Below are 57,671 nucleotides of genomic sequence, written 5' to 3'. Positions count from 1 at the left end.
GGGCCAATTTCCAAACAGGTGTCCGCCCAGATCGCCGAGAGAGAGGTGCCGGTGCTGCAGCCCTTTGAGCGAATCCGGCCGGATCAGGATTTCTACATCGCCGACCGTGCGCTGGTCATCTACTTCCAAATCTATGAATTGACGCCTTACGTGTACCAGTTCCCTTATTTTCCGATTTCGGCATACAGCCTGCAGGACATTGTGGCCGAGGAGGGTCCACTAGGGCCGATGGTCGTCAATGATTAAGCGAGACCGCCAGAGAGGGCAATCTCCTCTACTGGCGGTTTCTTTTTTTCGAAACAAGAACGATTTCGTTGGGATTTGCCGTTTCTTCTGCTTTAAAATTCTTAGAATTAAAGGAAAAATTTATAATTTTACCTTCTTTGTAGCAGGGTTTTGAGGAAAAGTGTCGAAATCTTTTTTCAAACTTACTACTTCGAGGTGTCTTTATTGCATGGTTTATATATTTGTTGCACTATTGGCGGTGCTGCTCATCTTGATGGCTCTGATGTATCGTTACAACCGGCTGCATCAAGCGGGAACATCCACAGAACCTGCGGATCATAAGAAGCCGGCTCTGGCGAATAAAGGAGATTATTCTAACGTGCCAACAGTTGGAGGCTCATGGGATGAGATGACGCCATCCGTTGTTGGCGGGTCGATCATGATTGTTGACGATCAAGCGATGATTCGTGTTTTGCTGATGGAGGTATTTGCTGCCATTGGTCTGGAGGTCTATGAGGCGGGAGACGGCGCGGAGGCGATTCATCAATTTGAACAAAAGCCTGTCGATCTGGTCCTGATGGATCTGAAAATGCCCGAGATGAATGGCATTGAAGCCCTTTTGCGGTTGCGGCGCATCAAACCCGATCTGATTGCTGTCATGATATCTGCTTACGGTGAGCCCGTTGACATCGAAAATGCAGAGCGTCTTGGCGTCACGCAGTTTTTCAACAAGCCATTTGATATTGATGAGCTCAAAAAGCATGTTTTGAACCAACTAAAAATTGCAAGGTCTCTGAATGCTGTGCGCTTGCGTTGAAGCGGGGATGTGCAGTAGGATAAAGGTAATCCATTATTTGCATAGACATCGGTTATGTTCTGCTGCAACAGTTACGGGAGGAAGTTATGGCGTCCACAACAACCATCCAGGCCCTGTCGATCCTGGTTTCCGGTATGGCAGGGACGAGCATGATCCTGCTGCGATTGCGGGCTGCACGCAAGCCTACGTCGCTCAAGAAACTAATTATTCCGCCACTGGGCATGATGACGGGATTTATCATGTTTGCTTTGCCAATGATGCACATTCCCTGGCTCTGGGGGCTCTCGGCCTTCGGAACCGGTTTACTGATGTTCTCGTTTCCTCTGATCGTGACGACTCGGCTGGCCCGGGTGAAATCGGATATTTACGTTATTCGTTCCAAGGCGTTCATCCTGATTATGGTGACGTTATTTGCACTGCGACTATCGATGCATTCCGTGGTCGAGCAGTATATGACAATTCCCCAGACAGGCGCATTGTTCTACCTGCTGGCTCTGGGCATGATCCTGCCTTGGCGGCTGGCTATGGTTGGCGAGTACCTGCGATTGAGCCAGCGGACAACGGATTGAGTCTGGTCTAGATTGCGACCCCCTTCACATACAGTAGTGGAGGGGGTGAGGTCATGATCATCATGATAGTCGGGCTGGCCCTGTTTGCGGCTGTATGCATGCTGTCCGTTGTACTAGCCGTAAGTGTCCAGCGGCGTATGCCTGCCGCTTCAACGCCAGCCCAACAGGCAGGTGCAGGATACCTTCAGTTTTTGGAGGATAAACGACAGCTGAACGCACAAGGGTACGCCCAGCAATTGAGAAGGGGGCGGAGCGGGTTCAGCTCGTTTGCGCTGTCTTTTGCAACCATGTCGGTGATCGGCGGGACCGTGCTCTATTATGGGCCAGTCTATGAGATGGCAGGCCCGTGGGCCTTTGGACTGGGCTTACCGCTGGTCGCCTTGTTTGCTGTTCTTACCAGTGCGGTCACCGCGGAGATGGCAGCGTCAGACCCTTCGTCAGGCGGGGTATATCGTTGGGCCCGCAGGGCTGGCAGCAGCAGAGGCTGGGGACGACTAGCGCTGCAACTGCGAACGGGAAGCGATCTATGTATGCTTCTCCTGCTGAATGGGGGAGCGGCAGTGCTGCTGGATGCATTGGTCGCGGGCTGGTTGGGCTATGCTAGCAATATGATGAGTGTCGTCTTATGGACCTGGTTACTGCTGGCTCTTCAGGCCGGACTCGCCATGCAGGGATTACAACTTAATCAACGGGCCATCTCGGGCAGCGCATGGCTCCAACTCCTGCTGGTAGCAGTCATTGTCGGGGGCCTGCTCTTGTTGTTCAAGCCGGGTCTGCAGCCCGCAGCGTATCTGTTCTCTGCCGGTTCGCATGGCAATGGCGAGTATGCGTGGTTGCAGTTGGTTGCCGCTCTGGTGCTGCTGCAACGTTTATTCCTCGGCTGGGAAGCGTCAGCGGCCGGAACGGAAGAAACGGTAAGACCTGCCGTCAATGTCCCGTGGAGCATGTACCTTAGCACCGTATATGGCTTTATATTCGTCTATGCCTTATGCGTCTTCGTGACGCTCTCCATCATGGATGTAGCGGTGACGACGGGCAGCAGCAACTTGTTCCTCGTCTTGACGGCGGATAGTTGGGGGAGACTGAGTTCTTTCCTGCACCCTATACTCTACATAGGAGCTATTCTGTGCTTGTGGATCAGCGGCTTAGGGACATTAACCTCTGCGAGCAGGCAATGGTTCGCTTATCATCGGGACGGACGTTCGTCCTGGAGCCGCTGGCTGCAGCACATCGATAACCGCAAGCAGACGCCAAGACGGATCATCCTGCTGCTCGCTTTGGGCACTGGGCTCATCATCCTGATGCTGGCCCTCTGGCAGCCCTGGGTCGCAGCGGGCACGAGCTCGTTAATTTACCTTAGTGCGGCGGGCTCGCTATCCTTTAATCTGTCGCTTGCCATTCCACTGGCTCTGCGCTATTGGAGCAACAGAGCTGACCGGCCGGATGATGATAAGAGGCAACGAGGATGGCATCTGGGAAGACTCAGTCGGCCCCTGCAGGCTCTGGTTCTGTTATGGCTGCTGCTCTCCGCTGCGGGTGCAATTGTGCTGCTCTCTCCACTGGCGGGCCTGCATCTGGGTATCGGACTTCTGCTATTGGGCTTGCTCTGGCCGCTCATCCGCCTGGGTGCCCGCAGAACAAGCGTCAATCCGGTTCCCGGCCGGGCGGAGCTCTTGTCTCAGGAACGAGGATACAGGCAGCTGTAGAGCTGCCTGTTTGCTTGCAAGCGGCTGCGGACTTATAATATGGCTAAAAGGACATTCAACGTCACTTCGTGATCAACATCGAAACAATCGGAGGTAGAATACATATATGGCAACACAACTGGGTTACATCCACGCCTTGCAGGTTGGCGAGCCGATTCAGATGGCCCACGGCAGCAAGGAGGTCTCGACCGGCATCGTCAAGCAGAAAGTCCAGGGGCCTCTCTTGCTGCAGGCAGACGGCCTGCCTGGAGACCGCCAAGCCGATCTGGTCAATCATGGCGGTCCGGACAAGGCGGTGTGTGTATACTTCTTGAAGCATTATCCCTATTGGCAGCAATGGTTGGACAAGCCGCTGGGCGATAGCGCTTTCGGCGAGAACGTGACGATTGACGGCGGCGACGAGACGTCGATCTGTATCGGCGATGTGCTGCGAATTGGCGGCGACTCTGGCCCGATTGTCCAAGTTAGTCAACCGCGTGTTCCGTGCTTCAAGCTGGGATTGCGACACGGGAATCCAAAACTGCCAGCCCAAGTGCTTCAGACTGGCTACTGCGGGTTATACTTGAGGGTACTCTCGAGTGGTCAGGTCGAGGCGGGACAAGCCATTACGTTTGAGGAACGTGACTCCGCACAACTAAGCATATCCGAGGCGATGCGGATCATGATGATAGACAAACAAGACCTGGCCGGTGTCGAGCGGCTGCTGGGTATTGAGGCCTTGGCCAAGGATTGGCAGGACATGGCGCACAAACGACTTCGTAAACTGAAGGGACTTGACGATTAAGGAGGATGCCCCGTGAATCGGACAGTATGGATAACAGGCGCGGCTGGAGGGATCGGCCGTTCCTTGACCGAAGCGTATCTGAATGCAGGCTATCAGGCGGTAGTAACAGACGCCAATCAAGAGGGACTGGAACGGTATGCCGACCTGATGGCCGGTCGTGTCGGAGCTGAGCGGCTGCTGGCGGTGCCGGCGGATCTGCGCGATCCCGAAGCCATTACGGCGTTTGCGAATCAGGCAGTAGAGTGGTCCCCGCGGGTGGATGTGCTGATTAATAACGCAGGCTTCGGGATTACGAAGCCGATATTCGAGCTCACCTGGCAAGAGTGGGATAGCGTGCTGAACACCAACTTGCGCGGCGCATTTCTCTGCGCCAAGGAGGCAGCCGCAATCATGCGGGATCGGGGCGAAGGGGGACGCATCGTCAACATTGCCTCGACCCGGGCCATGATGTCTGAACCTGATACGGAAGCCTATGCTGCCTCCAAAGGCGGCATGACAGCGCTGACGCATGCGCTTAGCGCTTCGCTGGCTCCGTATCGGATCATCGTCAATTGCATCAGCCCCGGCTGGATCGAGACGGGAGATCGTTCGGAGCTGCGGGAGCAAGATCATAGCCAGCATCCCTCGGGACGGGTCGGTCGCCCGGAGGACATCGCGCGCGCTTGTCTCTACCTTACGGACCCGGACAATGATTTTGTGAATGGTATGAACCTGGTGGTCGACGGCGGCATGACGCGCAAGATGATTTACGAACCCTAACATTAAACAGGACCATATAGCAGCACCAGAGCCGAGCGGCTCCATTCGATAGGAGGCAGCCCCACTTGCCAAGCAAAACCGAACCTGATCTTCCCGCATATCTTGGCCAATATGACTGGTCGGGACCGTGGGAAGCCTTCGCCGCAGAAAGCGGCATGAATAATACGACGCGCATGATTACCTGCGGCAGTGCCCGCTTCGTCCTGCGCATCTATGATAACCATAAGGATCACAACAAGGTGCTGCTGGAGCATGCCATCCTGGCTGCTCTTGGCGAGGCACCGCCGTCAGGCATTCTTGTGCCGGTCCCGGTCCGCAACCGATTCGGAGGGACGGTAACCATTGGTCCAGGAGACAAATTAGCTGCCCTCTACCACTACATTCCCGGCGAGCGTACGTCGGCTGCAGCTCCTGCCCATGTGACCGGTCTTGGTGCGGCTACAGGACAGCTCACTCAAGCGCTGGCGCGTATTGAATTGCCGCTGCAGCCGATTTATCAGCCTTATTTCCAGCTGGAGGATGACTATCGTGAGCTGGACAGCAGCCAGTTGTTGAACCTCGCCCGGGGAAGTAACCTGCTGCACGATCAAGCCTCGCTTGTGGAAGAGTTGCAAGCAGAGCGAAGCGCAATTGCACGCTTAACACCAGAGATGTCTAAGCTGCCCATTCAATGGATTCACGGGGATCTGGTGTTCAATAATGCTCTGGCTTCGGGTGAAGAGGTCATTGGCATCCTGGATTTTGAATATTGTACGCAGGATTTGCGTGCGATGGAGCTCGGAGTTGTGCTGGCCGAGTTCATTGGACCGGATACCGAGCATACGCTTCAGCAAATGCGCCGATTTATCCAAGGCTATCAATCCGCAGTGTCGCTGCTGCCGGAGGAAATCGAGCTGTTGCCTGCGCTGATCAAGCTCCGCATGCTGGATGTGTGGCTGCATTTTGCTAACCGGTATCTGGAGGGGCTGGACGAAGCTGAGGTGTGGAGCGGTCAGATTGCCAGAGCCGCTGAGGTGTGCAGGTGGGTCAATACCCATGATCAAGCGCTTATTAATTTATTCCATTAAATTCATAAGGCTGCTCCTTGTCATCTCTGATGATAGGAGCAGCCTTATGTTGTATATCTATGGTCTCAGCCGCGCCGGGAAGCAAGATGCTCGGCAATCTTGCGGCCGTGAAACCTGCCGGTTTCGATGAAGATCTCGTTGGCCTCATGGCGCGAAGCGACGACCCCTGCCAAATAAATGCCGGGTACATTGGTCTCCATCGTTTCCTCATGGAAAAACGGATACCCCTCTGGCTCGATGGCGCATCCGGCGTGGGTCAGGAATTCCCGATCTGGATGAAACCCGGTCAGAGCCAGCACGAAATCGTTGGGCAGGGATGAACGAGTACCGCTCAAATCCTCGATCACAACTTCCCGCTGTGCGATTTCTACAACACGTGAGGCAAACTGCATACGAATAAGCCCCTTGGCCACCTTGCTCTCGAACGTCGGAAGCACCCAAGGCTTAATGCTGCGCGAATAGTTCTCGCCCCGGTATACGACAGTGACCCGAGCGCCCACCCGCTCCAATTCAAGCGCGGCATCGATAGCCGAATTACTGCCGCCAATAATCGCCACCTCCATCCCGGTATACGGGTGCGCTTCGCGAAAGAAGTGACTAACCTTCTCCATCTCCTCGCCGGGAATGCCAATCATGTTGGGCTGATCAAAATAGCCAGTTGCCACGACAACATTGTGTGCCTGGAAGACGGAGGGCTCGCCGAAGCGATTTTCTGTACGCAGCTCAAAGCCATTGCCTGCCGACTCGATACCGAGTACGGTCTCGTAAGCGCGAATCCGGAGATTGTGACGAAGGGCAACGGTCCGATAATAGTTCAGGGCCTCCAGCCGCGACGGCTTTTCCTGAGCTGTTGTAAAGGGAATACTACCAATCTCCAGCAGCTCGGGCGAGCTGAAGAACTGCATATAAACAGGGTATTGGGAGATCGAATGTACAATATTGCGTTTTTCAATAATTAGCGGGTCCAGACCCATTCGCTGCAGTTCGATGGCTGCAGACAATCCGCACGGTCCAGCGCCGATGATAATGACCTGTTCTTGGTGCATACTTGCCTCCTGAGACTGAGTTTTTTCGAATGGTTCCATTGTATCCAATCCCAGGACGCCTAGCAATCTTCGCTTGATTAAAGTTCCTTTGCACAGGTGATTCATGTATAATGAGGGGTAATGAATTTACAGACAGGGGGAATGAGGATGCGGCGGCGCTTTGTTATTGAAGCGGTGATGATTGCAACCTATGGACATCTGCTGGTGCCGGGGCGTCCGGTCGATTATGTGGTGCCTTACTCATCGATCATGGAGCTGTATGATATGAGCGAGAGTGAGGAGCCCGTGATGGAGGATCCTACGGAGGACAAGCATGTCAAAGCACAAATTGGCGAGCTGATTGCTTTTTTTCAGGACCCGCTGAACCGAAAAAAAATTGAACGTGCTCTGCAGATGCCATGGCGTGAAAGCTCCCCGCTGCTGCTCAACGAGCTCATTTCCTTCACGGTTGTGCTCGCTGTCGATAATGAGCAATATGGGGAACTGTTCGATCCCATTGAGACGGAACAAATTCTGACGGCAGCACGGCTGCAAGTGCCGATGCTCTCCGATCAGATAGATCTGCAGGACCGGATTATTGAAGCGGCTGTACCGGTACAGATTTATGATATTGAGGATTTTGACTTTGCGGTAGAGGAAGGCATCACCGAGGTCGACTGGGAAGTGTCTCGTGATTAACCGTCTTCCCGAGCAAGTGATTCAGATAGGGGGAGAGGCATGACAAGTTCGGCCAATGAACGGGGAGAGATCTTGCTGACCCCACACCAAGAGCATCTGTGGACCCGCCGTCTGCAGGAGCTCCAAGAATGGATGCAAGCACCAAAGGACCGCAAGCGCGGCAAACGAATTGTCCAGCTGGGCGAGGAATGGGTGGACTGGGAGCTGTATCCCGCACTGCGCCTGCTCAATGATAAAGGCATCACCACCGAATTTTCCTGTGCAGGGGTAAGCTGTGCAGATGAGCCACACGACCACTCGCTCTATGCGTATATGACCATCCCTTACAGCATCAAGGCTGAATCCTTCATTCGCCAAGTCATTCGCCGGATGCGTCACCGGGTTTGTGTCACGTATGAGCCCCTCCGCCATCGCTATGACCTGTCATCGATGCGAATCAGCCAGAACCGATCGTTTTGTCTGATGCTTCACGCGTGTGCAAGAGATTTTGACAAGCGTGAGGCGTAACGCATCTTCCAATTCAACTGGAATGGAGGATGAAGGATGTTAGTTAGTTTGCAAACGATATTAGGTTACCTGATCCTGGCGATTACCGTCTTCGTCGGGGTCACTGGTGGCTGGCCATTCGTTCCGATTGGTCTATTTATGGGCTTTGCACTGCTTTCACTATCCAGAATCCTCACACATCTAGAGATTATGAGAAACCATCAGATGGGCTTGCCGTTCAAACGCAGCACGTTTCAGCTTCTGGAGGCCGAGTCACCCAGTTATCCTGTCGTATCGGAATCCCTGAAGCTGACCCCACAGGAAGACCCGAAATACAAGGTCGTTAAACTCGACGGAGAGAGCTACATCCGCCTGAAGGTATTTTGGGAATATATTGTAAAACAAGAGGAGTCCGAGTATACCTTCCAGTTCCCTGGCGAGGCTACTTTTGCACTCCAGAGCTATGAGAGCTATCAAAAAGGAACGGATTTGTTTGACCATCATCATATGGTTTACGCCAAGCTCTCAGCGTTCCCGGTTCGTTGGTGGAACGAGCGAGGCCAACTCCATATCGAGCATCAACCTTTTAGTCCTGTTAATCATTAATGGTATTAAATAAAACCACGCGATGCGTGGTTTTTTTGATGGGAGTTAAGATTGTGGTAAGAAACAAAAACTGTTGTATTTAGCTGGAAATTAATCTGCGCTACAATGGGGATGCAACCGAAGACAAGAGGTATCGATTGGAAAAATAGCAGGCGAAAAGGGGAGAAGTTACACAATGATTGGACAACGATCAAGTAAGCAAAATCGCATGAAGATCCTGCTTGCAGCTGCTTTATCCTCTGTAATGGCACTATCCGCATGCAGCTCGAATACGGAACCAGGCACGAGCGGCGATCCTGGCGGGAACACGGACAACCCATCGGCAACGGAAAGTCCGGTGCTCTCCGATCCGGTCGGATTCAAGTATGATCCGCCGATTAGCGTAACCACAGCCATGGTATTCGAGCAGCAGACGGCAACGGACTTTAAGCCGGGCGAGAACATTGAAGACAATGTACACACCCGGTGGCTGCGGGACACCCTCGGCATTGATCTCAGCTTCGACTTCATCTCTCCCAAGCGGGAAGACCACGACACCAAGATGCGGCTGATGCTAGCCGGCAAGAACAAGCTGCCGGATGTCATGAAGGCCTCTACCGTACTGGCTACGGATCTCATCATGGCCAAGAAAGTGATGCCGCTCAACGATCTGATTGAAACGTATCTGTCACCAAATTTGAAAGCGCTCTACGAAGAATATCCCGGGGTTCTGTATCCGGTCACTAAAGACGGCAACATCTACGGTTTGCCGAACATGTACGCCATGGATGAAGGTACGATCATGTGGGTGAGGCAGGATTGGCTGGACAATCTGGGTCTGCAGGCACCGACAACCATTGAAGAATTTGAAGAGGTCATTCGGGCCTTCACCGAGGATGATCCGGACGGCAATGGCAAGGATGATACACTGGGTCTGGCAGTTTCCCTCAAGGACGGTCCATACCAGTGGATGTCTTCCGCCGATTCGCTCGTGGGCGCATTCAGCGACCATATGGCACAAACCGGCGACATGCGGATGTTCTGGAGCGAGGATGCCGACGGCAATCTGGAATACGGCACGATTCATCCATCCATGAAGGATTTCCTGGCAGCGATGAACAAATGGATGGCTAACGGGTGGATCGATCCGGAGGCCGGCATCAAGGATGCGGCCAAAGCATCGGAGATCGCTGCCTCGGGGCAGGCGGGCATTATCTTCGGCCCTTACTGGATGAACGGCTATCCGCTCAGCGGCGTACCGGAATTCCAGCCATACCCTAACCCGGTAGGACCAAAAGGCGGTGCAGGACGCGCAGAGAAGGCGATGGTCCATGACTATACGATGTTCAGTTCGGAATTTGAGCATCCCGAGGCCATTATTGGCTACATTAGCAAGCTGTACGCCACCAATTTCGGCGTGGACGATCCGTACTACGATCCGTTCTTCAAGAATGGCTGGCACGAAGGCTATGACTATGTGCTGCATGACGGCAAGGTCGTCCGCCAGGATTTCGAGGGAGAAGGCGTGCCTCAAGACAAATGGCCAGTTCCGGATGATGGCAAGACGGCTGTACGCGTACACTTCCCACTAACCGGCTCGACGTTTATCCCTTATCTGGGTGATGATGCGTTCCAGAAGTTCAAGGATAATCCCGATGCAGAGATCCTGAATGCCATGGAGGCGCGCGTCCAGGCATCCCAACCGCGTCAGTTGGATGCCGGTCTGGTGCGGATCAGCCAGAATGATACAGCGATCTACAATCGGTTTGGCGGCGCGCCGACCAAAACGATGGAGAGCAAGGGCGAGCTGCTGTCCAAGCTGGAGACGGAGAGCTACCTGAAGATTATCTATGGGGATCAGCCAGTCGATTACTTCGATGAATTCGTAAGGCAATGGCGCGCCAACGGCGGGGACCAGGTGATCCAGGAGGTCAACGAATGGTATAAGGAAATGGCAAAATAAGCTGCTGGCAGATGCGCGGCGCCGCCTTCTGGCGGCGCCGACCGCGTCTACCTGGCAAGTATTCTATTCTCCGGCATGAAAGGATGTGGCAATGATGGCTGCTACCCAGCCCGCGGAGGATCTCGATGCGAGTCTGACGCGCAACTTTCCCCCTAAGAGAAGACGTTTCGCCACGTATATTCAGCGAACGTGGCCGCTGCATGTGCTGCTGCTGCCGGCGGTCATCATCGCTCTGATCTACAGTTATGTGCCCATGCTGGGCATCGTTATCGCTTTCCAGGACTACGTGCCGTGGCTCGGAATCCGGGAGTCGGAATGGGTCGGATTGGATCACTTCCGGTATCTGTTCACGTATCCAGACGCCAAGCAGGTCATTTTCAATACGCTGATTATCTCCTCGATGAAGATAGTATTGCATATGATTGTGCCGGTCGTGTTCGCCCTGCTGCTCAATGAAGTCCGACTGTCCTGGTTCAAGCGGTCGGCACAGACACTGGTCTATCTGCCGCATTTCTTGTCCTGGGTTGTGCTCGGCGGCATCTTCGTTGATATTCTCTCGATCCGCGGTGGCATCGTCAACCGGTTCCTCAGTATGTTCGGCATTGACCCGATTTTCTTCCTGGCCAACGGCGACTGGTTCCGGGCCACGATCGTGCTCTCAGACATCTGGAAGGACTTCGGCTTCTCGGCGATTATCTTCTTGGCCGCGCTTGCTGGTGTGAATCCAGCATTGTATGAGGCGGCGGAAATCGACGGCGCCAATCGTTGGAAGCAGGTCATTCATATTACCTTGCCGTCCATCACGCCGATTTTCATCGTCGTCGTTACGTTGTCGCTGGGACGGGTGCTGGATGCTGGCTTTGACCAGATCTTCAACATGTACAACCCGCTGGTGTATGCCAAGGGGGATATTATCGACACCTTTGTCTACCGGATCGGCTTGCTCGGTGCACAGTTCAGCTTCGCCACAGCAGTCGGCCTGTTCAAATCGGTCATTGGATTTATCCTCATTGTTATCAGCTACCGGATGGCCTACAAGTGGGCCAATTACCGCATATTCTAGGAAGGGGGAGGCCTCGTGCACTATCGTTCCACGTCGTACACGATTTTTTCCATCTTCAATTATCTATTGATCGCCGTGCTCAGTCTGCTCTGTATCCTGCCGATGATTCATATCTTTGCGGTCTCTCTCAGCTCGAAGGCGGCGGCCACAGCCAATATCGTCAATTTCTGGCCGGTTGAGCTCACGTTCGCTGCTTACAAGGAGACGCTTGGCAATGAAAACTTCCTGCGGGCGCTGATGATTGGCGTACAGCGGACGTTGATGGGTACAGCCTTCTCCATGTCTGTGGTGCTCATGGCGGCCTACTCGCTGTCCAAGTCGGACTTGCGGTTCCGCGGCAGAAACATCTACGCCTGGTTTTTTGTGTTCATGATGCTCTTCAATGGCGGTCTGATTCCTACGTATCTCGTCGTGTCCAGTACCGGCATTTATGATACGATTTGGGCACTGATCATTCCCTCCGCCGTCAACGTGTGGAATATGATCCTGCTGCTGAACTTCTTCCGTAATCTTCCTAGTGAACTGGAGGAAGCGTCGCTCATTGATGGAGCGGGGCATTTCCGAACCTTCTTCCTCATCTATCTGCCGGTGTCGATGCCAGCGGTCGCGACCATGACGTTGTTCACGCTCGTGTTTCACTGGAATTCCTGGTTCGACGGCATTATCTATCTGACCAAAATGGACAAATATCCGCTCGCGTCGTTCCTGCATACGATTGTCGTCAAGGAGAACTTCAGCGAGGTCGGGGTCGATGTCACAAGACTTGCCGAAATCTCCAACCGCACGGTCAAGTCCTCTCAGATTTTCATTGGGGCGTTGCCCATTCTGCTCGTCTATCCGTTCCTCCAAAAGTATTTTGTCAAAGGGATTGTCCTGGGGTCGGTAAAAGAGTAGCAGCTCGCAGTGAGCCCAATGTCTCTGTTCCATCCGAACGGCAATGCGTTACAATAGGGGCATGCCACGGAGTCGGAGGAGGAGTCTATGTTCGGTCGATTGAATACGTTTACAAAAGTGATGGCAATCATCGTCCTGCTGCTGGCTGCGATGATTGCCTTATACAGCTATTCCAACCGGGTGAGCTCTCGGCTGGTGGAGGAGCAGCTGATTCAGTCGAATTTCAACCGGATCTCTGTCTTTCTGGATCAGATGGATTCCGTTAGCGAGCAGATCTGGCGCTCCGCCTACACAACCATGCAGGATGAACATGCCGTGCGGCTGCAGAGCGAGATGATTACCCGGCCTTCCTTTGAGTCGATTATTACCCGCGGCCGCATGGAGAATCTGATGCGTCAGCAGACACATTCTCTCCCGTGGGAGATCCAACTGACGCTGTATGCGCCAGCTAATCGGGCAGTGGTGACAACGGCGGGAAGCAGGCAGTACGACACGGATTATTTTGAGCGATACTACAGCCAGGTGTGGACGTACCGGGTGTTGACGACGGGCAGTCTGGAGGAGCCTTACTTCGTCCGCCATATTACCCGTCCGTTTCTCGTTGATCTGCAGATAGATCGGATGGATCTGATCCTGGAGGCAGCCATTCCAGCAAGCAAGCTCGCGGGGCAACTCACGCAACTTCAAGCCGGCGCACCGGGCGTGCCGCTGCTCTATCATCCCGAGCAGCCTCCTATTACGAGCCCGGGCGCAGATCCCGAGCAGATTTCCGTCTTTCTGCAGCAGCTGCGACAGATGAGCTTGGCAGACGAAGGGCATGAGATCGTTCGACTGGGTTCAGCCAACTACCTGATGAATTACGCGAAATCAGATTCGTTCGGCTGGCATCTGGTTGACTTTATCCCGCTCGAGTCTATCATGCAGCCGATTCGGTATAATATGAAGTTTTTCTATATCACAACCGGCCTGTTATTGTTGTTCGGTCTGGGGGCGGCAGCCCTGGTCTATCGTAACGTTCAGATGCCTATTCATCAGCTGACCCGGGGCGTCCAGCGCATCGCCAGAGGAGAGTACGTGTTCCGGGTGTCGGAGAAAAAGGGCGATGAATTCGCGTATTTGTTCTCTGAATTTAACGCGATGTCCGATGAGATTCAGCGTTTGATTGAGAAGGTGTATTTTGAGCAGATCAATGTCCGGGAGGCCAAGCTTCGCCAGATGCAATCGCAGATCAACCCTCACTTCCTGTACAACAACTTCAATTTTATTCAGAGCATGACCCAATTGGGCAATAAGGCAGCCGTGATCGCCTGTACCCAGCATCTCAGCCACTACTACCGATACACGACACGCACGGGCAACAGCTTCTGCGAGCTGAGGGAAGAGCTGGAGCTGGTGCGCAGTTACCTGGAAATCCACAAGATGCAGATGGGACGACTGAGCTATCACATCGACGTGCCATCTTCCATGCTGAACAGCCGGATGCCCCGATTGCTGCTGCAGCCTGTCGTTGAAAATGCCATCGTGCACGGGATTGAAAACCGTCTGGGCGAAGGCTGTATCCGGATCACCGGCAGTCAGGTGGGGGGCGTTGCAATCCTTGTGGTAGAGGACAACGGTGTGGGAATGCGGGAGGAACAGCTGCAGGAGCTGCGCAGACGACTGGATGAGGAAGCGGGAGGACCGGCTGACAGCGGCTTGTGGAACGTTCATCAACGACTGAAGCATGCGTATGACCAGCGGTCCGGCTTGACCATCACTGCGTTGCCTGAGGGCGGACTTCGGGTGGAGCTGCGTATGGAGACAAGCGGGGTTAGAGAGTGAATCCGTAAGGAGGCGGTGTTCATGTACAGGCTTCTGTTGGTTGACGACCACCCCTATCAGGTGGAGACGATCGCACAGACCATTGAAGAAAGCGAGCTTGCGTTTCAATGCATCTACAAAGCGTATTCCGGCATGGAGGCGCTGGAGACGATGAAGCAGGTTCCGGTCGATATCGTCATTACAGATATCCGCATGCCGGAGATGAGTGGTATCGAGCTGATCGAGAACATTCGCCAAATGTCCGGAAGGGTGAAATGTGTGCTGCTCTCGGGTTATGCCGATTTTGAGTATGCCCAACAGGCGTTGGCCCTGCAAACCTCCAATTATCTAATGAAGCCGGTGGAAAATAATGAGCTGGTGCGAACGCTGCAGCAGCTGCTGGATCAACTGACCCAGGAGCGGGAGGCTGAGGAGGCGTACCGGCAAACCGTCTCGACACTATATGAAAATCTGCCGCGTCTGCGAAGCGTGCTGCTGCAGGATTTGATTCAGGGCAAGCCGATACCGCGCTCGGAGCTGACGCACAAGCTGCAGGCTTATGGCATTCCGTTTGCCTGCGATGATCCGTTCTCACTGCTGGTGTTTCAACTGGAGGATGAGCTGAGTGGCTACAATGAATATGATGTGTCGCTGATCCTGTATGCCGTCTCCAACATGGCGGAGGAATTGTTCGTGGATCAGTACGAGCTCTGGCATGCCCGAACCTCGCAGCGCCGCATTGCCATGATGATTCGCTCCAAGCAGCCTGGCGCAGCGATGCGGCAGGACGAGCTAGAGAAGCAGGCCAAGGAGCTGCGAAGGCTCGTCTACCGCTTCCTCCACCATATCGTGTCGATCGGCGTGGTCCCGGAGGGCGGACGCTTCCCGGAGCAGCTGCGGCATGCGTACAAGCTGGGAACTGCGGTGTTCAACAGTCCCGAGAGCAAGGCAGCGGGCTTGTTCGCAGCCGTATCGGAGCTGCCGGGTTCGGCCTTGCGCGGCACGATTGAATCGCTCTATCGGCAGCCCTCCCTGATGGCCTTGCTGGAGACAGGACAATGGCAGGAAGCACGCACCCGACTGGATGAGGTGTTCGCCGAGCTGGAGGAGAAGAGCAAGAGCACGCATGAATACCGGGTCGAAGCGTTCCATGTCATCGCCGGTACGTATCAGTTCGCAGCTCACCGGTACGGCAAACGACTGGGAGAGATTATCGGGTCGGGCCATCTTGATTTGCTGCAGGAGCATGCCCATTGGGATGTGCAGATGCTGAAATCGTGGGCCCTGCGTACCTTTGACCGGCTGCAGGAGACGATACATGCCGCAGAGGATGGCGATCATCCCACCCTGGTTAACCGGATTCGCCAATATATTATCAGTCATCTCGACCAGGAGCTGTCCCTGCAATCAATCTCCGACAAGGTGGGCTTTCACCCGGCCTATCTGTCCAAGGTGTATAAGCAGGAGACCGGGGTGACCCTGAGCGACTATCTCATGCAGGTACGCATGGAGCATTCGGCGGAGCTGCTCAAGAACACAGATATCAAGATTTATGAGGTGTCGAGCCGGGTTGGCTATCAGACGACACATTATTTCATCAAGGTGTTCAAAAAAGCCTTTGGCATGACGCCGCGGGAATACCGCAATCGGTTGAAGTGGGAAGAATAACTCTAATCCACCTTCAGAAGAAGGAATCCATGACACAGAATATGGGTTTCTTATAGGAGGTGGATTTTAGGTTGTATTTTTTTTGTATATATAAATTAGAAAAGTTAGTTGTGATAGTTTGGTTAGTTTTAAACATAAATATAATTATGTAAACTATGTCTCGGGCGGGTTTCCATCCTCAGGAAAGGTAATGTATAATAAGGCGGACAATAGACAGAGGAGAGGATACGATGGAGCTTGCAGCTATTCGGGATCTGGCAGACCGGATCCGTACGAATGTAGGACGTGTCATCATCGGCAAGGATGATGTAGTAGATAAACTGATGATCGCTTTAATTACCTCGGGTCATGTACTGCTTGAGGATGTACCGGGAACAGGGAAAACCCTGCTAGCTAAAGCGATGGCCAAATCGCTCGACTGTCAATTTAAGCGCATACAATTCACGCCCGATCTGCTGCCCACCGATCTGAGCGGCATTCAATTCTATAATCAGAAGACGTCAGAATTTGAATTTCGCCCAGGACCGCTGTTCTCGCATCTGCTCCTGGCCGACGAGATCAACCGCGCTACGCCGCGTACCCAGTCCAGCTTGCTGGAGTGTATGGAGGAGCGTCAGGTTAGTGCGGACGGGGTGACCCGGATGCTGGAGCAGCCGTTCCTGGTCATTGCGACGCAGAATCCCGTAGAGCATCAAGGGACATTTCCGCTGCCTGAGGCGCAGCTGGACCGCTTCTTGTTCAAGGTGCGGATGGGGTATCCGACGTCAGAGGAAGGCTTGGATATTCTAAAGCGCTTCAAATCCGGCCAGCCGCTGGAGGCGATTCAGGCAGTAGCCTCCCGTGAGGAATTGATATCCGCCCAATCGGCGTATACAAGTGTGTATGCTGGCGATGACGTGTTGCGCTACCTCTTGGAGCTGGTGGAACGGACACGCAGTCATGCCGATGTCACGATTGGCGTGAGCCCGCGTGGCAGCCAGGCGCTGCTGCGGGCCGCCCAGGCCCATGCCATCCTGCGGGGTCGCGACTACGTCTCGCCAGATGATATCAAGGCCATGGCCGTACCCGTACTGGCGCATCGGGTCGTGCCCGGCGCTACGGTGCGCAGCCGTGCAGGAGCAGCCGAGAAGATCATCGAGTCGCTGCTCGCCGAGGTTGCGGTTCCTGCCGAAGAATATGCGTGAGCACAGGAGGTGATCCCCCATGCAAATTCACTGGCTGATCCTGATTGCGGTTGCGTTATTCGTGCTGCAAGGCCAGCTCTTCTACCGGCTGGGGCAAAAGCGCCTCTCCTATACCCGTTCGTTCAGTGAAAATTCCTGCTACCAGGGCGATCAGATCGAAATGGTCGAGCAGATAGCTAACCGGAAGCCGCTGCCGCTGCCATGGCTGAGAATTGAATCGATGCTGCATTCCGGCATGCAGTTCCAGGCCCAATACAATTTGGATATCAGTAATGGCTTATTCGTACAAAATCATAAGAGCTTCTTCAGCTTGCTGCCTTATACGCAGGTCACGCGCCGACATCAGGTAACCTGCACGCAGCGTGGCGTGTACCGGATTCATGCGGTGTCGCTGACCTGCGGGGACATCTTCGGCTTCTTCAATTCCAGCCGGCGTCTTCAATTCGACTCCGAGCTGGTCGTGTATCCTGCCCCGCTCCCCGCGGAGGACCTGCGCATTCCCTCCCAGAGCTGGCAAGGCGATATCACCGTGCGTCGCTGGATTGCGCCAGACCCCTTCATGATTGCAGGGGCCCGGGAATATCGCTCTGGCGATTCACTGAAGGATGTCAATTGGAAAGCGACGGCCCGCGCCGGTGCCCTCCAGGTGCATCAGCATGACTACACGGCTGATCAACGTCTGCTGATCTTAATTAATATTGAGGACCATGAACGAATGTGGGGCACGGTGCAGGAGACGGCACGTGTGGAGCTGGCGATCCGTTATGCTGCTGGTCTGGCGCAATACGCGCTAGCTCAAGGAATTGAGACGGGCTTCGGCATCAATGCGCGGATGGAGGACGGTCCTCGTCAGCCGGTGCGAACAGAGCCCAAGAGCGGCGCCGATCAGTTGATGGCGCTCTACGATACGATGGCCAGACTCGTCATCGAGCCGAGTGTCCCCTTCCATGCGATGCTGGAATCGGAGGCCGATCATTCTGAGCAGACCTATGATTATCTTCTGATCAGCGCCTTCGTAAGCGAGCAGATGGAAGCGGCGATGACACGGCTGCGGCGCGCAGGTCACCGGGTCGAGATGCTGGACTTGACGACGCTTCCGGTACCGGCAGAGTCGTATGAGCCGAGCCCGGTGGCCTCCCCCGCCCAAGGCGAGAGGTCACCCAGCAGCGGAGGAGGGCGAAGCGCATGAGAGAGACAACCGCTGCACAAGCCGGGGCCACCACACTGCAGGGTGTGATCGAGACACTGCTGTTCTACCCGCTCCTTCTGCTGCTGGCCGAGTATCTGCTGCCGCAGCCCACAGTGTGGTTATGGAGCGCAGTGCTGCCTCTGTTATACGGTGCAGGGCACGGTGCCTGTCTTCTGCTGAAGCTGGACAAGGTGTACAAGCGCCTTGCCTTTGTCCTCATCGCAGGAGCGGGTTGGGGATTACTCTGGTTCGGCGGGAGCTGGCAGACGGCGTTTCCTGTGCTCTGGTCTATGGTCGCTCTCTTCCAAGGAACGAGAGCAGCCGACCGCGAGTGGGACGCCAGGTTCCCCATGTCTGCCATGTTCACTGGTGTGGGTTTGTACTTTGCCTTATCGATCGCTACCGTGTACCGGGCTGAGTTGGCCCAATATGGCTGGCTCATTGCCATTCTGGGCTTGCTCGCTCTGGCTGTCACGCTCTATCGCTTCAATGCCGACGCGATTCGTCAGCAGACGCTCTCGGGTAGTCGTAAAGCCGAAGTGGCCAGCTCGGTCAGCTGGCTAAACCGACTATTGGTGTTTGGCTTGTTGATCGCAGCTGTCGGCATCACGATGCTTCGTTCGATTCAGCAGGCGTTCGGCTGGCTGCGTGAGCAGATCATGGCCCTGCTACAGCTGTTGCCATCGGGACCGGATGAGGCGCCTCCCGAGCAGCCCGCCATGCCTGATATGCCCCAGCCCCCCATGATGGGGGAGGAGCCAACGGAACCCTCTGCGTTCATGAAGTGGCTGGAGCAAGCTGCGATGATTGCCATGTATGTGTTGATTGCTCTCGTCCTGTTGTATGCGTGCTATGCAATCGGCAAGCGTCTTCCTGGCTGGCTGCGTCGGCTGTACAAGGTGTTGACCGCCTGGATCAACCGAGACGACAGGCAAGGCGAAGACTTGGGCTATGTGGATCATGTGGAGAGTCTGATCAAGACCCGAGATCGCGGACCTGGTCTGCGTGACCGGTGGAAGGATCGGTTCGCGGAATGGAACCGCCGCAAACCGCGCTGGTCCGACGAGATGACCAACGAGGAACGCGTCCGCTATCTGTACCGCCGCTGGCTGCAGGCGGCCCGCAAGGAAGGCTATGAGCTGAAGTCTTATCTGACGCCACTGGAGACGGTGGCAGATATCGAGCGCTGGCGTCACCGCAGCAGCACCGAAGACCTTCCGGTGACGCAGCTGTATGAGCTGGTGCGCTTTGGCGATAAACCTGTTCAGGATGATCAGGTGACCGAATTAAAACGTTTGATGGAGCGCTATCTTTCATAATTATGTAGCTGGAATAAAGTTGTAAGACAAAGAACCTTCAAGCCTTATAATTCTAAGGTTTGGAGGTTCTTTGGTGAGTCGTCTATCAAATATTAGCGGCGCACAAGCTAATGGCATACTCGATTGCGGCCCTGCTGCTTGGCCCTGTAGAGGGCCAGATCGGCGTACTTGATTAAGTCGTCCAAGCCCTGCGCATGCTCAGGGTAGCTGGCGACACCGATGGACACCGTCAAGGTAATTGGCGAAGCATCCGGAATGAGAAATTCGTGCCCGGCGACGTCAACTCGGATCCGCTGGGCAACATCAGTCGCTGCTGCAGCGTCAAGGTTGGCAAGCAGCAGAGAAAATTCCTCGCCGCCATTACGCGAAACCGTGTCACCAGGACGGGCGTGGGACTCGAGCAGGGTAACGAGCTGCTTGAGCACCGCATCCCCTGCTGCATGTCCGTACGTATCGTTAACCCGTTTGAAGTAATCGATATCAACCGAGAGCAGCGACAGCGACTGTTCTTCTTCTCTAGCCCGCTGATGCATGGCGTTAATCTGTGTGTCAAAATGTCTCGCATTACCAGTGCCGGTCAGAAAATCCCGGGATACAATGCTGCGAAGACCGCGCAGCGCTTCATTAGAGCTGCGCAGATGATAATAGAAGTGATAGAACACGAACACACCAAAGCAAGAAGCAATCGTCAGCGTGGGCATAAGCTCCAGCCAGAAATAGCGGTGCGCGCCGCCCATGACCCAGTAGATGACGGCAGAGGTCTGCACTTGTGTATACAGCGTCATCCAGATCAGCTTGGTATAAGGCTTCAGGCCAGTTGTGGAGATCCAGCCGCAGACGAGTGCGACCAGTACGGCGTTGATGCCGCCCGCTATGGAGGCCAGGTTCAGGTCATAGAGTAGAACTCGACCCAATCCAATCAATACGCCGGAGATGAGCGCCGGCATCGGGCCAAAGAACAGGGCGATGAGCTCCAGCGGTACGGTACGCAAATCTATGATCATCGTATCATTGATCTGGACGGCGTAGAGCATCAGCAATATCCCCAGCAGTCCCCCGGATATCCCGGCAGTCCAATGGAGAATAAGGGCGGATCGGGGTACGAATCTCGGATGCGTCATGATATAATTGATCACGTATGTAAATGTCATAATAATGCAAAGGTTAGTGAATAAATCCTTAATCAAACCGATCCCTCGTCCCGATGTTCAATTGACAGAAGATGATGACTCTACCTATAATATATCATCGTTCGTCCTGAGCAGCTAGAGAAAGATGGGAGCAGCCCGGCAGGGAAAGCAAAATAAACGTCGAAGAATAGAGAGATGCATATGTCGTAATTTGTCATTGCTTGTGGGTAAAGGGCGATGAACGCAAGGGGATGCCATGAACAACTATCAGCAGACCTTATACAATCATATGAATGATCAGTTTAGCCAGTGGTTGGAAGCGGCTGGATCGACAATAGACCGGGAAGAGGTCTACCGTTTCTTGCACTCGCTCAGTGGTACTGCAGGTACCATCGGCTTACATGAGTTATCGGATGTCGCCAGAGAACGCATGGAGAGGTTGCACGAAACCGCCCAGACGACATGGACCCCAGCTGATGTGGAGCAATTGCTAAGCCCCCTTATCGCAATCAGCAAGGGTGAGGCCCTGCATCGGACTGATGCTCCGGTTGCCTTCAGGGATGCTTCGCTTCCGCTGATCCTTATCCTGGAGCGGGAGGATGCAGTGCTAGCTCAACTTCAGCAAAGCATCGAGCAGCTAGGTTATGTGACAATCTCATCGCAGACGCCAGAGGAGGCAGTACAGTTATTCGAGAGCCAGCGACCGGATGGCTTGGTCGTGGATGTAGAATCTGGTGGCCTTGATGCGTTAATTGCATTGGAGGGACCCTTGCAGAAGCAGCCGGTTCCCGTGACAGTAATCGGCACCGAAGTAGCCGCTGCGGCCAGCATTCAAGCGTACCGGATGGGCGCAGATGATTATATGGCCAAGCCCCTACCATCGCCATTGCTGAGTGCGGTTCTGAATCGTCAGATAACGAAGAAACGTCAGGTGGAGCGACTGATCGACACCGATGAAGTGACAGGGGCCTTCAGACACCATCAGTTGGAGCAGCTGTACAACGACCAGTTATTGCAGGCGGGTGCGACGGGCAGGCCGTTTGTACTGATTCTGATTACTCTCGATCGATTGGAGGGAATTCATACACGATATGAAGAACTACCGTCCGAGGACATCCTGCAGACGGTAGCGGCCCGACTCATGGAGGATGCAGCGGGATCATACCAAGGCAAGGTCATTCGTTACAAATGGGATTCATTTGTTATTCTCCTGCCAGAGCCAGCAGCAGATGCGGGAGATCGCTTGGCCAAAGAGTGGCGCCGGGAGCTGACTGTGCTGCTCCAAGGCCAAGGCCAGCCGTTTCATGCACTAACCGCAACCGCCCAGGTCAATGAGCCGGATCGTCCGCTCGATTATTGGCTGGCGCTTTTGCATGAGGGGCTTGGTGCAAGGTCTGTCAGGGAAGAGGATTAAGAACATCTTAGAGGAATGGGGATGAAGCAATGAAATCGATTTTGCTTGCAGAGGACGAGCCGGTCCTGCGTATGCTGGTCGTGGATTCGCTGGAGGACGAGGGCTATGACATCGACGAAGCGTGCGATGGGGAAGAGGCCATTGATAAAATTAAGACCAAAGACTACGATCTCATTATTCTGGATTATATGATGCCCAAGATGACCGGTATTGAAGTCATAGAGCAAGCCCGTCTCCTGCCGGACAAATCCGCCGCCAAAATTCTCATGCTATCAGCCAAGAACCAGCAAGCCGAGCAAGACAAAGTGATGGCTGCCGGCGCGGACGGGTTTATGAGCAAGCCGTTTAGCCCTCTTGATCTGATCGACAAAGTCGAGGAGATGCTTCGTGGATAAGCTGAGCAGTTATTATAAGAAGAGCATCACGCGGCAGTTCATGTCCTTCATGCTGCTGGCGCTGGTGCTGATTCTATGCGGTGCCGGGTTTGTCTTATGGAGCACGGTTAATATCATTCAGGATTATGAAGATAAAAGTAAAATTAATCGAGAGAAGCAAGAGCTGGTGTCGGATATTGCCAATCATGCCAACCAGATTATTCTGCGGACACGCGGTTACTATGTCTATCAGACGGAGTTTGAATACAACCAGATCTTCTCCGAGAAAGCCGTGCTTGATGAAGCAATGGCAGCTTTTAAACAGCTCTCACTCAATGACACGGAGCAGGAACTGATTACAAGTATTGAAGACTTTTTCACGCAATTTTTTAACGAGGTGCTGCCGCAAGGTATCGCCTTCGCTAATGCCAATGATTATGCTTCGCTGCGGAGCTTTATCTCGGCTGAAGCTGATAATCCGGTTAACGATCTATTGGATTATTCCCAGCGCTTTGAGAAAACCGTGCAAAAAATTGCTTCCGACGAAAATGCGAAATTGGTAACGGGTCTGACGTATCAAGGCGGTATTTTTATCGGGTATATTCTTCTGGTGCTGATTCTCTCCATCTTCATCACTCGCAAAATTGCAACCGATATCGGACATCCGCTCGGTCAGCTGACCAAGCAGGCATCGCGGTTTGCGGAAGGCGAGATGTTCCAGGTGGATTATGTGAAGCGGGAGGACGAGATTGGCGGCCTCTCCCGGGCATTTAATGAAATGATGACGCAGATTCAGTCCAAGGAAGAAGAGCTGCTGTCGCAGAATGAAGAACTGCAGGCTCAACAAGATGAGCTGCAAGCCCAGCAAGAAGAGCTGCATTCGGCTATGGAGCAGATGGAACGCAATGAGCAATATCTTGAGAAACGGAATCTGCTCGTGCAGTCCCTCTCCAATACGTTGGACAAGCAAGAGCTGCTCGGCAGCATCATTCGGCATATCGTCAAGATTGTCGGCTATGATAAAGGGCTCATTGTGATGATGAATGCCCAGCATGATTACGCATCCGTTGGCGTCTCGGATAAAGGAGCGGCCCAGTTCATCCGGACCATCGACGATGGTCTGATCATGCGCGCGGCTCAGACCAAAGAGCCGTACCAGATCAAGCGAGCGTGTGTAGAGTCAGAGCAGGGCTACCATGAGCAACAGATGTATGCAAGCGAGCTGGTCATTCCGATTCTTAATGCGGAAGACGAAATGGTTGCCTGCATGATGCTAACCAAGCTGGGCCAACCGATTGCCAAGCATGAGCAGATTGAAATTGTCGGCATGGCAAGACAGGTATCGCTGGCCTTCGACAAATTGGCGCTCTACGAAGTATCAGAGCGGCAGCGTCAGATGACATCCGACATGCTTAATACGATTCAGGAAGGCGTTCAACTACTGGATCTTGAAGGCCGGACCCTGCAGATCAACAAGAAAATGTCCGAGTTCTTCGGGTTTTTGGAGCCGCTGGGCGAGACGATGGATTTACCGCTGGACGAATTTCTATCCCAATTGTCTAGCAATGTCGTGGAACCAGAGATGCTCAGGTCCTTCATCGTCGAGTGGGTTAGTGACGGCGGCCTTAACGAGATCAATTGGATGAATTATGAGATTACAGAGCCCGATCGCCGGTACATCCAGATCTATTGCGAGCCGCTCTATCGTGAGGGAGTAAAATTCGGTACGTTGCTCGTGCATCGTGATATTACCAAAGAATATGAAGTGGACCGCATGAAATCCGAATTTGTCAGCACGGTAAGCCATGAGCTGCGTACGCCGCTTGCTAGTGTACTCGGATTCGCGGAGCTTCTGCTGCATCGCGAACTGAAGCCGGAGCGACAACGCAAATATGTGTCTACGATCCATCAGGAAGCTAGAAGATTAACGACATTAATTAATGACTTCCTGGACCTCCAGCGCATGGAGTCAGGTAAGCAAACCTATGATATGAAGCCTATATCATTAACGACATTAATTAATGAAGTTATCGAGTTGCAGCGGATCGGAACTACGGTTCATGAAATTGTGTGGGAATCTGATGGCACGTCGATGATTCTGATGGCTGACCAGGATAAAATGCAGCAGGTGTTCACCAATCTGTTAAGCAATGCGATCAAGTACTCGCCAGAGGGTGGACGGATCACAATCTCCAGCCGCATTGAGGCCGGGCAGCATGTCATCAGTATTCAGGATGAAGGATTAGGTATACCTGATAACGCATTGCCTAAACTGTTTAATAAGTTTTATCGGGTCGATAACTCGGATCGCAGAGAAATTGGCGGCACCGGACTGGGCCTGGCGATTGTCAAGGAAATCATTACGCGGCATAGAGGTACAATCGAGGTCGATTCCAAGCTTGGCGAAGGAAGTACGTTTACGATTCGATTCCCAGTACAGGAGTCACAGCAGCCACGGATGGAAGCGGACGGCGATGTACAGGAGCAACTGCCTGAATCTTCTATTGATGTGATGCTGATCGAAAATGATTACAACCTGTCCATTATGCTGCGCGATGAGCTGCAGGCGAGCGGATTCCGCGTCCATCTCTATACCCAGGGCCAGAAAGCCCTGGAGGAGATCGAAGAGCTGGCGCCGGATATTGTGGTGATCGACCTGATGCTCGAGCCGGACACAAGCGGCTGGCAGGTCATTGAACAGATGAAAAAGTCCGAGTCGCTTCAAAACACGCCGATTATTATCTCCAGTGCATTTGATGAAAAAGACAAAGCCGCCCAATGGGGCATTCGCGAGTTTCTCGTGAAGCCTTACTTGCCCGGCAGATTGACCGCAACGATCCATCAGATCTTGCGTAAAGGCTAGAGGGGGAATAACCATGAAACGGAATCGAAAGGCACTATGGTCGGTATTGCTTCTAACTGTCATACTGACCTCCGCCTGTTCGAATGACCCGGCACCCGGTGTAAATGAACCTACCGAGCCACCACCTGGACAAACAGAGACAGAGCCAGAGCCAGAAGAAATACCGGATCCCGAAGCTGCCGACGAAGCGCTTATCGAATCTTTTCGTGAGGTGATCCGCCAGGCCGAAGGGGCAGAGGATCTGATTGCCTTCCTGGATGATCATCTCCAAGAAGCCAGTGATGAGGCAGCAGATCAGATGTTCCTGGAGCTTGAAGCTTATTATGCAGAGGATCTGCCCCAAACCCAGGGACTGTTCCTGACCAATGAGGTGCAGGAGAAGTTCTCGATTATGGGAGACCCGACCACTTCAGCGAGTATCACAGATGCTGAAATTCGTGAGATGGCCATTTGGGCCGAAGCCGGTCACTATGTGCTCATTCAGACAGATGGAGAAGTCTATCCCATTATTGATTATCCCGCGTTGGAGAAATATAATCCTTATCTAACCAGCGAATTATCCGACTATCTGCATCTGAAGGCAATGGATGCGGAACGTCAGAAGTCAGGGGAGCCGGACTCTGCGGGTACACTCGGCTACACTGCGGACTGGGCGGTAGCAGCAGAGCGTTACCTTGACCGCTATCCCGATAGTCACAAGCGTGAAGAAGTGTTGGAGAATTACGCCAACCGGATCGAATTTCTCCTCTTCGGAATGGCGGGTGGTCCGCGATTTGACTTGGACAATGGCGTCATTTACGATGAGTATATGGAGGCCTTCCAACAAATTGCTCAACGTCATGCAGATACTTTTACAGGATCGCTGGTTCAGCGCTACGTTGATCTGCTAGGGGATTCGGATCAGAAAATCATTATTGTGAGTGCTACTGACCGCCGAGATGTACCCGAAATCGCTGAGCTTCGGGACGGTTTAACTGAGCAGATTCATGAGCGCTACGTGATTGAGGAAGAAACAGAAGATGAACCTTCTAATTAACGACCTAACTATTTAATGTCCTTAACTATGAGGAGAATGGGCATGCTTCGATTAAAAGAACGTTTCAGGCGAATCTGGGCAGACGATTCGCCTTCTTCTATGTCTGCCGCTGCAGGCAGCGGCGTCATGGCCATGCTGGCTTTTCATGAGCTAGGTAGCAGCATCTACACCGGAATGGGATGGATGATTGATAATCTGCTTACCTCGCTAGTAATGGCTGCCGGCATCGCTGCCTTGCTGCTCCTTGCTTACATACCCGCTTATCTTCTGACGTTTATCCCGCTCCGGCTACCAAGGTTATGGCTTGGGATATTGATTGTGATGATGGCGGGACTGCCTTATCTATTCACTTTTGCCAATATGAAATGGTTATGGGGCGGCATGATCCTGGCTGCTCTGCTAGCTATTGCAGGCTCCAGCGCAGGCTTTTTCCTGTATTGGCTGCTGCATCGTCCCCGCTCCGTATACAGCCGATCGATGCTTGCAGTGAACGGTCTCATCCTCGTGGTGCTATTGTATCTAGGCGTTATGGCCAGCGGCCTCCAGACGTCATGGCCCCGGGGGACGCTAGAGCGCATCGCCGACTCCCCCCTTGCAGAGCTTCCTTCACCTGCAGAACGTGGGGATTACGACGTAACCGAGCTTACCTATGGGAGCGGAGACGATCGCTTCCGTAAGGAGTTTGGCAAGGATGTCGATCTGGTGACGCAATCCGTCGATGCATCCGAGTTTATTACGCGGTGGAAGGGACTGCGTACCTGGTATTGGGGCTTTGACCAGCACGCCTTGCCCATCAACGGCCGGGTCTGGCTGCCCGAGGGAGAGGGGCCGTTCCCCGTTGTGCTGATGGTTCATGGCAATCATACGATGGAGGATTTCTCAGATGGTGGTTATGGCTATCTGGGAGAACTATTGGCGAGCCGCGGGTTCCTGGCGGTATCCGTGGATCAGAATTTCGTCAATTATTCTGTTCTCTCCGGGCTGCCCAACGATGATTATATTCTAAGGGCCTGGTTGCTGCTCCACCATCTGCGTACGGTAGACGAATTATCCCATACGGAGGGGAATGCACTTAGCGGCAAAGCAGACATGGACACGATTGCACTTATCGGTCACTCAAGAGGTGGTCAGGCTGCCGCGCTGGCAGCTGGCTATGAGACGTATTTTACGGTCGCTGACAAGGAGCAATACCTGACGGGTCTGGAGTATGATATTACCGCGGTAGTAGCTATCGCACCAACCGACAAGAAACTTGAAGAACGCAACCTAAGATTTAATGACCTTAATTATTTGACGATTCATGGCGCCAATGATTCGGATGTGACGTCATTTGACGGCGAACGACAATATAGTCGGATCGTCTATCCAACCGGAAGTTCTGCCTTTGCTCTGAAATCGGCCTTGTATATTGATGATGCCAACCACGGTCAGTTCAATACGGATTGGGGCCGTGTAGATATCAAATTACCGCTGCGCTGGCTGATGAATCAGCGCGAGATCATGCCCGGTGAGGATCAACGGCAGATAGCCAAAACGTTCATCAGCGCTTTTCTGGAGACCACGCTCCATGAGCGGCAGGAGTATCTGCCGTTGTTCCAGGATTACCGGCTTGGCGGTCATTGGCTGCCAGATACGACGCTTGTTCAGCAATATCAGGATACAGAAATGATTAATGTGGCTAATTATCAGGAGGATACCGACGAGACGACTGGAAGCCGTAGAGGGGTGGAACTGCACGGGGAAGATCTGACTCGTTGGGAAGAGGAGGATCTGAAGAACCGACAAGGCGGCTCCAAGCACAATCGGGTCGTGTTTCTGGGATGGGGAGAAGAAGAGGCACAGTATACCATCCGCATGCCTAGAGGGCTGGTCTCCTCGCTCTCTGAACATTCAGAGCTGGTCCTGGCTGTGGCGCCCACAACAGTGGAACAGGAGTCCCTGGACTTCAGCATCGTCCTGACGGATTCCAATGGGGCCCGCGCATCGCTGCCGCTGAGCAGCTTTCGGCAGCCCAAGCAGCTTCTGCATAACCGGTTCCTTAATGGGGGAGTGCTGAACCGGTGGATCAAGAACGGCCGGTTACAGCCGTCCACCGAGATTGTATTTCAGGATTACCGACTGCCCCTGGAGGCCTTCCTGACCCAGGCGCCTACGCTGAATGCCAAGCAAATCGACAGCATCCAGCTTGTATTTGACAGAAGCGGCAGTGGTGAGCTCGTGCTTGACAATGTGCGCTGGCAGCCGTAATCCCTGCATTATTCATCCTTTAACTGATCAATCGCATGGGCCATCGTCTTGTCGGTGAGATGCGCATAAATTTGCGTGGTTTCCGGTGAGGCATGGCCTAATTGCTCTTGCGTTTTATAAATATCATTCCGCAGATAATAATCCGTTGCGAAGGAATGGCGCAGCTTGTGTACAGACAGATAAGGTTTGCCAAAGCGCTTGGCGTACTTAATCACCATCTCCTGAATCGCACGCTTGGTCATGCGCGAACCTTCTTGTTTGCCATTGGCTAGTGCGAGGAACAAGGCCTTCTCCCGGCGCGGCGCTTTGTAGACCGTTTCTCTAATTCTTAAATACTCCGTAATATCATCCACTGCCTCCTGGCGGAAATAGACCGGAGACTTGAATGTGTCGTCGTTGTCACCCTTGCGGTAGACATAGACGACTTTTTTCTTGCAATCGATATCGTCCAGATTCAGATTGACCAACTCGGATACACGTATTCCCGAGTTGAGAATCAGAATGATAATGCAGGCGTCCCTCACATGATTCTGCTCATAGGAGTAGAGCGCCTGCTTATTCTTGGCTACATCGAGAGGATATTGACGCTTCACATAATCAATAAAGGCATAGATTTCTTCTTCCTGCAGCAGCTTGCCCTCCAGCTTGGCTGCCGTATCCTTGGGCTTGTGGGTCCGTTTAATCGCTACTTTCGCCATCACGTTGCGCTTGAGCAGCGGATAGAATTCCTCGTCCTCAGCAATTTGGCTCAAGTAGTGAAACAAGGAGCGCAGCGAAGAGAGCTTACGCGAAATCGTGGTACGGCTATTGGTGGTGTCCTTGAAGGTGGACAGGAACATCTTGTAGTTATCGATGCTGTCCATATGTAGCTTCTCCAGCTCGATTAATTGAATGTCGCGGTTTTCCTGGGCCTGGGAGAGACCTTCAGCACGCAACCAATTGAAGAACGTTTCATAATCCCGTACATACTCCAGCAAAGAAGAAGGGGAGAGGTCCGGGAGCTTATAATTGATGAACTTTTCTACATACCAAGGCATAAGAGGCGTTCGTTTGTCGAGTTCTTGTCGGTCTTTGATTTTGAGTATATTCATATCTATCACCTCACTTCCTTATCTTAGCAGGATAGAGGGAGAGGTGTAAACAAGGATTGTAATTATCCATGGTTGACATAATATTTATTACGTACACTAAAATATTTAATGATATAAATTAACATAATTATAATTACGTTCACATACTCTTCGGAAGATTAATAACTGTCTCTCATGTGTATACATATAACAGAGCACGCTAAGTGAACACCAATTGATCGCAAAGGAGAGATCCACGAATGAAAGTCCTTATCATCGGAGCCAACGGTAAAATTGGACAGTTGCTAATCGAGCAGATGCTAGAAGATAAACAGCATGTTCCCCTGGCTATGGTCAGGAAAGAGGAGCAAGCTCAGCGATATCAATTCCAAGGGGTTGAAACGGTTCTTGTGGATCTGGAGTCTTCCGTGGAGGAAATCGCTGAGGCGGCCCGCACATGCGATGCCATTATCTTCACGGCAGGATCAGGAGGAAGTACCGGCCCCGATAAGACGCTTCTGATCGATTTGGACGGCGCAGTGAAAGCGATGGAAGCTGCAGAGCAAGTCGGCATCAGCCGGTTTGTCCTCGTCAGCGCGCTGGGTGCGGAAGATCGGAACCGCTGGCCAGATAGCATCCGTCCTTATTATGTGGCCAAGCATTTTGCAGACCGAATTCTGGAATCAACCGAGCTGATCTATACGATTCTAAGACCTGGCGGATTGTTGGATGATGCTGGCCAGGGCCGAGTTTCCCTGCAAACGCCTGGGGAGTCTGGCTCCATTCCAAGGGCGGATGTGGCTGCAGTGATCGCTGCCGTGTTGGACAACCCAGCTACTTTCCGCAAGTCCTATGATCTGGTCTCCGGCTCGCAAACGATAGAAGAAGCACTTCCACGCGCGTAATGAAGTGGTTCAATGTGAAACGGCTAAGCATTTGAAAAAAGCCCCCTGTGCTCTTGGAGCATGAAGGGGGCTTTTTGGTGTTTTTTATGAGTTGTTGTGCTATGTGCCGATACTGCGACGCCGGTACGATTCATTATAAGCTGCGCGGCGGAACAACAGAATGGGATCATCCGATAGTTCAACGCCAGGTACAACCGATGTAGGATCCATGACAAGCCCTGAAGGCTCCTTAATCGCTTCGTGTATATCCAGGCGTCCGGCGTGGATTCGCTCCCGATGATCTGGCCAGGCCTGCGTACTATCATTGGTAGGATCCTCATCCTCACCCAAGATAATACTGAGGGAGAAGGAGGCTGGCCCGCGAAGCAGCCGCTCCTGCATTTCTTGTTCCAGGTATTCGGTAGGCTTGGAAGCAGCTTCCTTCAGGGAAAGTGTCTCTAAGCCAGCGTCAGGTAACCATTCGAATTTCACAGGACGTGTGCTGCCGTCAGGACCTGCCAGGTAATAAGCGTGGATCGCATAGTAGCGATTGGTCGCATAGCTTGCAGGCGGCAGCAGACGTTTAACGGCAAGCAGGCTTTCTTTACTTTCGGAGAAATGTTCGGCCACTTCTTTGAAAATATCCAACATCGACAGATGGCCAGCTCTGGCTTTATGAACGGCACGTACCAAGTCGAGGAAGGACTCAGGCGTTCGGGCGAAAAAGACAGGTACCGTAACACCCACCAAACAGGTCGTCTTGCCGCCAGGGATCTGGAATTGTACAGCCATCCCTTTGGCAGGGGACAACAGGTCAGCTAGTGCGGGATCCGTCGAGCTTCCGGAAAACCTGACGATGGCATCCAGCTGTCCACCTTGCAGATGAGCAGCAGTAGTCATCGAAGCGGCTTCTCCGCTGGGATGGAATGTAGCGCGATAGCATACGCCTCTGGCATGGGCACGTCGATAGCCCGCGTGAATGCCGGACAGTCCTTCAATGGAGTCAATAGCTTCATTAGGTAAAAGATTCATGGAATCGGTTGCAGAATTGGGTGGGTTCATCCGTGCAATCACCTCATTCATCGGTATGGGTCTTAGTTCTGATTTACCCATAAGCCGAAGGAGCTATGCATGAATGAAGCGGGAAGTTGAAAACTTTATGTGACAGGGGAAGTTATGGCGTTCATATACTCCATTACCTCAGGCATCGCTTGAAATTGCACGACTAATCTATGGTCCAATTGCTCCAGTGCTAACCGGAATGCTTTGTCTAAACTAGCCATGTTCCGAATATCCAGGTTATGCAGGAGCTCTTTCATGCGATCAATCGAATAGACCGTTTTCCTCAAGCTGCTGATGACGATAATTTTCTCGACTTCCCGCTTATTGAACACACGGTATCCGTTCTCCAGGTTACGCTCGGTCTGAATGAGTCCTTCTTTCTCCCAGTGCCGAATTGCAGATGCATTGACGCCTGCAACCTTAGCCGCTTCGCCAATCGTTATCGGGGCGTCCAAGCTGGATTGCATACTTTTCGTCAGATTAGAATCTCGAATCATCTTGATAACTGATTCCACACGACGTTTTTCCTCTTGTAGGTTGAACTGCTGCTCATTCATTAGCCACATTGCCTTCTCGGTTTGGCCTGCTTTGATATGTCTCATCATGTCATAGGCTGTGGTAAAATCATATGCCTTAAGTAGTGCCCGAATCGTGCGAAAGGCTTGCACATGCAATAACGTGTAACCTCTGCGCCTGCTGGCTGAACGGGGAACATCAGGTATCAACCCTTGGTCTTCATATCTCCGCAGGGTAGTTGTACTCACCTGTAGTAAGTCGGCAATTTGCTTGGGCGTATAATCCGGACGATCCATGAACAGCACTCCATTCCTTGAAGTAAAACCTTCAACTGCTACAACAATATTAAAGCTAATTTATCCATTCAGATCAAGGGTTATAAAGCTGTAAACCGAAAGATTGCATGCATGTTGTAGGATAGAAGTATCTACTAGGGAGGGATGAAATATGAAGCAACACGTAAGGCTGGCTAATGGCTCGGAGATTGAAGTGAGACGGACAGGGGATCCAGCTACTCCTGCCATCATGCTACCCGTGGCCAAGAAAAGCGTAACTGGCAAACAAGCAGAGGAGCTCATGCAATGGGGCGTGAATCCGCAGCTTGGTGAACATTTGATCGAAGGGCTGGCAGATCGTTTCTATGTCCTGTCATTTGATTATGAAGGGCATCTCATGGACCATCCCAATCCTAACGGGCTGACGGCGGATCAACTGGCTGCCGATCTACTACAGATCGCTGATGCAGTAGGTATGGAACGCTTCAGCTACTATGGGTATTCCTGGCTTGCTCTGACTGGACTGCAGTTGGCGATCCGGACGGAGCGGCTGGATGCGCTTGTGATGGGAGGGTTTCCTCCCTATGAAGGCCCCTATGCCGAAATGTTAACGGTAACGGAGTATGCCTATCGCCAAGCGTTGGGTAGTGTGACTACGGATATGACTCCGTCTGAATACGCCAGTGAACCCGATGCCTATGATTGGGATCAAGTGTCGGTAACTCTTGCATCGGATGTGTCTAAACAGTTCATGACGCTGTACCAGAGCCTGGTGTCATTTGATGATCGCTTCATTCAGACTCAGCTGACGATGCCAAGGCTGGCTTTCGCGGGAGACCAGGATACCATCGTGTATGGGGCCAACTTCGGAGGGGTCACGGTGGATATGGCCGGCCTTCTGGACAAGCATAAGACTTTTCTGCGTGATAGGGGTTGGACTGTGGAATTGCTAAGCGGGATGGATCACACGCAAGCGATGCAACCCGCGGCGGTTCTGCCGGTCATCAAACCGTGGCTTATTCAACAGTTGAAAGGAGATGAAAAGAGGAGAGGCTGAAGATGCTAATTTTAATGAATAGCTACGGAATCGAACAAATATTCCGCACCCCGAGTTTTTGGCATTTTGGATTACTATTTGAAATTCTAACGCTCCTGATGAGATCGTTCTAGGAGCGGGACGTCGTGTTGACATAGTGTCCGACGGTGAGGGCAACGGTTTAAGTTGGCCAGATAAAACTGAATCTAACCACCCGTTGCCCGCAGATTGGGCAATCTGCCTGGTTAGGTGCTCATAAGAGTGGGGGAGTGCTCTTCAACAGAACACCAAATGACTTTTGAAAGTTAACGCTTACATAAAAATTCAGAGCTCGTATTAAAATTTGAGAATGGTTCACTTGTAATAAGGTTAACATAATTATTATTACGTTTAATATTGCGGCGATGAAGAAAATTGTAAAGTATAATCATTACGATTAACTGATGAGTTTTTTGAGAAAGAACAGATAGTCAGTCTTTATACCGGATTTACTCAGTATGATAGTTGAGAATGACAAATAAACGACTGAGTTGTTTTCTTAAACTAAAGGTCGAACTTAAAAAGAATCTTACATTACAAAGCATACGTGCCAAAAGCACATGCGACTAAACTTAATAAGCTCGAAGATTATTAAGGCTTGATCGATCAGCGTTTAAGATTTTGAGAATCATGTCGGATCAATCGCATAAGCATCAAACATAGTAAGAGCAAACATACGCAGCACATACACAGATAACACAGATAACAGATAAACACCACATGTCGAGGGACAAGAACATACCAGTATTGAAAACCATGCCCAGCGTGGTATTTTTGTTTTAAGCAGGTAAGTTCTTGTCAATAGCTCTGGACAAGAACTTACCTGTTTAGCCGATTAGTGACAAGAATTTACCAACTTAACCGACAGGCCATTAAAAACGCATCTAAGGCACTGGTTATGTAAGCAAGTTATCCTCGTTTCAAAAACATCATTAGCTCCAATAGTGACAAGAACATACTAACATATTACTCATTTGGGACTAGAACATGCCCCTTTAACCGTTAACGGGGAAAAGAAATTGCTAGCTGAGCCGGGGGCCTACATCTTGAACACGGTCCTTTTAGATTAAGTCTTGATCTACAAGTAGTACTGCCACTTAACCCATAGAAAATATTGATGACAGTGTAGTAAAGATCAATACTTTAACACGTGGGAATTGATAATGGCAGAAATATTACCGGAAACCCTCGGATATAGCTTCTGGCTCGTGCGGATAGCGGCTCCGCAAGGAGCTACCGGCCTCAGGCTTGAAATCTACATTAATTTTTGTTCTTATTCGCTTACGAACATCGCCGAACCGGTTACATCTCCTGTTTTATTAAAAGCGATAGGAAGACTGGAAGGATGAACCGTTTTTGGTGTCGAATGTATAAGAATAACATAGAATAGTTAGAGAAGGAGAAGGAATATGTCGGCGATTTCTTTAGAAATTGTAGAGGTTAATGAACATGTCACTGGCCAATTATGGGTAGTCGATGATATACATAAACTCGCGAGTATGATTGCAGTAATTGCTCTTGGTCAAGCGGAGCATGCAGCTCAAATTATTCAAGAACTAAGTTATGTTTATCCTGTTCAATCTAGAAGTCAATTTTATGAAGGAGCTCGCGAACAGCTACTGATTCAAGGCTCGACAGATACGCAAAAGGAAGTTTCTCAGTATCACCGAGACGGTTTCTTGTTTGAATGTATATCTTGGATAGCAGCACGTCAGGAATCAGATGAAAATACCTATATGAAGGATCCTCACATTAGCTCGACTACTCAAGGATTAGATGGCTTGATCATTCAAATGGATCCCGTTGAGGAGATACTCTCTTTCATTACAATCTGTGAAGACAAATGCACAGATAATCCCAGAACTCAGTTCAGAGATCACATTATGCGTGCTTTTAATGAACATCATCGGAATGAGCGAGGTCGTGATTTATTAGCCAATGCGATTGCTCTTATCAAACTAAGTGGTCTAAAAGGTACAGCTGCAACTATAGCTGCGGATAGAGTATATGACAATGCTTATAGAACTTACAGGGCGGCTTTGACTGTTAATTCTGATACATGCACAATAAAGGGACTCCAAAAATTATTTAAAGGTTATGACGTTTTGAATGCAATTGGCAAAACCCAGCGCGTCGGTGCATCATTTATCATTAATAATGATTTGAGAAGCTGGTTTCAAGAGTTGGCAGAGAATGTTTTACGAGCACTTGATGAATTTGAAGCTAAGGAGGCAACCAATGTTTGACTCGCAAACCTCAGAATTACTTAGAGAAGCTCCAAGTTTCCCCTCTTTAAATTCCCGTATTCTTCCTGAATTATTAACTCATCATTATGCTCAACTTGTTAGTGCCCGTTTAAGTGGCAACGTAAATGTCGAAATTGAAAATTTAGATAGTCATTGGTCACTAGAACGCATTGCTGATGCCTATGAAACTATTGCGTCAATTGAAGAAGATCTAACATTGAAGAGAGCTTCTGCTTTTGTGGCCGGGACGGCTAGACTATTAATTTTCAGAGGAAATCGATATTTGTTAGATGGAGAACGCTTCTTTCCAATTGATCGAGAAAGCGTAGATTCTTCTACAGCCGCAGTTGTATTATTCCTTGCAGCGGAACAATATGCAGATGCTTTTGAAGCAGTAAGTTTAATGCCAAGTCCAAAAGGACCGTATGAATTTATAGTTCTCCATAATGATATTAAGGACCTTGCATTGGGCAGACTAAATGATATTTTATTAAGATCATCCGTTTGGAGACAACGTGTGAAACATGAGAGTTACACTTTAAGTGAACGTGCATTAAATACATTAACTGCTACCCTTATTGAGGGTATTGAGTTACTAGCTGCAGACATCATGTCAGAGCCCGTATTAGACACATTATCTGGAAAATACTCCAGGGCACAAGAGGCTTTTTCACATGTGATTGAATTATCATATAGAAGCAACTCTGTTCGAGAAGCAAATTTAAATACAACTTATCCAGGGCCGGCACATTTAGCCTCGCTGCTTCTTTCAACAGCAAACGCACTTGAAGGTGCAGCAATAACTAAACTTCCCCCACCGACAGGTGCGGATAATGTTTTTTGGAAAAAGTGGTTAAGGTTTAGAGCAAATAATACTCCATATATTTGGCCCAATCATCGAGAAGCTATCAGAAATCAATTTTATCAAACAGGTCAGTCTGCAGTTTTAGTGCTCCCAACAGGGGCTGGGAAAACAACTGTCAGCGTACTCAAAATCGCCGGTACACTTGCACGTGGTAAGAAGGTTGTATTTTTAGTACCTACTCACGCACTTGTAGAACAACTAACTGAAGACCTTCAAACCATTTTTCCCAAAGAAGAATTCGATTTAGATGTATCAAATGATTATGATTCTATTTTTGTTGAAGGCAATCAACTTCAGTCTATCGAAGTTATGACGCCCGAAAGATGCTTGGCAATGTTGTCCTATAGTCCAGATTCATTTTCAAACGTAGGATTACTAGTGTTTGATGAATGTCATATATTGAGTTCTGAGTCAGGAAAATTAAGAAGGTCGTTAGACGGAATGTTATGTCTGTTAGCGTTCTGTGCTGCTACTCCTGAAGCAGACCTATTGTTTTTATCAGCTATGTTGAAAAATGGAAGACAATTTGCGAATTGGATTAGTGACTTGACAAATCGCCCCTGTCACTCTGTCGATCTTCTTTGGAAGCCAAGTCGCCAGGCTAGGGGAGTTATAGTCTATCATGAGGGAGAGATCAGATCGGCTGAAAGGCGAGCTCTTGAGAAGCAGCATGACCTAAATATTGCAAATCGCAAAGTTGCAAAGGGTCTGAGAGAAGCAGCAAGGAGAGAGATAAGGCTAACCCCCCACATGGTTTGGGGGCTACAAAATAATTGGTTGCCTACGAGTTCAGTTGCCTTCACTAAAATTTTGGACGAACAAATAGTTGGCATATAAGGAAGTAACGTCTTTATACAGAAATCAACGTGATGATATAATTATACTGTCTGTTGGAGAAAAGATTATTGAGACAACAGACAATCATCCATTTTGGGTTGAAGATAAAGGTTGGATCTATGCAGATGAACTTAAAGTGGGCGATAACCTCCAAAAGGCCGATGGAAGCAACCTGACAATTGAAAAGATAGAATTTGTAAAACTGGATGAACCAGTTACAGTTTATAACTTTACGGTTGATGATTACCACACGTATTATGTAACAGACTTGGGTATTTGGGTGCATAATACAAAGTGTCCTTGGATGACGGTTGTAGAGGAGAAAAATGTTACTAATCAGTTAAAATCTTTAAGTGCGAAACAACAGAAAAGTTTTGATGAGATAACTACAAAGTTAGCTAACGGAGACCATTCTGGATTGAACGTTCACTTATTAACTGGCAGTGGTGATAAGAAGGGATTGTGGTCTGCCGATTTCAAAGGATTTGGTGGAGGCCGCGGAAATGCGAGGATTTATTTCAAAATGGAAAATGGTAAAATAACTATTACAGAGATTGATTTGAAACACCAAAAATAAATAGTAAGGAGGCCAAGTGTCATTCCATATAATCATGTTATTGTCGAAGTGCACTGTTTGTATGGTTTACTTGAAAACTCAGAAGAAGAAGTCGTTCCTGACTACTGTAGATACGGGATTAAAAACCCAGGTTATCATTGTTTAAAAAACAATTGCCCTTACCTTGGACACGCTCCTGCTCCGCATGAAATAGCTTTTTCAGGTGAAGATGGAGAAGTAGCGGATGATACTTGGATTGGGTTTGGTGGGGATATGGAGCCGGACATATTTTCTAAAAATAAAGATTTGGAGTTAAAGGAACTCTGGAAAGAGATTTGCAAAGATAAAATTCAAAAATCATACGAGGAATATATGGATCGAAGTAATCTAAATGGAGATTAGTCTTATTAGCGTTTGGGAAGAACTTACCCTATTGACGTAAGATAGGGATCAAAAAACCTTTCAAGTTGTAAATAGCCAGTTACCGGCAATGTAACGGAAACTGGCTATTCTTAAATGTAATACCACGCTGATATCGTGACAAGACAAGGATTTTCGAATCACAGAATTGCTCGTATTATGATTAGCTATCTAATGATTTTACGAAAGTTAGAAAGCAGAGATTAGGAATTTTAACTGTAGCCACATTTGCCAATCAACTAGATTAAAGCTTGCTATGGGGCAGTCTGGGATGCATGGGTGAAAATCTCCGTGCGCTCCTGTCGAGTGACAAGAACATACCAAGTATTAAAAACCACGCCTAGCGTGGTTTTTTATGTTTTATGCGGGTAAGTTCTTGTCACAAGTCGATGACAAGAACTTACCTGTTTACAAAAAGGTATTCAAGAGAAAAGCTTGCCAGCTGGAACCTATAATGTTATTACAAGGGGGTCTTTTACTGTATTATATGGGGGAGGTAAATATCCGATTGAGATCAATTCGGAGCCAGTAGAAATTAATGTGCAATAACAATAATTAATATGAGCCTGAATACGATTGTCCGACTTTGAGTAGGGGATCTAATAAAGAAATTGAGCACTTCATTTTACCCACAGCAACTGTGGCCATGATGGTCTATACAGATCCAACTGAAGAAAATAAACAACTACAAAAATATGTGGAAAAATTTATCTCAGGTTTAAGTTTTTGATGATGGTATATCAAACCCCACGGCAGCTCCACATACCGCTGGATCAAGCAAGGCTTTGGTTACTTTCATTCCTGTGGCAGTGGAAAAGTCAGCTCGTTCTCTTGCTGGCCGGATATTACTTTTTCACAAAACCCGTATTTTATACATATGTATATAGGGAGAAAAGTTACCTTAAAGTTACCTTTACCTTCCGAGAAATTATACCAACGACAACAACAAAAAGCCACGCTAGGCGTGGGTATAAAAAGATGATATATTCTTGTGCCTCGGCAGTAGCTTGTCTTCTCTTCGGCGACAGCGTCTCCATCCAGAGGTATTATTAGCAGTCCGTTCACGAATGGCGTTTCGCTTTTCCTCAGGGTTACTAACACTAGTTGAACAACATCCAGCAGCTTCAAAAATTTCGAACTTTTTCATGGTAAGTTCCTCCCCATATTCATGCTTTTTTTAACTGATTTTAGATGTTTGATCAATTTGCTGATGACAAACTTTGCGTCAGGCCCCACCCCCCTTAATGTTGCTGAGGCAAAGGAACGCTGACCTTCTAAACCGACAAAATAAAGCCCAGGCACGGTTAGACTAACACCTGCTGTCTGTATTGGCTTCCCGTCTTTATCAAGGGCTCCCAGCGGCCTTAAAAAGGGAAGGCTGAGTCGATACCCCGTAGCAAAAATGATGGTATCGACTTTCTCTCGCTTTCCATCGGACCAAATGACGCCTTCATTATTAAAAGATGAGAACATCTGGCGTTGATCCGGCTTACCTAACGCCAGTTTTATTTTGTATTCTCCTAAATCGGCTGCTGCTGTCGGAGCCGGAGCTTTTTTGTCTAAACGCCAGAACGGGAACGTGTCTAAGCCGGTCCCTCTCAACCAATAATGGAGATCAATGCCCAATACCTTTTGTTTAACAAACGCTACGGGCTTCAGTACAGCCAGTGTCGTATGGCTGCTATCAGCTAACTCTACGGCAATTTGCACGGCAGAGTTACCTCTCCCCACGACAACTACCCGTTGATCTTTAAAAGGCTCTACGTTCCGGTACAGAGAGGAGTGAAGTACCTCCCCTTGGAAAAGATCCCTGCCTTTAATTTCAGGCGTGTATGGGCTGTGAAACGAGCCGGACGCATTAATAATTGTTCTTGCCAGGTAAACGTCACCGGTGCCCGTACGGACTTCAAAACCCTCCTCGTTTTTCTCTATAGTCATCACTTTTTGATTTAGCCGAATGGGTAGATGAAAGCTTTTGGCATAGTCATTTAGGTACTGGATGACCTCGTTTCGCAACGGATAGTGCGTGCTCTCTGCAGCTATCTTCATTCCTGGGAGAGAGGATAAGGAGGCAGGAGAGAATAGTTTTAAACTGTCATAGTAAAAGGGCCAAGATCCCCCCACTTGGCCACTAGCCTCCAGGATCAAGAATTGAAGTTCGTTTTTCTTTAAGTAGTAACCGGAAGCCATACCTGCCTGACCTCCTCCAATTACGATAACATCCCATACTTTAGTCATATAAGACCCCTCATTTAGTTGTAAAATGCAAGTAATTTCGAGGCAACTTTCTTGTCAATTGGCATAAACTCATTTTCTTCATGAGCATATGAAGCGGATCTTCCCAGGATGATAGTTGTAAAATGCAAGTATTAAAGGCGTGAGGTTTACCCCTGTGAGGGCATACAACACAAACGCGATTTCCCCATCGCTTCGTTGAGTAACTGGATGGAACGAATGACGGTCTCCCTTTCAACTTCATTCATATGGGAGAAAATATCGTTTAAATAGGCTTTCATTTGCTCATCGATCGCAGCTGCAACAAATTTGCCTTCGGTTGTTAAGGACAGGATATAGATTCTTCGATCTGTGACGTCTGGGGTTTTCTTAACCAAGTTCATCTTTATCAACGACTGAATTTGGCGGCTGAACGTCGTAATATCCGTCCCTAATGTTTCGGCGACTTGTTGAATGGATGGTTGATGCTGACGGTCAATTTCATAAAGAATATGGCTCTGGATGAGTGAGATGTCGAACCCACCGGCAGAACAGCAGTTTTTATTTAAAAAGCCGAACCGACGGGTCATAATTTGTATGAGCTCCCGAACGTTTTCCATGGTGATTCACCTCACGTTTAGTTATATCGCAATTAGTTGTATTTTGCAAGTATTGTTCAAAAGATAAAGCTGCATCTTATGATGGCAGCCCTTCTCCCCTTCCCCTAGTGGGACTCAAACAACTTTTTTAATGCTTCGCGCTGAGGTTCGCGAATTTGGATAATGGGCCGAATCTCCTTCGCGATACGTTCTGCTTCTTCAATGGAAGAGGCTTTCCCTAAAGAAATTAATGTACCTATTGAGACGGCACCTGTTCGGCCCTTTCCACCCCCACAATGAAATGCGACCTTCTTGCCTTCCCGATAAGCCGTCACAACCTGGTTAATGGCCTCTTGAAACAATTCTTCTTGCGGTGTTGCCGCGTTGTCTCCAATACCAACCTTGATCCATGTCGCATTCGTTTCCGGGTAGGCGCATTCGGTTGCTTCTTCACGAAGATCGACAATAACTTCACACTTTTCATCCAAAACCATATCTTTAACGTCGGCCGCCCCACCCATGAAAATCCGTTCCTCTATTAGTGCGTGATACGTCTTCATCGTAATGCTCCTTTACTTCTTCTGAAATGATGTGAATTCAACTGATACAGTGGCCGCAGGGGGAGCACAACAAAGGGAAAGTTCCCGAGGATCCCCTGCAGACTCAAACTCAGAATCCTCTTTTGTGTAAAAAATCTCCCACGCGTTTCCATCAGGATCATAGACCCACACTTTGTCTTGAACAGCATAACAACACGTCGTGTTCATCTCATCAATAGTCAATAGTTCCGATTGCCGGAGACGTTCTCCCATCGCGAGAACATCTTCGGTATTATTCACTTGGAAACCAAGGTGGTTTAATACACCATTTTTCTCAAACGGTCGGACATTCAATGAGAAATGTAAAGCCGGTTCATCCATTTCAAACTTGGCATAATTATCTTTGATCTTTACAGGTTCTAACCCAAAGAAATTTCGATAAAAGGTTAGTGACTTTTCCAAATCCGTACAATTAACAGCCACATGCATGCGTTGAATCATAATCGTGTTTCCTCCTTGTTTAGAGTGTTATACTCCAGTCATGTACACGATTGCCTTCCAGGAACTTCTCGACATCCAGCGCAGCCATACAGCCCGATCCGGCTGCTGTGATCGCTTGGCGATACGTATGATCTTGGACGTCACCGCAAGCAAATACACCGGCTATATTCGTTTCTGACGTCCCTGGCTTAACTAGGATGTATCCTGTATCGTCTGTCTCCAGCTTATCACCCAAGAATCCTGTGTTCGGGGTATGGCCTATCGCAACGAATATGCCGTCCGTTTGGATGACTTTTTCTTCACCGGTACTGGCATCCCGTCCTTTTAAAGCAGTCACGCCTTGTTCGCCGGCGAGTACTTCGACTGGAATGGTGTTTAATGCCCACTCAATTTTCGGGTTGGCTCGTGCGCGATCTTGCATTATTTTTGATGCGCGCATCTCATTTCGACGGTGGACGACGGTTACCTTAGCGGCAAACTTTGTTAGAAAGTTGGCTTCCTCCATGGCAGAGTCACCACCGCCAATGACAACAATCTCTTTTCCTCTAAAGAAGAAACCGTCGCAGGTTGCGCATGTGCTAACGCCGCGGCCAATATTTTCTTTCTCTCCAGGGATGCCAAGAAGTTTTGCTGAAGCACCGGTAGAGATGATTAACGATTCTGTTTGCAAATCACTCATGCCATCTACCGAGAGATTAAATGGTCGATTCGTAAAGTCAACGCTGGTCACCCATCCCCGATGAAATTCAGCACCGAATCGTTCTGCTTGTTTACGCATATTATTCATAAGTTCACGCCCCATGATTCCATCAGGAAACCCCGGGAAATTCTCGACCTCGGTCGTAAGGGTCAATTGTCCGCCTGGTTCAGGCCCCTCAATCACAATGGGCTCAAGATTGGCACGGGCCAGATAAATGGCAGCCGTCAAACCGGCTGGTCCTGTTCCGATAATTACTGCTTTATGCATCGCGAACCCTCCCTACTTTATTCTCCTTCAGCAGCAAATCGCTGGATACGTGCCTCAATCTGGTCTCGAACTCGTTGAAACACTGCCCATTTCTCCTCGTCCGTGCCGGTTGCTTTAGCGGGGTCATCGAATCCCCAATGATATCGTGTCACATGCGGAGGGGTCATCGGACATTTGTCGTTTGCATCGCCACAAAGCGTAATGACGACGTCTGCTTTATTCAAAATCTCCGGATCAATCACATCCGAGGTTTGCTGGCTTATATCGACGCCCTTCTCTGCCATGGCTTTAACCGCCTTGGGGTTTAATCCATGTGCTTCAATACCTGCGCTATAAACGTCATATTCTTCACCGAGATGTTGATGTCCAAAACCTTCTGCCATCTGACTGCGGCACGAATTACCAGTACAAAGAAAGTAAACGATTTTTTTATTCATGTGAACGTCTCCTCTTGAATGAATTTAGTTGATGATCCAAAGCCATAACGACAAGGCGGTCAAAGTAATGAACAAGGTAGGCACGGTTAAGATGATGCCAACTCTAAAGTAATATCCCCATGTTATTTTCACGCTTTTGCGTGAGAGCACATGCAGCCATAACAGGGTAGCTAATGAACCGATAGGTGTGATTTTAGGTCCAAGATCCGAGCCAATGACATTGGCATAAATCAGGGCTTCCCGAATGATCCCCTCTGTTCCTGTCCCTTGGATGGCAAGCGCATTGATCATTACGGTCGGCATGTTGTTCATGAAGGAAGAAAGCACGGCTGCAATAAAACCCATTCCGATTGTTGTGACATATAGACCGTGGTCGGCGATTTGTTCAATGACCCTACCTAACTGATCAGTAAGGCCTACATTGCGCAAACCATATACAACCACATACATACCGATGGAGAAAACAACCACAGACCATGGCGCGTCTTTGATGATCTTTGTTGTGGCCACCGCTTTGCTCCCACGGGCTGCGATAATGAAAAGTATCGCGACGACCATGGCAACGATCGAGACGGGGACATCAATAAATTCACTGACGAGATAGGCAACCAATAACACGGCTAGAATGACCCAGGATAAACGGAAAAGCCGGTGATCTTTAATTGCTTCCCGAGGTGCCCGTAAATGCTTCACATCATAGTTTTTGGGAATGCTTTTTCGGAAGAATAGATATAAGACGATAATACTAGCTGCTATAGAGAACAGATTCGGAACAAACATGCGCGTCGCATACTGCACAAAACCGATGCCAAAATAATCGGCAGAGACAATATTGACCAGGTTACTGACGATGAGTGGTAGTGATGCCGTGTCGGCGATAAATCCGCTCGCCATAATGAACGGTAAGATCATCCGCTCGTCAAACTTTAGCGCCCTAACCATGGATAATACGATCGGCGTTAGGATAAGAGCTGCACCGTCGTTCGCAAAGAAAGCAGCAACCAATGCGCCAAGCAGTACGACATAAATAAACATCAAGGTACCATTGCCTCGGGCTAGCCTGGCCATATGTAGGGCAGACCATTCAAAAAAACCAATTTCGTCGAGAATCAGTGAAATGAGAATGATGGCTACAAAGGCCAGCGTCGCATTCCAAACAATCAATGTCACATCCTGGACATCACTGAAACTAACGACACCGAAGAGTAGGGCAAGCACGGCACCCCCTGCAGCAGACCAGCCGATGTTCAATCCTTTCGGCTGCCAGATGACGAAAATTAACGTCACAACAAATAATACCGACGCTATGATTAACATAAGTCCTCCTTAACAGCTAACAGCTTTCTGACTGAAATTGCATGGCTTGGTGTTTCATCGATGGGACGTCATTTAAAATGTCGGATATATAAGGTTTGTTATCACGGTTTATGGCATAGTAAATCCACTGGCCTCGCCGTGTTTCGCGGACCAGATTGCCAGTCTTTAACTTACGTAAGTGCTGACTAATATTGGGTTGTGTGGACTCTAATGCAGCTGCAATGTCACAAACGCACATCTCTTTTTCTTTGAGTAGCGCTAGTATCATTAATCGTGTTTTGTTAGATAGCAGCTTCAGTTCTTCAGCCACTGCAGCATAACTAAGCATGGTTACTCCCCTCCTATCCCCTTTGTCGCTTCTGATTTCACCTTTATTATACTCATATAATTATATAAGTAAAGGTTTATATGTAAGTCGGAGATGTACAATTTGTAAACGGCATGGGGTCACAACTAAATGATAAGGCGTTGAAGAATAAGGCTTATAAGACGTCTCCTCCTTCGTTCAAAAAGGTTTAATGATGTTGCGGTTGCTAAAACGGTTGAGAACTCCTGTCAAATGATGATTGAAAGCAAGTATGATCTTATCATTTTGGATATAACGATTGGCGGAGGGAGAATGGGTCTTGATCTCTTCGTAATCGAAGCTTGAGGGCCCTGATCACAGCAACCGCTTATTTTAAGAAACCTAATTGGTCATCTAAAAGTGGATCAACCAGTGGGCTAGTTATTCATCCCGAGTTGCCTGCGATTGAAATTAAAGGGGTCACTGCCCTCCTACTGCCAATCGAACACGAACTGTTCATAAACCTCGCGAAGCAACCGGGAATAATCTTATCCAAGGAGCATTTACTACATAGTGTTTGGGGAAGTAATTTTATGGACGGGAAGAGAACATTAGAGATTCATGTAAGCTCATTGAGCCGACGCCTGGCTCGCTTTCAGGAAGCCATTCGTATTGAATCGTTTCGCGGTGGCTATCGCTATTTGTTATCTGGGCCGTGGAGTCAAATAAGACACAAGAGCAGTTAAATTAGTCGCAAACGGTTGCAGCGAGTTGTTGATCCAGCCATTCCAGCTTTTCAGCTTGTGAAGGAATGCTTTTTAGCACGTCCATCACGTAAGGTTTATCTTCGAGGCTCAAGGAGTAATACACCCATTTGCCTCTCCGATATTCGTTTAGAAGTCCGCCGGCCTTCATTTTCCTTAAATGCTGGCTTATGCTAGGCTGAGACATCTGCATAATATCGACGAGATTGCAGACGCAAAGCTCTCTCTCCTTTAATAAGCCCAGAATGGATAATCTTGATTTATCGCCAAGGAGTTTGAATGTCTCAGCCATTGTATCCAATGAATCCATCCAGATCACCTCCATGAAATACATAATTATATAATTTAATTATAATATAACGTTCTCCAGAAATCTAATTACATTTGGAAAGGCCTTATATCTTTGCGGGTAATCATGAGTGTTTCGTCATCGTCGCTATTTTACTAACTCAGTTGCAGTCCATAACTTCGCTTGCAACTGCATAAAATCACTTAAAACCCACGCCCGGCGTGGGTTTTTGAATGTATATTGACTTATCGAAACGTCTTGCTTACTACTTAACTTTATCTATCGTTTCAATGAAAACCAGCTGACTATAGTGATCTGCAATTTGACGTGCAGTCCATTTTTGTACTTGATAATGGACAAGCCATTTGAAGAACCGCGGATCCCAAGCGGTACCTTTGTATGGTGGGGGTTGTTGGGTTAATGTTTCCTTAGTGCGGAGTGATTCAACTCGAGTTGTTTAAGATGGATATTCCTCTTTTGGATGCGGACGTTTTTAACGGATGGGAGAAGCTTAAGCATGGCACAGCTTTCGAAGAGTTAAGCGTTAATGAGAAGACAAAAGTCGGACGGATTAATGAGCTTCTCAGCCCCACTTGGAACTACTCTTATCCTCCGATTATGAAAGCCTATCTTGACTCCATCTGCATCGTGGGCAAGACGTTCAAATATCTTCCCGACGTTGGCCGGGTCGGCTTGCTCGGTGATAAAAAAGCGATTCACATTCAAGCTAGCGGCAGTGTGTTGTCACCCGGCTCCAATACACTCGCCGAAAACTGGGAAATGGGCCACCGCCACTTAAAAGTCATCATGGAGTTCATCGGAGTCTCAGATTTTCATGGCATCTTTATCGAAGGGATGGCCGAGTATCCTGACCAAGTTCTACAAATAAAAGAAAAAGCGATCCAACGTACACGCGAAGCTACATTGGAATTTTAAAAACGGCTTAGCAGGTATCTTTTAGTCCGTGGCTTTTGATAAGAGCATACTTGCAAAAAAGCCACGCTGGGTGTGGCAAGGTTTCCAGGACGAGCGATGTTTCGTCGTTGCGCCCAATCATCGTTATGCTAATCAACATGCGAGGGAGTTGTGCCGAGTATATGTTGAAGGTATTAACCTGACCTATACAATCGCTGTATGTACTCGTAATAGTGAACCCTTATCCGCATCCACTCTAAACTTCATTCACATGTTGCGGCAGAATCGCATTAAAAATGTAGACCAAAACTAGTGACGTGCTCTCCCCTATTGATATTGAAATGAACTATGGAAGCCGTTTTGTTCAGGTTGAATAAAGTCCGTTAGATTCCTATGTAACGAAAAATTGGGGCTTGAACAAAAATGAGCTCCTGCAGTATAAGATGGTGTTGCACACGAGGTCATTGCCTCAAACCCCATCAGGAGGTCACTCTATCCAGAGCGGGTACGGCCCAGGCACTCCAAACTTACTAACTCATTTTAGGACAGTTGTTTGAAAAAGACGAATTGGCTCAGCGCCAACTGGAACCGATCGAATGACAGTAAACTAGATGAGTGATATAATTTTTATTATCACACAGAGGGAGGGGGATCTCTCATGAACCAAAGACCGTCAGAAGTAGAATATGCCGGGGACGCTGGCGAGTATATCCGGTTAGCGCCGGAAGGCGACATCATCGACATTCTACTCACTCAGGAAAAGCAAATGACTGAACTGCTGGCAACTTTGACCGAAAACCAGGGATCCTATCGGTATGCCGAAGGAAAGTGGTCGCTGAAAGAAGTCGTTGGCCATATCGTAGATAGTGAACGCGTTATGACCTACCGCCTGCTCCGATTCTCAAGAGGGGACCAGACCCCTCTGGCCAGTTTTGATCAGGAATTGTTCATACCTCCTTTCGAAAGGTGGACAATCGCGCAATTGGCAGAGGACTACCGGGCTGTACGGCAAGCGACGATCACGCTTCTGCGCGGGTTGCCGGCAGAGTCGTGGTCCCGCTCGGGCATAGCCAACGACACAAGTATAACGGTGCGTGCCATCGCTTACGGCTGTGCGGGACATGAACTTCATCACGTTGAGGTCATAAGAAAGCGGTACTTAAGCTAGTTTATTTCCATTAATTGCTAAGGCTTTCGGATCGTTGTCGCCCTTCCTTTCGCGCCCATTTCACTTCACTAAACGCCGTGCCCTCCACTCACCTGAATCACTTGTCCAGTGAGCCAAGATGCGCAATCAGATACCAGAAAAGCAATGGTTTCCGCGATATGCTCCGGTTTGCCGAGTCTTCCCAATGGTATGGTGGGCATGACCAGTTTTTCGAGTTCTTTATCAATATAACCCGTTTGGGTCGGACCGGGTGCTACGGTGTTTACCGTAATCTGCTTTGGACCAAGTTCGATTGCCATACTTCTTGTCAAAGCTTCTAACGAAGCCTTGCTTGCTCCGTATAAGATCTGCCCCGCCATTCGTTGTGCCGTATCGGTGCTAAGATGAACAATACGTCCACCTTGCGTACATTGTTTGACGAAGGCTTGCGACATCAGTAAGCTTACTTTCACATTCATTTCAAAGGTACGATCATAACCCTCTTCCGTAAATAAGGCCAGCGTGTCGTCATCAGTGTACATAGCTGCGTTATTGACAAGTATATTTACCTCGCCGAAATGAGCGTGTGCTTCTTGAAAGATTAACTCTGCCGCCTCCTTTTCAACAGTTGTGCAACCCGATAGTAAAAATACCGTCAGTGAGATTCCAATGACACATCTCTTTATTAGTTTATAAATATTAACTCCCTCTTTCAGTATCAGAACAAAAATAGAGTTAATATTGTTGCGCTATCCTGCCCGTTAACTTAATGCCGCGGCGGAATTTTAATTCTTTATTTTCTCAGTCTACAACTATACCCGACCTACTTGACCGGCCCCATCCAGGTTGAAATGGTCTTCTGCTGGTGCGGCAATGGCGGTTTCAACTTCCCGTTATCGATCAAATGCTTCATGATATAAGCGACCAGCCGGCCTCCGCCGGTATTGCCTCTCACCATGTAAGCAAGCTGCGGCGCCAAATGCTTCGGCTGATTTTGTAGGAACAGCTTGAGCATTTTATCGTAGAGCTTGCCGACAGCAGGCGCATACAGAGCGGATAAATCCGGCATTGCCTTATTCAACCGTTCCAACGTTTGCGGAGAGTCGATCCAAACCGCATTGAACTTGTACCCCTCCTTCGTCTTGCGGATGTACCCCTTCTCCAGAAGGAACGAATATTGCTCGCTGTTCTCTTCATTGTCGGGCAGCTCCCCTTGTTGAAACGCATGACAAATCTCGACATTCCGGTGTTCCAGGAAACGCCAATCCATCGGGCGGTCGCTCCAGCACGTATTGAATTGCCACAAGTATAAGGGAGAGTCTTCGACGTATCGGAGCGACGGACCGAAGCTGACGTAACTACTCAAATCAAAACCCGGATCGGCATTACCGTTCTGGTTCAACGCAGCATAGGCAATATACTGTCCTCCGTCCTTTCGTATTGGTGCGACCGCATTGAAGTTTTCGCCCGCCGGCATGCTCCGCCAAGATTGCTCCTCGACGTTCTTGGGCAGCAAGGTCCAGAGCAGGAAGTTATAGTCGCCGTCTGGAACGTACACTCCGCTATCCTCGATTTGCCGGCGAACTTCCATTAACGCGTCAAAATGAAGATCGGCCACTTCGGTGGCGCAATCTTGCCAGAATTGATGACCGGCTACGGCCAACTCGAAGAGGTCCCAGACGATAGTATTGCTTTGATATTTGCCGGGAGAGGTTTGGATGAGGAAATTGTAATCGGCTAGGTACCGGACTTCGCCTTCCAGCAAAGACGGGGGCATTCCGAGCTCCTCCGCGATTTGATGTACGGTACGCGCCTTGTGATAAGCCGAGTAAACGATATTTTGCGCCAAGGCACGACCAAGAAAATCGTTGGTTTCGCCCAATCTTCCTGCCGTACCGGAATGGCCCATTTCCCCCATGCTGACGGGGTTGACACTCAATGATCCTGTTGCACGCATACGTTTCATCCCTTTCCTTAACTCCTTTTTGGCTTCGCTCAAATGCCACTTCACTGTGTTGGCAGGAATGTTCAGAGCATTCGCGATATCGTTGATTTTAAGCTCATCGTAATAACGCATGACCACGATCCGGCGATGGATGTCGGACAAAAACGCGACTTCTCGGCGCAGCTCGCTGTAAGCTTCGGTTACCAGCAGCCGGTTAAGCGGCTCCCGGGAAGGGGCGGCCGACAGTTCGGACATGCCGTTGATTTCAATCTCTTGGGGAGCGCGCGTACGCTTTTTCAACCAATTCACCCAAGTGTATCGGGCAACCGTCCAGACGTAAGCATCCAGGCATCTAATATCCCGCACTCCGGAGAAGGATTTCAATAACTGCACCATAATCTCCTGAGCCAGATCCTCCGCTTCCGTTCGCTGCTTGATCCGGTTCAACGCAAAACCGAAAATCGGTTTGACATAGCTCCTAATCGCCTCTGCCGCTTCTTTTCCATTCTTCTCGATCGAATCCATCTTTCGCCTCCGCAGTTGCATCTGTAATTCCTAACAATCATATAGTGTGCCAGGTGAAATAAAGGTTGGGATTTTTTTCGCCACTTAGTTGTTTCCCTTTGGGTATCTTGTTTTATATCCCTCATGGTTCTCTAACCAGGGATCTGCTGTTCCACAAGCGACTAAACATTGGGAGTGATTGTATCCTAGTAGATACTCTGTATCCAAGTTCGTTATATAAAATTCGACATTGAAAATCTCTTCGAGAATTAAAACCACATCCTCCCCTTTCTTTAATTTGTAATATTCTTTTTCATCATCTGGATTAAAAAATAATATGACTGGTGTTTTTTCTACGAAATTGGATATCCACGTCCAAGACTCTGGAACGTCAATCCCAATATAATGATTTAGACTCTCAAAAAGAGGGAAGTAGGGTAACGCACCTTCTTCCAAGTATTTGTTGAAAATACTATGCTTAATTTTCTCCGCTTCTTCTTTGGGTAAAATACTTAATTCGATGCTTAACTTTTTTGATGCAGACAATATTTGTTCTTTAATATCCCACATATGTCCTCCTGTATTTTCCGTTAGGTTCATATCAAATAAGAAGCCTCACTAACCACAGAAGTAGTCAACGAGGCTCATATTAATTATTGCACATTAATTTCTACTGGCTCCGAAGTGATCTCAATCGGATATTCTTCTCCCCCATATAATACAGTAAAAGACCCAATTGTAATAACATTATAGGTTCCAGCTGGCAAGCTTTTATCCTGAATTGTTTTTTGTAAGTCAACGAACCTATCAAGGTCATCGAAAGTGTATGGCTCACTCGTAGTTACTCCACTGCGAAAGTCACGTAACGGCACGTGCTGGACAAGACCACTCGAAACTTCATTTCCACTAAGATCGTATATCCAGTAGCTGAAGAGATCAACGAAGTGACTGATTTCCCTTGTCTCATTTCCTGTATTCAATAGTTGTCCTTGTAACCTAAAAGGTTCATTTGCTTGCAACTCTTCAGGGACATTCAGTTCGATTTTAAACTGAGAGGCTTCTGGCTCTGTCGTTTCCGGCTCACCTGACTGACAACCAATAAGTAAAACAATTGATAATAGTTTCCCAATTCGCAACCAATGTTGTATTATGCCAAACACCTCTTTTTGCCTACATCAGCAAATAATTTACTAATTAAAGATTTTTCACACAGAACCATCAAATCATTTTTCTTAATCAAATCGCCACCTACTTGTAATTTCAGTGAATTGCTTTTCAAATTTCTCGTATCATTTTCTAATACCTGCTTTCACATTTAGGTGACATCATAACGAAGTACAATTTCCCCGTCTTCCATTTCCCCAGTCTCTTGAAAGCCGAGATTTTTATATAAACGATTCGCGGCGATGTTATGCGGTACATGATTAACCCTAATTTGCTTACAATCAGGCCTGGCGGATAGTATCCTTATCACCTCTCTTATTGCCAACGATCCGTAGCCTTTCTTTTGAAAACGCACATCGACCATAAATCGCAGTATCCAATAGTACCCGTCCTTAAAAATTTCATTGTCAAAGAGTAGGAAACCAACCATTGTATCGTCAGTATAAATACCAAAAGGCTTGGTTGTTGGTTCTTTCGTAGCGTGTATGATGGAATCTGCATTGGGAGCTACCAGATCCTCCTGATCCTTTCGGGGCTTTAAATTCATGCATTCCGTTTCATTGTCTTTAGTTATAGGTCGTAACTGAACGATGTGATCAGCCATAAAATGATCTCCTCCTCTCTTCTCATTTGCCGATTTAGCCAGTAATGACTCCTGATCCCCCTATCAATGACGTGTTATAATAATTTATAACTAATCAAGTACCTTAGCAAAAGAAAGAAGGGACTTTTTAATGACACAGCTCATCTCATGGCAAAAAGGCAGTTGGACCACAAACCCTAAATCTTATCGTGAATCAGAGGGTCACTTAGTTGTTGAAGCATTGAAAGGTAGTGACTATTGGCAAAAAACAATGTATGGATTCCAGCACGACAATGGACACGCCCTATTGACGCCATGGGATACAGGACTCGCGATGGAAGTGACTTTCATGTTTGAGGGATTCAACGAGCTCTACGACCAAGCAGGAATCATGTTATGGCATTCTCCTACTCAGTGGATCAAAGCCGGAATTGAAATGAGCGACGGGATTCCGCATATCGGTGCAGTCGTTACCAATGAGTTTTCCGATTGGTCTTTATTTCCTTTGCCAGCGAATTGGAGCGGAAAAGAAGTGACGATTCGGGCTTCAGTCTATGAAGATGCGGTTATCATCAGAGCTCGACATCAAGCTAGTGGTTGGCAAACCATCCGCGTTGCACGATTCCCCTATACAGAGGCCAATCACGCAGGGCCTTTCCTATGTGCACCTACCAGTGAATCGTTCAAGGTTACCTTTACGAAGTGGGTTTTAAATGATCCTGATAAAGATATTCATACAGACCCTCCAGTACCAGGAAATTAAAACGAACGTAGCGTTTCTCAATCCGGAGGTGCAGTTCATAGGTTAATTGATTTAATTCATTTACAAAAAATCCGCTAAACCGTCGATACGATTATTTAGCGGATTTCATTAGTTCTTTTTATAGATAATTTTCTTGATGCTCTCACAGGACAAGAAATATCGCTTCGCTAACTCCTCATGCTGACTCCATTGTGGAATCATCCTTGTTCTTCGTGGGCTTATTGATTTAAAAATCACTATTAAATTTTGACTATAGTTCTCCCGACATGCGTTCCCTGTTCAATCGAGGAGAAAGTATTTTCTAATTCATCTAAGCCAATTTCATGAACACGTAATGAATCCATGATATTCCATTCATTTGCAAATCGCTTCCATATGTGATGGCGTTTTTCAATGGGATAATTCACGGAATCAATACCAAGTATATTTACTCCGCGAAGTATGAAAGGAAGAACCGTCATTTCCATTTGGATACCGCCAGCATTGCCGCACATGCTGATGCTTCCACCATAGTAAAGTTGAGGAATTAGCGCAGATGCCACATTTCCGCCTACGGTATCAAGCACATAATGGAATCGCTGCTGTTCCAAAGGCTTTGATTTCTCTGGTTTTACTTCTTCCGGGTAAACAATTTTTTTGGCACCAAGTGATAAAAGCAGCCCTTCTTCTTGTTTTTTGCGACTTAGTGCGGATATATTCGTATAGCCACTTTGCGATAAAAGCCGAATTGCCACACTACCTACACCGCCAGAAGCGCCGGTTACCAAAATTTCAGGCTGTTCAGATTTTGTCATCCCTTTGCTTTCCAACGCATCAATCGAGAGGGCAGCAGTAAACCCGGCTGTACCGATAACCATTGCATCACGCGAGGAAAGTCCGTTTGGAAGCGGAACAATCCATTCTTCAGGAACTTGAACATACTCTGAAAAACCGCCCGTATGTGTCATCCCCATTCCAAAGCCAGTCACTAAAACCTCTTGTCCTACTTGAATTGCTTCCGTGTCGGAAGATACAACTGTTCCACTAACATCAATTCCCGGTATCATTGGAAAGCTGCGAATAACACCACCTTTCGCTTTTACCGCCAAATGATCTTTGTAATTGACGGAAGAATAAGCTGTTTTAATGATTACGTTGCCTTTGGATAAGAAGTTCAGTTGAATACTCTCCACGCAGTAAGATACTTGCTGGTTTTGTTCCCGTACAATACAAGCTCGAAACGATTCCATAATCTCCACCTCCAATTTATTTATTAAAAACATTACGTAATAGGAAATATTCTTATGCTTCAATAATATCAGTGATATGATATACTATCAACACATGGAGGGGTAATTATGAAATTGGATCAATGTATCAACTTTTTACTTAGTTCTGCGCAAAATGTGGTATTTCAATACTTTATACAAAAACTGTCACCGTATAATGTGACGCCGGCACAATACGGTGTGCTGAATTGTCTTTGGAACCACGGCGATCTTACACCCAAGCAAATTGGTGAACTGCTCGTATTAGAAGCATCTTCTACGTCCGGTATTCTTGACCGTATGCAGAAGAATGATTTAATAAATCGCAGCATACATCCTGAAAATAGGCGAACGATACTTGTAACTACAACAAAAAAAGCTGACAACATGCGTATTCCTTTTGAGAATATTGTGCAGGAAATGAATCAGCACTTTATGAACAACCTTACAGATGAAGAAAAAGACTTGCTTTCAAAATCTCTAATGCGCATCATTCAAATGAACAAAAGGGAAAACTCCCTCGACTGAGACAGTTTTCTGTTTGAATAAGCTGATTCAACAAAAGCTGTTTCGATGTCGTATCACATCCAGATAAGGTAGGCCAGGCTTTACCATAATCATGTCCGCGCCCTCAGACAAATCCAGCGCCACTTCTCGCAGGGCTTCATCGCTATTGGCAACATCCATTTGATAGCTCTTTTTGTCTCCGGACAATATACTTCCCAGCGCTTGACGAAAAGGACCATAGAAGCCAGATGCACAGGAAACAGCGCAACAGCCGGAATCCCCAATTCTACCGCCTGTCCCACGTACTCCGTAAGGCGATCGAGCCCCACTCGCTTCTGGCCTGGCATCGACAAAATTTCTTCCGGTTCTCCCGGATGCTCCCTACAAAAACATGCCAAAGGTGTTAACGTAAGCTAGTTATACATTCGATGCTAGCAATTAAAGTAGTAAGCAAGTAAAAAGATCGTCCGAAGGGATAATCCTCATGGACGATCTTTTTTATGTAACAGACCTTCACTTGACATCCGATCATTTTCGGAGCTATGTAACTCATGCGCGCCAAGCGATCGGCACCCAATAGTGAGCCAGTACGGCAGACGCACAAGTAATCACCTGTCGTGGCGATATACTAGGGCTCCATACCGACCAGTTTCGCGCTGCGCTCCCAGAGGGTCTCACAGCGTTCGGGGGAGAGCGTGTGGTCGGGGGTGGTGACATCCTTGCGGTCCACGAAGAAACGTCCGTTCACGCCGTCCAGGCTAGGATCGGTCGCCACCCACACGGGGTTGACCGCTCCCTGATCGGGCATCTTCTTGAAGGGGTTGAGCGCCACCATCGTGGCCAGCGCCTTTTCCAGTCCGCGCGCGTTGCGGGCCAGGCCGGTCTGGGCGATGATCCCCGGGTGGGCTCCGTTAACGGTGATGCCGCTGTTCGCCAGACGGCGTGCCAGGCTGTAGACGAACATTGTGTTCATGTTCTTGGTGCGTGCGTAGGCGGCAAAGGGCCGCAGGCTGGGAAAGCGGCTGAGCGCGCGTTCGGCCTGCCCGTGGAGGTCGTCCAGATCCACCGGGAAGGCCTTCAGCACGGTGGGACTGGCGCCGACCACCACGAACCGGACGGGGCGGACTGGGCCCTTCTTGATTGATTCGGCGAGGGTTCGCATCAGCACGTAGGGCGCCAAGTGATTGGTGGCCAGGGTGAGCTGGATACCCTCGTCGGTGTGCGCGCGGATATCGGCCGTTACCGCGGCGTTGTTGATCACCACGCTGGGAGACGTGCTGTCTGCGAGCCGCTCGGCCAGGTTGCGGACGTCACGGACGAGGGACAGGTCCGCACGTTCCAGGCGCAGTTCGGCGCCGGGGACCGCCGAGCGGATCCGGTCGGCAGCCTGCCGCAGTGTCGTGTCGCTGCGACCGACCATAACCACGCTCATCCCCTTGGCGGCGAGCTGACGGATGATGGCCTCCCCGATGCCACGGGTCCCCCCGATGACTATCGCCTGCTTGCCCTGACCTTCGCTTTTATAGTTACCTTGTTCTGTTTTAGTTTGCGTCATTGTTCAGTTTACCTCCCTTATAATTCTGTGTCTCCGGCAAGGATGTTGAGCCAATCATGCAGAAGTGCTATCTCCGATGCTCTCAGGGTTGAGATTTGCCCTCTCGGCAATTCCTCTCGTAGACGGGCAGCGGCATCTACGATTTCTGGCGATGCAGGATGGCTTCCGTAAGCGGAATCCGGGCTGATTACCACTGCCATTACGGCGTCACGAGTTATGGAGACCAAGGGATCATTAATGGTGCTATTGGTACGGATGAGATGAAGGGTTACCCCGATTGCGACCGATGCAACGACGTCGATCGCTATCCTGATAGGCAGCCGCAGGCGACCGGTATCTTCAAATTGGTGCATGAATTTCAGCAACACAGACCGGGCAGCATCTGCTGCCGGAGACATACTTCGAATTAGCGGACGGCCGTACATCAGGTCGTACAGCGCAGGGTTTGTTACTCCGAATTCGATGTGCATGTCCCACCCTCTACGGAAATCCGCGATAAGGTCACCTGTAGGGGGAACCTTTTGTTTTTGTTCGATGTACCGCTCAAATGCATCCATAACGACAGCTTGTATTAAACCATTCTTGTCGCCAAAGTAGTGATATATAGTCGGTGCCTTTACATCTGCGGCTTCGCTCACCTCCCGATTCGAAATATCCCCGGTAGGTGAGGCTGCCAGCAATTGAGCAGTTGCCTCCAAGATTCGCTTCCGGGTCTCATTGGAGCTTTTACTATCTTGAACCAAACAGAAAACCTCC

Annotated in this window: 56 protein-coding genes and 1 pseudogene (1 of these 57 only partly in view); 34 read left to right on the top strand and 23 right to left on the bottom strand. The window is 49.3% G+C overall.

The window, feature by feature from the left end; translation table 11 throughout:
- The 7 genes from F556_RS0107340 to F556_RS33460 all read left to right on the top strand — a co-directional run.
- A protein-coding gene (locus tag F556_RS0107340) for a DUF3298 and DUF4163 domain-containing protein (protein ID WP_020616272.1) crosses the window boundary here: on the top strand, positions 1-246 show its 3' end. 366 nt of this gene lie to the left of the window's left edge; only the last 246 of its 612 coding nucleotides appear in the window; its start codon lies beyond the left edge, outside the window; it ends in the stop codon at positions 244-246.
- 208 nt (positions 247-454) lie between these two features.
- Positions 455-1,042, top strand: a complete 588-nt coding sequence (locus F556_RS0107330) for a response regulator (RefSeq protein ID WP_020616270.1) — start codon at positions 455-457, stop codon at positions 1,040-1,042.
- 86 nt (positions 1,043-1,128) lie between these two features.
- Positions 1,129-1,611, top strand: a complete 483-nt coding sequence (locus F556_RS0107325; protein WP_020616269.1) for a cytochrome c biogenesis protein CcdC — start codon at positions 1,129-1,131, stop codon at positions 1,609-1,611.
- A 53-nt stretch (positions 1,612-1,664) separates the two neighbouring features.
- The gene (locus tag F556_RS0107320) at positions 1,665-3,317 is read left to right on the top strand and encodes an APC family permease (RefSeq protein ID WP_020616268.1); all 1,653 of its coding nucleotides are present in this window, start codon (positions 1,665-1,667) and stop codon (positions 3,315-3,317) included.
- A 106-nt stretch (positions 3,318-3,423) separates the two neighbouring features.
- Positions 3,424-4,101, top strand: coding sequence for an MOSC domain-containing protein (locus tag F556_RS0107315; protein ID WP_020616267.1), 678 nt, complete (start codon positions 3,424-3,426; stop codon positions 4,099-4,101).
- A 12-nt stretch (positions 4,102-4,113) separates the two neighbouring features.
- Positions 4,114-4,860, top strand: a complete 747-nt coding sequence (locus tag F556_RS0107310; RefSeq protein WP_020616266.1) for an SDR family NAD(P)-dependent oxidoreductase — start codon at positions 4,114-4,116, stop codon at positions 4,858-4,860.
- A 65-nt stretch (positions 4,861-4,925) separates the two neighbouring features.
- Positions 4,926-5,927, top strand: a complete 1,002-nt coding sequence (locus tag F556_RS33460; RefSeq protein ID WP_020616265.1) for a phosphotransferase — start codon at positions 4,926-4,928, stop codon at positions 5,925-5,927.
- Positions 5,928-5,992: 65 nt separating this feature from the next.
- Here the strand turns inward: F556_RS33460 and F556_RS0107300 are convergent, their stop codons facing one another.
- On the bottom strand, positions 5,993-6,973 hold the full coding sequence (locus F556_RS0107300) for a YpdA family putative bacillithiol disulfide reductase (RefSeq protein WP_020616264.1): 981 nt from the start codon (positions 6,971-6,973) through the stop codon (positions 5,993-5,995).
- A gap of 147 nt (positions 6,974-7,120) precedes the next feature.
- Between F556_RS0107300 and F556_RS0107295 the strand changes: the two genes are divergently transcribed.
- The 11 genes from F556_RS0107295 to F556_RS0107245 all read left to right on the top strand — a co-directional run bounded on the left by F556_RS0107295 (position 7,121) and on the right by F556_RS0107245 (position 19,802).
- Positions 7,121-7,651, top strand: a complete 531-nt coding sequence (locus F556_RS0107295; RefSeq protein ID WP_020616263.1) for a hypothetical protein — start codon at positions 7,121-7,123, stop codon at positions 7,649-7,651.
- A gap of 39 nt (positions 7,652-7,690) precedes the next feature.
- A complete protein-coding gene (locus F556_RS0107290; protein WP_020616262.1) occupies positions 7,691-8,158 on the top strand; it encodes a hypothetical protein in 468 nt (155 codons plus the stop codon).
- A 36-nt stretch (positions 8,159-8,194) separates the two neighbouring features.
- The gene (locus F556_RS0107285; protein ID WP_020616261.1) at positions 8,195-8,743 is read left to right on the top strand and encodes a hypothetical protein; all 549 of its coding nucleotides are present in this window, start codon (positions 8,195-8,197) and stop codon (positions 8,741-8,743) included.
- Between the two features lie 175 nt (positions 8,744-8,918).
- Positions 8,919-10,685 carry an extracellular solute-binding protein gene (locus F556_RS0107280; RefSeq protein ID WP_020616260.1) on the top strand — a complete coding sequence of 589 codons (1,767 nt, stop codon included), beginning with the start codon at positions 8,919-8,921 and terminating at the stop codon, positions 10,683-10,685.
- Between the two features lie 94 nt (positions 10,686-10,779).
- On the top strand, positions 10,780-11,748 hold the full coding sequence (locus F556_RS0107275) for an ABC transporter permease (protein ID WP_020616259.1): 969 nt from the start codon (positions 10,780-10,782) through the stop codon (positions 11,746-11,748).
- A 15-nt stretch (positions 11,749-11,763) separates the two neighbouring features.
- A complete protein-coding gene (locus F556_RS0107270; protein WP_020616258.1) occupies positions 11,764-12,642 on the top strand; it encodes a carbohydrate ABC transporter permease in 879 nt (292 codons plus the stop codon).
- A gap of 87 nt (positions 12,643-12,729) precedes the next feature.
- The gene (locus tag F556_RS0107265; protein ID WP_020616257.1) at positions 12,730-14,463 is read left to right on the top strand and encodes a sensor histidine kinase; all 1,734 of its coding nucleotides are present in this window, start codon (positions 12,730-12,732) and stop codon (positions 14,461-14,463) included.
- A gap of 21 nt (positions 14,464-14,484) precedes the next feature.
- A complete protein-coding gene (locus F556_RS0107260) occupies positions 14,485-16,110 on the top strand; it encodes a response regulator (RefSeq protein WP_020616256.1) in 1,626 nt (541 codons plus the stop codon).
- Between the two features lie 230 nt (positions 16,111-16,340).
- Positions 16,341-17,294, top strand: a complete 954-nt coding sequence (locus tag F556_RS0107255) for an AAA family ATPase (RefSeq protein WP_020616255.1) — start codon at positions 16,341-16,343, stop codon at positions 17,292-17,294.
- 19 nt (positions 17,295-17,313) lie between these two features.
- Positions 17,314-18,483, top strand: coding sequence for a DUF58 domain-containing protein (locus F556_RS0107250; protein WP_020616254.1), 1,170 nt, complete (start codon positions 17,314-17,316; stop codon positions 18,481-18,483).
- Entirely contained in the window at positions 18,480-19,802 is a 1,323-nt protein-coding gene (locus F556_RS0107245) for a DUF4129 domain-containing protein (protein WP_020616253.1), read from the top strand. The genes F556_RS0107250 and F556_RS0107245 overlap by 4 nt, the downstream gene beginning before the upstream one ends.
- A 107-nt stretch (positions 19,803-19,909) precedes the next feature.
- On the opposite strand, the gene F556_RS0107240 is transcribed toward F556_RS0107245, so the two are convergent.
- The gene (locus tag F556_RS0107240) at positions 19,910-20,953 is read right to left on the bottom strand and encodes a GGDEF domain-containing protein (RefSeq protein ID WP_063824363.1); all 1,044 of its coding nucleotides are present in this window, start codon (positions 20,951-20,953) and stop codon (positions 19,910-19,912) included.
- A gap of 235 nt (positions 20,954-21,188) precedes the next feature.
- On the opposite strand from F556_RS0107240, the gene F556_RS0107235 reads away from it, so the two are divergent.
- From F556_RS0107235 to F556_RS0107215, 5 genes are read left to right on the top strand one after another with little or no spacing between them, the layout of a single operon-like run.
- Positions 21,189-22,346 (top strand): response regulator, encoded by a 1,158-nt coding sequence (locus F556_RS0107235; protein ID WP_020616251.1) that lies wholly within the window; start codon positions 21,189-21,191, stop codon positions 22,344-22,346.
- A 29-nt stretch (positions 22,347-22,375) separates the two neighbouring features.
- On the top strand, positions 22,376-22,741 hold the full coding sequence (locus F556_RS0107230) for a response regulator transcription factor (RefSeq protein ID WP_020616250.1): 366 nt from the start codon (positions 22,376-22,378) through the stop codon (positions 22,739-22,741).
- Entirely contained in the window at positions 22,734-25,583 is a 2,850-nt protein-coding gene (locus F556_RS0107225) for an ATP-binding protein (protein ID WP_020616249.1), read from the top strand. The genes F556_RS0107230 and F556_RS0107225 overlap by 8 nt, the downstream gene beginning before the upstream one ends.
- A gap of 13 nt (positions 25,584-25,596) precedes the next feature.
- The gene (locus F556_RS0107220) at positions 25,597-26,619 is read left to right on the top strand and encodes a hypothetical protein (protein WP_020616248.1); all 1,023 of its coding nucleotides are present in this window, start codon (positions 25,597-25,599) and stop codon (positions 26,617-26,619) included.
- Positions 26,620-26,661: 42 nt separating this feature from the next.
- The gene (locus tag F556_RS0107215; protein ID WP_020616247.1) at positions 26,662-28,866 is read left to right on the top strand and encodes a poly(ethylene terephthalate) hydrolase family protein; all 2,205 of its coding nucleotides are present in this window, start codon (positions 26,662-26,664) and stop codon (positions 28,864-28,866) included.
- 8 nt (positions 28,867-28,874) lie between these two features.
- On the opposite strand, the gene xerS is transcribed toward F556_RS0107215, so the two are convergent.
- Positions 28,875-29,957: a tyrosine recombinase XerS gene (xerS, locus tag F556_RS0107210; protein ID WP_020616246.1), complete on the bottom strand. Its 1,083-nt coding sequence runs from the start codon at positions 29,955-29,957 to the stop codon at positions 28,875-28,877.
- 239 nt (positions 29,958-30,196) lie between these two features.
- Between xerS and F556_RS0107205 the strand changes: the two genes are divergently transcribed.
- Complete coding sequence (locus F556_RS0107205) at positions 30,197-30,841, top strand: SDR family oxidoreductase (protein ID WP_020616245.1); 645 nt, start codon at positions 30,197-30,199, stop codon at positions 30,839-30,841.
- Between the two features lie 99 nt (positions 30,842-30,940).
- Here F556_RS0107205 and F556_RS0107200 read toward each other — a convergent pair whose 3' ends face one another.
- On the bottom strand, positions 30,941-31,852 hold the full coding sequence (locus tag F556_RS0107200) for a catalase (protein ID WP_040716165.1): 912 nt from the start codon (positions 31,850-31,852) through the stop codon (positions 30,941-30,943).
- 125 nt (positions 31,853-31,977) lie between these two features.
- Positions 31,978-32,694 carry a MerR family DNA-binding transcriptional regulator gene (locus F556_RS0107195; protein WP_020616243.1) on the bottom strand — a complete coding sequence of 239 codons (717 nt, stop codon included), beginning with the start codon at positions 32,692-32,694 and terminating at the stop codon, positions 31,978-31,980.
- Positions 32,695-32,845: 151 nt separating this feature from the next.
- Here F556_RS0107195 and F556_RS0107190 point away from each other — a divergent pair, with 151 nt between their 5' ends.
- The 5 genes from F556_RS0107190 to F556_RS37685 all read left to right on the top strand — a co-directional run bounded on the left by F556_RS0107190 (position 32,846) and on the right by F556_RS37685 (position 38,654).
- Positions 32,846-33,730 carry an alpha/beta fold hydrolase gene (locus F556_RS0107190; RefSeq protein WP_020616242.1) on the top strand — a complete coding sequence of 295 codons (885 nt, stop codon included), beginning with the start codon at positions 32,846-32,848 and terminating at the stop codon, positions 33,728-33,730.
- A gap of 1,427 nt (positions 33,731-35,157) precedes the next feature.
- On the top strand, positions 35,158-35,994 hold the full coding sequence (locus F556_RS0107180) for a hypothetical protein (protein ID WP_020616240.1): 837 nt from the start codon (positions 35,158-35,160) through the stop codon (positions 35,992-35,994).
- A complete protein-coding gene (locus F556_RS33455; RefSeq protein WP_020616239.1) occupies positions 35,987-37,696 on the top strand; it encodes a DEAD/DEAH box helicase in 1,710 nt (569 codons plus the stop codon). Before F556_RS0107180 ends, F556_RS33455 begins: the two co-directional genes overlap by 8 nt.
- Positions 37,686-38,273 (top strand): polymorphic toxin-type HINT domain-containing protein, encoded by a 588-nt coding sequence (locus tag F556_RS38725; RefSeq protein ID WP_020616238.1) that lies wholly within the window; start codon positions 37,686-37,688, stop codon positions 38,271-38,273. Before F556_RS33455 ends, F556_RS38725 begins: the two co-directional genes overlap by 11 nt.
- Positions 38,274-38,330: 57 nt before the next feature.
- Positions 38,331-38,654, top strand: coding sequence for a hypothetical protein (locus F556_RS37685; protein ID WP_157272669.1), 324 nt, complete (start codon positions 38,331-38,333; stop codon positions 38,652-38,654).
- A gap of 1,161 nt (positions 38,655-39,815) precedes the next feature.
- Here F556_RS37685 and F556_RS33450 read toward each other — a convergent pair.
- The 8 genes from F556_RS33450 to F556_RS0107125 form a co-directional block, all read right to left on the bottom strand.
- Positions 39,816-40,910, bottom strand: a complete 1,095-nt coding sequence (locus F556_RS33450; RefSeq protein ID WP_051108689.1) for a flavin-containing monooxygenase — start codon at positions 40,908-40,910, stop codon at positions 39,816-39,818.
- A gap of 146 nt (positions 40,911-41,056) precedes the next feature.
- Entirely contained in the window at positions 41,057-41,506 is a 450-nt protein-coding gene (locus F556_RS0107155; protein WP_020616234.1) for a MarR family winged helix-turn-helix transcriptional regulator, read from the bottom strand.
- 104 nt (positions 41,507-41,610) lie between these two features.
- Entirely contained in the window at positions 41,611-42,045 is a 435-nt protein-coding gene (locus F556_RS0107150; RefSeq protein ID WP_020616233.1) for a protein-tyrosine phosphatase family protein, read from the bottom strand.
- 12 nt (positions 42,046-42,057) lie between these two features.
- On the bottom strand, positions 42,058-42,525 hold the full coding sequence (locus F556_RS0107145; protein WP_020616232.1) for an ArsI/CadI family heavy metal resistance metalloenzyme: 468 nt from the start codon (positions 42,523-42,525) through the stop codon (positions 42,058-42,060).
- Positions 42,526-42,544: 19 nt separating this feature from the next.
- Positions 42,545-43,492, bottom strand: coding sequence for a thioredoxin-disulfide reductase (trxB, locus tag F556_RS0107140; RefSeq protein ID WP_020616231.1), 948 nt, complete (start codon positions 43,490-43,492; stop codon positions 42,545-42,547).
- Positions 43,493-43,509: 17 nt separating this feature from the next.
- On the bottom strand, positions 43,510-43,929 hold the full coding sequence (arsC, locus tag F556_RS0107135) for an arsenate reductase (thioredoxin) (RefSeq protein ID WP_020616230.1): 420 nt from the start codon (positions 43,927-43,929) through the stop codon (positions 43,510-43,512).
- 24 nt (positions 43,930-43,953) lie between these two features.
- Complete coding sequence (locus tag F556_RS0107130) at positions 43,954-45,246, bottom strand: arsenic transporter (protein ID WP_020616229.1); 1,293 nt, start codon at positions 45,244-45,246, stop codon at positions 43,954-43,956.
- Between the two features lie 16 nt (positions 45,247-45,262).
- Entirely contained in the window at positions 45,263-45,574 is a 312-nt protein-coding gene (locus F556_RS0107125) for an ArsR/SmtB family transcription factor (RefSeq protein ID WP_020616228.1), read from the bottom strand.
- A 320-nt stretch (positions 45,575-45,894) separates the two neighbouring features.
- On the opposite strand from F556_RS0107125, the gene F556_RS39225 reads away from it, so the two are divergent.
- Entirely contained in the window at positions 45,895-46,278 is a 384-nt protein-coding gene (locus F556_RS39225) for a winged helix-turn-helix domain-containing protein (protein WP_040716068.1), read from the top strand.
- A 1-nt stretch (position 46,279) separates the two neighbouring features.
- On the opposite strand, the gene F556_RS0107120 is transcribed toward F556_RS39225, so the two are convergent.
- Entirely contained in the window at positions 46,280-46,606 is a 327-nt protein-coding gene (locus F556_RS0107120) for an ArsR/SmtB family transcription factor (protein ID WP_020616227.1), read from the bottom strand.
- 417 nt (positions 46,607-47,023) lie between these two features.
- Here F556_RS0107120 and F556_RS33440 point away from each other — a divergent pair, with 417 nt between their 5' ends.
- Both F556_RS33440 and F556_RS0107110 read left to right on the top strand, forming a co-directional pair.
- A complete protein-coding gene (locus F556_RS33440; protein ID WP_020616226.1) occupies positions 47,024-47,521 on the top strand; it encodes an FMN-dependent NADH-azoreductase in 498 nt (165 codons plus the stop codon).
- A gap of 637 nt (positions 47,522-48,158) precedes the next feature.
- On the top strand, positions 48,159-48,668 hold the full coding sequence (locus F556_RS0107110) for a DinB family protein (RefSeq protein ID WP_020616225.1): 510 nt from the start codon (positions 48,159-48,161) through the stop codon (positions 48,666-48,668).
- Between the two features lie 68 nt (positions 48,669-48,736).
- Here F556_RS0107110 and F556_RS0107105 read toward each other — a convergent pair whose 3' ends face one another.
- The 5 genes from F556_RS0107105 to F556_RS0107085 form a co-directional block, all read right to left on the bottom strand.
- Positions 48,737-49,306: an SDR family oxidoreductase gene (locus F556_RS0107105; protein ID WP_083937911.1), complete on the bottom strand. Its 570-nt coding sequence runs from the start codon at positions 49,304-49,306 to the stop codon at positions 48,737-48,739.
- A gap of 164 nt (positions 49,307-49,470) precedes the next feature.
- On the bottom strand, positions 49,471-51,117 hold the full coding sequence (locus tag F556_RS0107100; RefSeq protein WP_020616223.1) for an RNA polymerase sigma factor: 1,647 nt from the start codon (positions 51,115-51,117) through the stop codon (positions 49,471-49,473).
- A gap of 84 nt (positions 51,118-51,201) precedes the next feature.
- A complete protein-coding gene (locus tag F556_RS33435) occupies positions 51,202-51,666 on the bottom strand; it encodes a hypothetical protein (protein ID WP_020616222.1) in 465 nt (154 codons plus the stop codon).
- A gap of 83 nt (positions 51,667-51,749) precedes the next feature.
- The gene (locus F556_RS0107090) at positions 51,750-52,232 is read right to left on the bottom strand and encodes a hypothetical protein (RefSeq protein WP_020616221.1); all 483 of its coding nucleotides are present in this window, start codon (positions 52,230-52,232) and stop codon (positions 51,750-51,752) included.
- Positions 52,233-52,411: 179 nt separating this feature from the next.
- Entirely contained in the window at positions 52,412-52,864 is a 453-nt protein-coding gene (locus tag F556_RS0107085; protein WP_020616220.1) for a GNAT family N-acetyltransferase, read from the bottom strand.
- 130 nt (positions 52,865-52,994) lie between these two features.
- Between F556_RS0107085 and F556_RS0107080 the strand changes: the two genes are divergently transcribed.
- The gene (locus tag F556_RS0107080; protein WP_020616219.1) at positions 52,995-53,606 is read left to right on the top strand and encodes a DUF1349 domain-containing protein; all 612 of its coding nucleotides are present in this window, start codon (positions 52,995-52,997) and stop codon (positions 53,604-53,606) included.
- A gap of 239 nt (positions 53,607-53,845) precedes the next feature.
- Here the strand turns inward: F556_RS0107080 and F556_RS0107075 are convergent, their stop codons facing one another.
- Positions 53,846-54,835: a YhdH/YhfP family quinone oxidoreductase gene (locus F556_RS0107075; protein ID WP_020616218.1), complete on the bottom strand. Its 990-nt coding sequence runs from the start codon at positions 54,833-54,835 to the stop codon at positions 53,846-53,848.
- Positions 54,836-54,943: 108 nt separating this feature from the next.
- On the opposite strand from F556_RS0107075, the gene F556_RS0107070 reads away from it, so the two are divergent.
- Positions 54,944-55,381, top strand: a complete 438-nt coding sequence (locus tag F556_RS0107070; RefSeq protein ID WP_020616217.1) for a MarR family winged helix-turn-helix transcriptional regulator — start codon at positions 54,944-54,946, stop codon at positions 55,379-55,381.
- Positions 55,382-55,429: 48 nt separating this feature from the next.
- Here F556_RS0107070 and F556_RS37020 read toward each other — a convergent pair.
- From F556_RS37020 to F556_RS0107055, 3 genes and pseudogenes are all read right to left on the bottom strand, one after another.
- Positions 55,430-55,624 (bottom strand): annotated as a pseudogene (locus F556_RS37020) (porphobilinogen synthase); the annotation flags it as partial.
- A 364-nt stretch (positions 55,625-55,988) separates the two neighbouring features.
- The gene (locus tag F556_RS0107060; RefSeq protein ID WP_020616215.1) at positions 55,989-56,915 is read right to left on the bottom strand and encodes an SDR family NAD(P)-dependent oxidoreductase; all 927 of its coding nucleotides are present in this window, start codon (positions 56,913-56,915) and stop codon (positions 55,989-55,991) included.
- 17 nt (positions 56,916-56,932) lie between these two features.
- Positions 56,933-57,658 carry a TetR/AcrR family transcriptional regulator gene (locus F556_RS0107055; protein ID WP_020616214.1) on the bottom strand — a complete coding sequence of 242 codons (726 nt, stop codon included), beginning with the start codon at positions 57,656-57,658 and terminating at the stop codon, positions 56,933-56,935.
- Between the last annotated feature and the right edge of the window lie 13 nt (positions 57,659-57,671).

The organism is Paenibacillus daejeonensis DSM 15491, from assembly GCF_000378385.1.
Taxonomy (GTDB): Bacteria; Bacillota; Bacilli; order Paenibacillales; family Paenibacillaceae; genus Paenibacillus_D; species Paenibacillus_D daejeonensis.
This window is presented reverse-complemented; position numbering and strand designations above follow the sequence as displayed.

Bases quoted from the DNA above. Each gene is read 5' to 3' on its own strand.
- F556_RS0107255 (WP_020616255.1), top strand. From the start codon at position 16,341: ATGGAGCTTGCAGCTATTCGGGATCTGGCAGACCGGATCCGTACGAAT.
- trxB (WP_020616231.1), bottom strand. From the start codon at position 43,492: ATGCATAAAGCAGTAATTATCGGAACAGGACCAGCCGGTTTGACGGCT.
- F556_RS0107080 (WP_020616219.1), top strand. From the start codon at position 52,995: ATGACACAGCTCATCTCATGGCAAAAAGGCAGTTGGACCACAAACCCT.
- F556_RS0107195 (WP_020616243.1), bottom strand. From the start codon at position 32,694: ATGGATCGTCCGGATTATACGCCCAAGCAAATTGCCGACTTACTACAG.
- F556_RS0107230 (WP_020616250.1), top strand. From the start codon at position 22,376: ATGAAATCGATTTTGCTTGCAGAGGACGAGCCGGTCCTGCGTATGCTG.
- F556_RS33455 (WP_020616239.1), top strand. From the start codon at position 35,987: ATGTTTGACTCGCAAACCTCAGAATTACTTAGAGAAGCTCCAAGTTTC.
- F556_RS0107240 (WP_063824363.1), bottom strand. From the start codon at position 20,953: ATGACATTTACATACGTGATCAATTATATCATGACGCATCCGAGATTC.
- F556_RS0107120 (WP_020616227.1), bottom strand. From the start codon at position 46,606: ATGGATTCATTGGATACAATGGCTGAGACATTCAAACTCCTTGGCGAT.
- F556_RS0107315 (WP_020616267.1), top strand. From the start codon at position 3,424: ATGGCAACACAACTGGGTTACATCCACGCCTTGCAGGTTGGCGAGCCG.
- F556_RS0107235 (WP_020616251.1), top strand. From the start codon at position 21,189: ATGAACAACTATCAGCAGACCTTATACAATCATATGAATGATCAGTTT.
- xerS (WP_020616246.1), bottom strand. From the start codon at position 29,957: ATGAATATACTCAAAATCAAAGACCGACAAGAACTCGACAAACGAACG.
- arsC (WP_020616230.1), bottom strand. From the start codon at position 43,929: ATGAATAAAAAAATCGTTTACTTTCTTTGTACTGGTAATTCGTGCCGC.
- F556_RS0107300 (WP_020616264.1), bottom strand. From the start codon at position 6,973: ATGCACCAAGAACAGGTCATTATCATCGGCGCTGGACCGTGCGGATTG.
- F556_RS0107330 (WP_020616270.1), top strand. From the start codon at position 455: ATGGTTTATATATTTGTTGCACTATTGGCGGTGCTGCTCATCTTGATG.
- F556_RS0107130 (WP_020616229.1), bottom strand. From the start codon at position 45,246: ATGTTAATCATAGCGTCGGTATTATTTGTTGTGACGTTAATTTTCGTC.
- F556_RS0107125 (WP_020616228.1), bottom strand. From the start codon at position 45,574: ATGCTTAGTTATGCTGCAGTGGCTGAAGAACTGAAGCTGCTATCTAAC.
- F556_RS0107295 (WP_020616263.1), top strand. From the start codon at position 7,121: ATGCGGCGGCGCTTTGTTATTGAAGCGGTGATGATTGCAACCTATGGA.
- F556_RS0107145 (WP_020616232.1), bottom strand. From the start codon at position 42,525: ATGATTCAACGCATGCATGTGGCTGTTAATTGTACGGATTTGGAAAAG.
- F556_RS0107220 (WP_020616248.1), top strand. From the start codon at position 25,597: ATGAAACGGAATCGAAAGGCACTATGGTCGGTATTGCTTCTAACTGTC.
- F556_RS0107290 (WP_020616262.1), top strand. From the start codon at position 7,691: ATGACAAGTTCGGCCAATGAACGGGGAGAGATCTTGCTGACCCCACAC.
- F556_RS0107320 (WP_020616268.1), top strand. From the start codon at position 1,665: ATGATCATCATGATAGTCGGGCTGGCCCTGTTTGCGGCTGTATGCATG.
- F556_RS0107060 (WP_020616215.1), bottom strand. From the start codon at position 56,915: ATGACGCAAACTAAAACAGAACAAGGTAACTATAAAAGCGAAGGTCAG.
- F556_RS0107245 (WP_020616253.1), top strand. From the start codon at position 18,480: ATGAGAGAGACAACCGCTGCACAAGCCGGGGCCACCACACTGCAGGGT.
- F556_RS0107215 (WP_020616247.1), top strand. From the start codon at position 26,662: ATGCTTCGATTAAAAGAACGTTTCAGGCGAATCTGGGCAGACGATTCG.
- F556_RS0107180 (WP_020616240.1), top strand. From the start codon at position 35,158: ATGTCGGCGATTTCTTTAGAAATTGTAGAGGTTAATGAACATGTCACT.
- F556_RS0107110 (WP_020616225.1), top strand. From the start codon at position 48,159: ATGAACCAAAGACCGTCAGAAGTAGAATATGCCGGGGACGCTGGCGAG.
- F556_RS0107260 (WP_020616256.1), top strand. From the start codon at position 14,485: ATGTACAGGCTTCTGTTGGTTGACGACCACCCCTATCAGGTGGAGACG.
- F556_RS0107325 (WP_020616269.1), top strand. From the start codon at position 1,129: ATGGCGTCCACAACAACCATCCAGGCCCTGTCGATCCTGGTTTCCGGT.
- F556_RS0107070 (WP_020616217.1), top strand. From the start codon at position 54,944: ATGAAATTGGATCAATGTATCAACTTTTTACTTAGTTCTGCGCAAAAT.
- F556_RS0107285 (WP_020616261.1), top strand. From the start codon at position 8,195: ATGTTAGTTAGTTTGCAAACGATATTAGGTTACCTGATCCTGGCGATT.
- F556_RS33450 (WP_051108689.1), bottom strand. From the start codon at position 40,910: ATGACTAAAGTATGGGATGTTATCGTAATTGGAGGAGGTCAGGCAGGT.
- F556_RS0107265 (WP_020616257.1), top strand. From the start codon at position 12,730: ATGTTCGGTCGATTGAATACGTTTACAAAAGTGATGGCAATCATCGTC.
- F556_RS0107200 (WP_040716165.1), bottom strand. From the start codon at position 31,852: ATGAATCTTTTACCTAATGAAGCTATTGACTCCATTGAAGGACTGTCC.
- F556_RS0107275 (WP_020616259.1), top strand. From the start codon at position 10,780: ATGGCTGCTACCCAGCCCGCGGAGGATCTCGATGCGAGTCTGACGCGC.
- F556_RS0107100 (WP_020616223.1), bottom strand. From the start codon at position 51,117: ATGGATTCGATCGAGAAGAATGGAAAAGAAGCGGCAGAGGCGATTAGG.
- F556_RS0107150 (WP_020616233.1), bottom strand. From the start codon at position 42,045: ATGAAGACGTATCACGCACTAATAGAGGAACGGATTTTCATGGGTGGG.
- F556_RS0107280 (WP_020616260.1), top strand. From the start codon at position 8,919: ATGATTGGACAACGATCAAGTAAGCAAAATCGCATGAAGATCCTGCTT.
- F556_RS0107250 (WP_020616254.1), top strand. From the start codon at position 17,314: ATGCAAATTCACTGGCTGATCCTGATTGCGGTTGCGTTATTCGTGCTG.
- F556_RS0107155 (WP_020616234.1), bottom strand. From the start codon at position 41,506: ATGGAAAACGTTCGGGAGCTCATACAAATTATGACCCGTCGGTTCGGC.
- F556_RS0107190 (WP_020616242.1), top strand. From the start codon at position 32,846: ATGAAGCAACACGTAAGGCTGGCTAATGGCTCGGAGATTGAAGTGAGA.
- F556_RS0107205 (WP_020616245.1), top strand. From the start codon at position 30,197: ATGAAAGTCCTTATCATCGGAGCCAACGGTAAAATTGGACAGTTGCTA.
- F556_RS33435 (WP_020616222.1), bottom strand. From the start codon at position 51,666: ATGTGGGATATTAAAGAACAAATATTGTCTGCATCAAAAAAGTTAAGC.
- F556_RS0107085 (WP_020616220.1), bottom strand. From the start codon at position 52,864: ATGGCTGATCACATCGTTCAGTTACGACCTATAACTAAAGACAATGAA.
- F556_RS0107075 (WP_020616218.1), bottom strand. From the start codon at position 54,835: ATGGAATCGTTTCGAGCTTGTATTGTACGGGAACAAAACCAGCAAGTA.